Source organism: Pseudomonas sp. FSL R10-1339 (assembly GCF_009600545.1).
Taxonomy (GTDB): domain Bacteria; phylum Pseudomonadota; class Gammaproteobacteria; order Pseudomonadales; family Pseudomonadaceae; genus Aquipseudomonas; species Aquipseudomonas bubulae.
Window position 1 is genome coordinate 1 of record NZ_WIVQ01000032.1, and the last position, 49,151, is coordinate 49,151.

The 49,151-nt window shown below is 54.2% G+C and carries 41 protein-coding genes and 4 pseudogenes; 18 read left to right on the forward strand and 27 right to left on the reverse strand.

Going from position 1 to position 49,151, the window contains the following annotated elements:
- Window positions 1-1,035: pseudogene (locus GHO03_RS12005) on the reverse strand (helicase-related protein); the annotation flags it as partial.
- Window positions 1,036-1,123: 88 nt separating this feature from the next.
- Here GHO03_RS12005 and GHO03_RS12010 point away from each other — a divergent pair.
- From GHO03_RS12010 to GHO03_RS12025, 4 genes are read left to right on the forward strand one after another with little or no spacing between them, the layout of a single operon-like run.
- Window positions 1,124-3,397, forward strand: coding sequence for a hypothetical protein (locus GHO03_RS12010; protein ID WP_016779321.1), 2,274 nt, complete (start codon window positions 1,124-1,126; stop codon window positions 3,395-3,397).
- Window positions 3,384-5,480, forward strand: a complete 2,097-nt coding sequence (locus GHO03_RS12015) for a hypothetical protein (protein ID WP_016779320.1) — start codon at window positions 3,384-3,386, stop codon at window positions 5,478-5,480. Before GHO03_RS12010 ends, GHO03_RS12015 begins: the two co-directional genes overlap by 14 nt.
- The gene (locus GHO03_RS12020) at window positions 5,467-6,075 is read left to right on the forward strand and encodes a hypothetical protein (RefSeq protein WP_095023445.1); all 609 of its coding nucleotides are present in this window, start codon (window positions 5,467-5,469) and stop codon (window positions 6,073-6,075) included. The genes GHO03_RS12015 and GHO03_RS12020 overlap by 14 nt, the downstream gene beginning before the upstream one ends.
- On the forward strand, window positions 6,068-7,474 hold the full coding sequence (locus GHO03_RS12025) for a site-specific integrase (RefSeq protein ID WP_095018412.1): 1,407 nt from the start codon (window positions 6,068-6,070) through the stop codon (window positions 7,472-7,474). The genes GHO03_RS12020 and GHO03_RS12025 overlap by 8 nt, the downstream gene beginning before the upstream one ends.
- Before the next feature lie 491 nt (window positions 7,475-7,965).
- Here the strand turns inward: GHO03_RS12025 and GHO03_RS12030 are convergent, their stop codons facing one another.
- On the reverse strand, window positions 7,966-8,400 hold the full coding sequence (locus tag GHO03_RS12030) for a helix-turn-helix domain-containing protein (protein WP_016779317.1): 435 nt from the start codon (window positions 8,398-8,400) through the stop codon (window positions 7,966-7,968).
- Between the two features lie 93 nt (window positions 8,401-8,493).
- Here GHO03_RS12030 and GHO03_RS12035 point away from each other — a divergent pair, with 93 nt between their 5' ends.
- Window positions 8,494-9,456 carry an arsenic resistance protein gene (locus GHO03_RS12035; RefSeq protein ID WP_016779316.1) on the forward strand — a complete coding sequence of 321 codons (963 nt, stop codon included), beginning with the start codon at window positions 8,494-8,496 and terminating at the stop codon, window positions 9,454-9,456.
- Window positions 9,457-9,494: 38 nt separating this feature from the next.
- Here GHO03_RS12035 and GHO03_RS12040 read toward each other — a convergent pair.
- Window positions 9,495-9,605 (reverse strand): annotated as a pseudogene (locus tag GHO03_RS12040) (transposase domain-containing protein); the annotation flags it as partial.
- A 2-nt stretch (window positions 9,606-9,607) separates the two neighbouring features.
- Window positions 9,608-9,922: pseudogene (locus GHO03_RS12045) on the reverse strand (disulfide bond formation protein B); the annotation flags it as partial.
- Between the two features lie 94 nt (window positions 9,923-10,016).
- Between GHO03_RS12045 and GHO03_RS12050 the strand changes: the two are divergent.
- Window positions 10,017-10,424: a helix-turn-helix domain-containing protein gene (locus tag GHO03_RS12050; RefSeq protein WP_029611214.1), complete on the forward strand. Its 408-nt coding sequence runs from the start codon at window positions 10,017-10,019 to the stop codon at window positions 10,422-10,424.
- 480 nt (window positions 10,425-10,904) lie between these two features.
- On the opposite strand, the gene GHO03_RS12055 is transcribed toward GHO03_RS12050, so the two are convergent.
- The gene (locus tag GHO03_RS12055) at window positions 10,905-11,258 is read right to left on the reverse strand and encodes a hypothetical protein (protein ID WP_016779313.1); all 354 of its coding nucleotides are present in this window, start codon (window positions 11,256-11,258) and stop codon (window positions 10,905-10,907) included.
- A gap of 390 nt (window positions 11,259-11,648) precedes the next feature.
- Between GHO03_RS12055 and GHO03_RS12060 the strand changes: the two genes are divergently transcribed.
- The gene (locus GHO03_RS12060) at window positions 11,649-12,974 is read left to right on the forward strand and encodes an OprD family porin (protein WP_016779312.1); all 1,326 of its coding nucleotides are present in this window, start codon (window positions 11,649-11,651) and stop codon (window positions 12,972-12,974) included.
- A gap of 363 nt (window positions 12,975-13,337) precedes the next feature.
- Here the strand turns inward: GHO03_RS12060 and GHO03_RS12065 are convergent, their stop codons facing one another.
- From GHO03_RS12065 to GHO03_RS12085, 5 genes are all read right to left on the reverse strand, one after another.
- Window positions 13,338-13,664 (reverse strand): DUF2790 domain-containing protein, encoded by a 327-nt coding sequence (locus GHO03_RS12065; RefSeq protein WP_081481051.1) that lies wholly within the window; start codon window positions 13,662-13,664, stop codon window positions 13,338-13,340.
- Between the two features lie 74 nt (window positions 13,665-13,738).
- Window positions 13,739-13,936, reverse strand: a complete 198-nt coding sequence (locus GHO03_RS12070) for a co-regulatory protein PtrA N-terminal domain-containing protein (protein WP_016779311.1) — start codon at window positions 13,934-13,936, stop codon at window positions 13,739-13,741.
- 140 nt (window positions 13,937-14,076) lie between these two features.
- The gene (locus GHO03_RS12075) at window positions 14,077-17,241 is read right to left on the reverse strand and encodes a CusA/CzcA family heavy metal efflux RND transporter (RefSeq protein WP_016779310.1); all 3,165 of its coding nucleotides are present in this window, start codon (window positions 17,239-17,241) and stop codon (window positions 14,077-14,079) included.
- A gap of 26 nt (window positions 17,242-17,267) precedes the next feature.
- The gene (locus tag GHO03_RS12080) at window positions 17,268-18,494 is read right to left on the reverse strand and encodes an efflux RND transporter periplasmic adaptor subunit (RefSeq protein ID WP_003444054.1); all 1,227 of its coding nucleotides are present in this window, start codon (window positions 18,492-18,494) and stop codon (window positions 17,268-17,270) included.
- Between the two features lie 87 nt (window positions 18,495-18,581).
- Window positions 18,582-19,805, reverse strand: a complete 1,224-nt coding sequence (locus GHO03_RS12085) for a TolC family protein (protein ID WP_228795938.1) — start codon at window positions 19,803-19,805, stop codon at window positions 18,582-18,584.
- 547 nt (window positions 19,806-20,352) lie between these two features.
- On the opposite strand from GHO03_RS12085, the gene GHO03_RS12090 reads away from it, so the two are divergent.
- Window positions 20,353-21,027 carry a heavy metal response regulator transcription factor gene (locus tag GHO03_RS12090; protein ID WP_003444058.1) on the forward strand — a complete coding sequence of 225 codons (675 nt, stop codon included), beginning with the start codon at window positions 20,353-20,355 and terminating at the stop codon, window positions 21,025-21,027.
- A complete protein-coding gene (locus GHO03_RS12095; RefSeq protein WP_095018414.1) occupies window positions 21,024-22,460 on the forward strand; it encodes a heavy metal sensor histidine kinase in 1,437 nt (478 codons plus the stop codon). The genes GHO03_RS12090 and GHO03_RS12095 overlap by 4 nt, the downstream gene beginning before the upstream one ends.
- A 136-nt stretch (window positions 22,461-22,596) precedes the next feature.
- On the opposite strand, the gene GHO03_RS12100 is transcribed toward GHO03_RS12095, so the two are convergent.
- Together GHO03_RS12100 and GHO03_RS25545 are read right to left on the reverse strand one after the other, a co-directional pair.
- Complete coding sequence (locus GHO03_RS12100) at window positions 22,597-23,508, reverse strand: cation diffusion facilitator family transporter (protein WP_016779308.1); 912 nt, start codon at window positions 23,506-23,508, stop codon at window positions 22,597-22,599.
- A gap of 66 nt (window positions 23,509-23,574) precedes the next feature.
- On the reverse strand, window positions 23,575-23,724 hold the full coding sequence (locus GHO03_RS25545) for a DUF3703 domain-containing protein (protein WP_306452953.1): 150 nt from the start codon (window positions 23,722-23,724) through the stop codon (window positions 23,575-23,577).
- 655 nt (window positions 23,725-24,379) lie between these two features.
- Between GHO03_RS25545 and GHO03_RS12110 the strand changes: the two genes are divergently transcribed.
- Entirely contained in the window at window positions 24,380-24,679 is a 300-nt protein-coding gene (locus GHO03_RS12110) for a hypothetical protein (protein WP_050901279.1), read from the forward strand.
- Window positions 24,680-25,014: 335 nt separating this feature from the next.
- Here GHO03_RS12110 and GHO03_RS12120 read toward each other — a convergent pair whose 3' ends face one another.
- From GHO03_RS12120 to GHO03_RS12135, 4 genes are all read right to left on the reverse strand, one after another.
- Window positions 25,015-25,371: a hypothetical protein gene (locus tag GHO03_RS12120; protein ID WP_003444074.1), complete on the reverse strand. Its 357-nt coding sequence runs from the start codon at window positions 25,369-25,371 to the stop codon at window positions 25,015-25,017.
- 49 nt (window positions 25,372-25,420) lie between these two features.
- On the reverse strand, window positions 25,421-25,822 hold the full coding sequence (locus GHO03_RS12125) for a hypothetical protein (RefSeq protein WP_003444076.1): 402 nt from the start codon (window positions 25,820-25,822) through the stop codon (window positions 25,421-25,423).
- 113 nt (window positions 25,823-25,935) lie between these two features.
- Entirely contained in the window at window positions 25,936-26,664 is a 729-nt protein-coding gene (locus GHO03_RS12130; protein ID WP_016779305.1) for a metallophosphoesterase family protein, read from the reverse strand.
- A gap of 144 nt (window positions 26,665-26,808) precedes the next feature.
- The gene (locus GHO03_RS12135; protein ID WP_169716047.1) at window positions 26,809-27,114 is read right to left on the reverse strand and encodes a hypothetical protein; all 306 of its coding nucleotides are present in this window, start codon (window positions 27,112-27,114) and stop codon (window positions 26,809-26,811) included.
- Window positions 27,115-27,433: 319 nt separating this feature from the next.
- Here GHO03_RS12135 and GHO03_RS12140 point away from each other — a divergent pair, with 319 nt between their 5' ends.
- On the forward strand, window positions 27,434-27,898 hold the full coding sequence (locus GHO03_RS12140; RefSeq protein ID WP_228795880.1) for a helix-turn-helix domain-containing protein: 465 nt from the start codon (window positions 27,434-27,436) through the stop codon (window positions 27,896-27,898).
- Window positions 27,899-28,010: 112 nt separating this feature from the next.
- On the opposite strand, the gene hrpB is transcribed toward GHO03_RS12140, so the two are convergent.
- The 6 genes and pseudogenes from hrpB to GHO03_RS12170 form a co-directional block, all read right to left on the reverse strand.
- Window positions 28,011-30,545: an ATP-dependent helicase HrpB gene (gene hrpB / locus GHO03_RS12145; RefSeq protein ID WP_016779303.1), complete on the reverse strand. Its 2,535-nt coding sequence runs from the start codon at window positions 30,543-30,545 to the stop codon at window positions 28,011-28,013.
- 99 nt (window positions 30,546-30,644) lie between these two features.
- Window positions 30,645-31,067, reverse strand: coding sequence for a hypothetical protein (locus GHO03_RS12150; RefSeq protein ID WP_029611212.1), 423 nt, complete (start codon window positions 31,065-31,067; stop codon window positions 30,645-30,647).
- Window positions 31,068-31,244: 177 nt separating this feature from the next.
- Window positions 31,245-32,513: a Qat anti-phage system QueC-like protein QatC gene (gene qatC / locus GHO03_RS12155; protein ID WP_016779301.1), complete on the reverse strand. Its 1,269-nt coding sequence runs from the start codon at window positions 32,511-32,513 to the stop codon at window positions 31,245-31,247.
- On the reverse strand, window positions 32,510-33,403 hold the full coding sequence (qatB, locus tag GHO03_RS12160) for a Qat anti-phage system associated protein QatB (protein WP_029611211.1): 894 nt from the start codon (window positions 33,401-33,403) through the stop codon (window positions 32,510-32,512). The genes qatC and qatB overlap by 4 nt, the downstream gene beginning before the upstream one ends.
- Window positions 33,384-35,255 (reverse strand): P-loop NTPase fold protein, encoded by a 1,872-nt coding sequence (locus GHO03_RS12165; protein WP_016779298.1) that lies wholly within the window; start codon window positions 35,253-35,255, stop codon window positions 33,384-33,386. Before GHO03_RS12165 ends, qatB begins: the two co-directional genes overlap by 20 nt.
- Before the next feature lie 604 nt (window positions 35,256-35,859).
- Window positions 35,860-36,243, reverse strand: a pseudogene (locus GHO03_RS12170) (DEAD/DEAH box helicase); the annotation flags it as partial.
- 79 nt (window positions 36,244-36,322) lie between these two features.
- Between GHO03_RS12170 and GHO03_RS12175 the strand changes: the two are divergent.
- Both GHO03_RS12175 and GHO03_RS12180 read left to right on the forward strand, forming a co-directional pair.
- The gene (locus GHO03_RS12175; protein ID WP_094999406.1) at window positions 36,323-36,742 is read left to right on the forward strand and encodes a polyribonucleotide nucleotidyltransferase; all 420 of its coding nucleotides are present in this window, start codon (window positions 36,323-36,325) and stop codon (window positions 36,740-36,742) included.
- 29 nt (window positions 36,743-36,771) lie between these two features.
- The gene (locus tag GHO03_RS12180) at window positions 36,772-37,674 is read left to right on the forward strand and encodes a cation diffusion facilitator family transporter (protein WP_094999407.1); all 903 of its coding nucleotides are present in this window, start codon (window positions 36,772-36,774) and stop codon (window positions 37,672-37,674) included.
- An 11-nt stretch (window positions 37,675-37,685) separates the two neighbouring features.
- On the opposite strand, the gene GHO03_RS12185 is transcribed toward GHO03_RS12180, so the two are convergent.
- Entirely contained in the window at window positions 37,686-38,522 is an 837-nt protein-coding gene (locus tag GHO03_RS12185; RefSeq protein ID WP_095023446.1) for a DUF6515 family protein, read from the reverse strand.
- Window positions 38,523-38,919: 397 nt separating this feature from the next.
- On the opposite strand from GHO03_RS12185, the gene GHO03_RS12190 reads away from it, so the two are divergent.
- Window positions 38,920-39,417 (forward strand): Lrp/AsnC family transcriptional regulator, encoded by a 498-nt coding sequence (locus GHO03_RS12190; protein WP_016779293.1) that lies wholly within the window; start codon window positions 38,920-38,922, stop codon window positions 39,415-39,417.
- A gap of 349 nt (window positions 39,418-39,766) precedes the next feature.
- Entirely contained in the window at window positions 39,767-39,976 is a 210-nt protein-coding gene (locus GHO03_RS12195) for a DUF2788 domain-containing protein (RefSeq protein ID WP_016779292.1), read from the forward strand.
- Here GHO03_RS12195 and GHO03_RS12200 read toward each other — a convergent pair.
- The 4 genes from GHO03_RS12200 to GHO03_RS12215 form a co-directional block, all read right to left on the reverse strand.
- On the reverse strand, window positions 39,971-40,537 hold the full coding sequence (locus GHO03_RS12200; protein WP_372241731.1) for a pseudouridine synthase: 567 nt from the start codon (window positions 40,535-40,537) through the stop codon (window positions 39,971-39,973). The genes GHO03_RS12195 and GHO03_RS12200 overlap by 6 nt on opposite strands.
- 136 nt (window positions 40,538-40,673) lie before the next feature.
- Window positions 40,674-42,146: an AMP nucleosidase gene (amn, locus tag GHO03_RS12205; RefSeq protein WP_153327098.1), complete on the reverse strand. Its 1,473-nt coding sequence runs from the start codon at window positions 42,144-42,146 to the stop codon at window positions 40,674-40,676.
- A gap of 230 nt (window positions 42,147-42,376) precedes the next feature.
- Window positions 42,377-44,026 carry an acyl-CoA dehydrogenase family protein gene (locus tag GHO03_RS12210; protein WP_153399873.1) on the reverse strand — a complete coding sequence of 550 codons (1,650 nt, stop codon included), beginning with the start codon at window positions 44,024-44,026 and terminating at the stop codon, window positions 42,377-42,379.
- A gap of 74 nt (window positions 44,027-44,100) precedes the next feature.
- Entirely contained in the window at window positions 44,101-46,479 is a 2,379-nt protein-coding gene (locus GHO03_RS12215) for a hybrid sensor histidine kinase/response regulator (protein ID WP_153399875.1), read from the reverse strand.
- 285 nt (window positions 46,480-46,764) lie between these two features.
- Here GHO03_RS12215 and GHO03_RS12220 point away from each other — a divergent pair, with 285 nt between their 5' ends.
- The 3 genes from GHO03_RS12220 to GHO03_RS12230 all read left to right on the forward strand — a co-directional run.
- Window positions 46,765-47,562, forward strand: a complete 798-nt coding sequence (locus GHO03_RS12220; protein WP_094999413.1) for a hydroxymethylpyrimidine/phosphomethylpyrimidine kinase — start codon at window positions 46,765-46,767, stop codon at window positions 47,560-47,562.
- Window positions 47,563-47,579: 17 nt separating this feature from the next.
- Window positions 47,580-48,203: a thiamine phosphate synthase gene (gene thiE, locus GHO03_RS12225; RefSeq protein WP_094999414.1), complete on the forward strand. Its 624-nt coding sequence runs from the start codon at window positions 47,580-47,582 to the stop codon at window positions 48,201-48,203.
- Between the two features lie 31 nt (window positions 48,204-48,234).
- Window positions 48,235-49,151: glutamate-1-semialdehyde 2,1-aminomutase (locus GHO03_RS12230; protein WP_153399877.1), on the forward strand; the 917-nt coding region annotated here is incomplete at its 3' end.

Sequence of the window (49,151 nt, forward strand, 5' to 3'; positions counted from 1 at the left end):
GCTTTCGCCTGACAGCAGGGCCAGCCGGCTATGCAGGTCCGCTCCGACGCCGCGCAGGATATCGCGCTCCCCCAACAACGCCGCGATATCACAGGCCATGTCGGCCAGCCCAAGGTCCTGACCGCGCAGCAATAGATGGGCAATCCGCGGATGTGCAGGCAGTTCAGCCATCGCTTCGCCGTGGGGGGTGAGTTTTGCTCCATGCAAGGCACCCAGCCGATCGAGCAATTGCCGGGCCTGTGCATAACTGGCCGAGGGCGGCATATCGAGCCAGATCAGTTGCTCGGGAGTGACACCCCAGCGTGCCAGTTGCAGCGCCAACCCGGCCAGATCAGCCTGCAGGATCTCCGCACTGCCATAGGCCGCCAACTGCGCGTGCTGGTCCTCGGACCACAGCCGATAACACACACCCGGTTCCAGACGCCCGGCGCGGCCGGCACGCTGGGTGGCACTGGCGCGGGAAATGCGCTGGGTATCAAGGCGGGTCATGCCGCTGCCCGGGTCAAACCGCGGAACACGCGCCAGCCCGGCATCGATCACCACACGCACGCCGTCGATAGTCAGGCTGGTCTCGGCAATATTGGTGGCCAGCACCACCTTGCGCAGGCCTTTTGGCGCAGGCTCGATGGCCGCACGCTGGGCCGCCAGATCCAGTTCTCCATGCAAAGGGCACAGCAGAATATCGCTGCGCGAACCCAGCGCGTCGGCCAGTTGCTGATTGACCCGGCGAATCTCCGCCTGCCCGGGCAGGAACACCAGCAGGCTGCCGCTTTCATCGTTGATGGCATCGAGCACGGTCTGCACCACTCGCGGCTCGATAAACTCACCCGGCACAAACGGCCGCCCCCAGCGCATCGCCACCGGGTACATGCGGCCCTCACTGCGCAAGATCGGCGCATCGTCGAGAATGCTCGCCAGCCGTTCGCCCTCAAGAGTGGCGGACATCAGCAGAATTTTCAGCGGCTGTTCATCCCGAAACAGCTCACGCCCATTGAGGCTCAAGGCCAACGCCAGATCGGCATCCAGACTACGCTCTGCAAGTTTGCTGATTTGACACATTGTCAAATACTTAAAATCCGCTACATTTTAAGGACAAATCCAGCCTTCAAGGGTAAATAAAACCGTGACAATCATCAAAAGTAAAGGCTACGTCACCCACTACCCGCTGCAGGCCATTGATGAAGAGCTGGCATACAAGCTGCTGATGTCTCCGACCACACTTGATAGACACAATAGTAATGCTCTGCAGCTTTTCGACTGTCACTGTCACTGCTTGGGCGAGTACCTCAGCCTGACCAACCTTGATGGTGAAAAACTCACGTGGCTGGTCGAAAGCTTTCTTGGAAGCCTTCACGTTGGCGACATAGCTGTGCTTGAAGAGTACATAGTTCGTCAACGATCAATTGCTGTTACTGAGATGATTTCTGGTCTGGTCGACCTTGTTCCAGGCCTGCAGCCAGTGATCTGGTCTCGTGCCCGGCTGCCTCACTTTGAACAGACATGGCAAGAGAGCAAGCACAAGCTAGACCCGGAGATCGTCTCCTTCTGGAGTGGGTGGAAGGTCAAGGCCAAGAAAGGAAAATCGGTTTATCTCAAGCTAGTTGCGATGTATCACTCGCACGGCCCTGAGTTCACCAAAGCTTTCCATGAAGCGATCAGACGCGACTCTTTGAAGCGCGCCAAAGTGGCGAGCGGGATGATCAATAAGCTCGCCAAATACATATCTGAGCAAAGCTTTCGTTTCCCTCCGGCAGCTTTCCAGTCACCGGAGATGATGGAAGACTTTTTCGAGCACTATTTCTGGCACTACCAGAACATTGAGTACGAGCGCAACGAAGACCCAGAACTCAATGCTCGCACTTTCAGAACTATGCGAAACCTGATCATAAGATGCTTCCTCAAAACCGATGTTTGGTCGGCTGACGAAGACGCAATAGTTTTGCCTGCAGGGAAGAGTAAGGCTGGCTCCGAGCTCAACATCAAGAAGAACAAGCATGGCATTGAGATCAAAGACAAACTTCTGACAGAAGTACCCGTGCATGTCACGGACATCCAGGCAATCGACCTCCTTTATGGAGAGATTACCAGTGATCTGTCGTGCATCGAAAAATGGGGGCTATCAGAGGCGTTGGCAATTCGCAAAGCGCAACGAATTCGAGTCAGAGAAGCTGGGGACGGCATGCTTCTGGAGCGTGTTGTCCGCAACCCCCAAAATCGCCTTAACTTCGAAAAGCTAGGCTTCGCAAATATTTGTCGCACCTTCGAAGACGAAGGCATGTGCACAACGAATGATGCGCGTCGTCGTTACGGAATAAGGCTTCCGGCGCTAGCACTAAAACTTGGCCTACCCACAACCTACAGCTTACTGCCGTTTCAGTGCTTACTCACTCTATACCACCCGGAAATTACCACTACCTTCATGGACGACTTGGTGATTTGGGACGGCCCAAAAAGGGTTTCGTTCTTGAAGACTGACAAGGGCTATGAACTTATTGGATTTAAGGATAGGCGCGGGAGTAAGAACTCCGAACAGAAAATCCTGCTGCACCCCAAGGCTGCTGCGCTCGTTCGTATGGTAGAAGAGATCACGGAGCCACTTCGCCAATACCTTAAAAAGCAAGGCGATCCGACTTGGCAAAAACTTTTTTTAACGTGCGGAAGAAGCTTCAACTATCCGAAAACTGCTGACAGCAACATTCTAAATCGAACGGCAGTCGATAAGAACGCTTTTAGGCGCGAAGTTTTCATTGCGCGGCTATCGCCCCACACCGTGAAAAGAGGCGACGACTTGGTGGACTTTATCAAGAAGCTCTCGATAACCAGGGTTCGCGCTCAGTCAGCCGTGGCTGATTACATTCAAAATCATAGCCTGCCAAGACTTGCCAGAAAGCTTGGTCACGCCCACATGAACAGAGACCTGTTGGATTCCTACCTGCCCACCGCGATCTATGACTTCTTCGCGACCAGGTATGTGCGTATTTTCCAGAAGGGAATCATCTGCGAAGCCATGAAAGACAGTAAATACCTACTTCGTGCTTCCAAGTTTGACGATTTCGACCAAATGCACGAGTTTTTGAGCCGGTACACACTCAAGGAGGTTCCGGAGAACCTCAAAACCAGGGAAGAAAATCGCTTGGCCAATGGTGAGATTGTAGAGGTGGGTGTCTCCGTGTCTGCTGAAAGCATGACCGCGCTGATGTCCATCAGAAAAGCCATCAATCTCAGCAAGACGCCACACGCTGTTCGAGGGCTGGCCAAATACTGGGCTGCGGTTTGCGATACGGTCGAGAAGTACATCCTCAAAAGTCGCGACAAACTCCTGCACGCTCATTTGGAAATCGCCTCCAAAAATTGCAACCCCAGCGCCTACGAGAGCATGATCCATGCAGTATCCTGAACACCTCGCTCATTTCGCCAGCCTGTTCAAGAAACGCGACATATCACACTTCATGTCGGCTCCGTGGCTTGTCTCAAGCTTCAGGGATCCTGTGTGGAAATACAATTTTGGTTTCAAGACCGACCAAGACCTGGATTGGAGTGTTCACCTGTATGACGGTTCGTTATTAACGGATCCACAGCACGTCAAATTACTCAACTCGTTGCAATGCTGGCTGATAGCAGCGACTCAAAATTCAGCTGGGCCAGGCTTCACCAATAGCTGGGCCTCACAGGCGGCATCTTTTCGACGAACGCTCACGCTCATTGACCATATCCTTCAAGGCGCCGAAGCCTTGGAGCTGGTCGAGCATGGCCTGAGCGCGCTTACCTATGACGTGATGTGTGACATCATCGAGCAGGTCGGGACTAGTAGCTACGTCGCTGTGAGTACCTACGATTGGAACAATCGTCTCGCGAACTACTGCATTTCGCTTCTGGAGGAAACTAGCCCAGCGGCCATTGATAAATGCCTGGAGGATTACCCTTCCATCTCCGACATAACACCTCTTCAGCTCGAAGAGAACGTGCTTGATATCCCTCTGGAGCTGATCCCGCGTGTAAGAGCCGCGCTTTATATCAACAAGATGTACCACACCCATCCAAATGGTGGAGTGAACGTCAACTCAGTATGGGTCAGTGCACAACTATACAACGATACTTTAGCTGGAAAAAGGCGACTCAAGCCCCTGCATAGCATATTAGGTTTCATTTGGCGTAATGATCGCTTTATTCGTGAGGTCGATGGCGCCCCGGTCACCAACGGCAACCCAGACCGCATGACCAAGCGAGACTTGGTCTTGTACCGCACCGCCTTTACCATCTTACAAAAGATCTCTGCCCTAGATTTTCCACTCCCTACCCCAGAAGATCTTAGAGAGATTGCAACCTATAAAGTAACAGGGGCGGCGATGGGCCGTTTTAAAAATGTCCCAACCCCAATCATTTTCAAGGCGATCAAAGATGGCATTGAGTTCCACTTTGAATACGGCCCGCAGCTTCTTGAAAGCTATGTGAACATCGCCAAATATTCCGTGAAACACAAGGTCAACATCACAGGCATCCCAGACACAACTATCCTCTCGCTACTCGAACCCTCCATCGCTAAACTTGGCGTCCAGTACCTAGGAATTTCTACTCGCTCCAACGGAAGGGATCCTGGTACTGAACTAAAAGAAAGCAAGGAACTGTATTTCAGCAAGCTACGGGGCAATGTAGGGCTACTGGAACTCATCGCGGTCTATTACGGATCTATCCAGTTGTTGGTAGGAGCAACGATGGCGAAACGGGGTTGTGAACTACGCGGCCTCGATCCTGCCAACTGTCTCAGCGCGGACAAAAAGTGGCTGATCGCCCCTATCGCCAAGTCTAGTCGGGGTCTAAAAGGTCGCAGGGCTCGAAACGCCCGCCCCATTGATCCCCTAGCGGCGGAAATGGTTCAGACGCTCATTGACTTCCAGACAGAGCTGATCAGCATCGGCTTCATCGATCAGCACCTTCCCTTGTTTTCGTCCCCAGGCATCATAGGCACAAGTTCTTTGACGCCTTGCGACGTTTACCTCTACTACAAAAATATTGATCTGTTTTGTGATTACTTTGAGGTCGAGCGCGACAGTTTGGGGCGTCGCTACTACATCCGCCAACACCAACTGAGGCGGTTCTTTGCCTTAATCTTCCTCCATTGTGGGTACGGGGCAAGCGTAGGCATCCTGCAGTGGATGTTCGGGCACACTGACCCGGCGCACATCTGGAATTACATTACGGAGGAGCTGCCAGGCAAGGAGCTTCAAAACACCTTGTCGCAAGCCCTCAGCGAGCGTATCGCCTCTGGCGGCGCCACGTACTATACTGATGTGGTTGATCTGATTGAGGCTAAATTCGGCACCCGAAACGTGTCATTAATGGATGCAGAACAGCTCGCAGAATACTTTGACTTTCTTATGGAAAGCGACCAAATGACCATGGAGCCAGTTTTCCTGGAGAGTGATAACGGTTTACGGGTTGACATACTTGTTGTTGTGAGGAAACAAGATGAAATGGGATGAGGGAAAAACCATTCAAGCCGCCTCGATTGAGAACACGAGAAAGTTATTACTAGCGATAATCGCGACGCCTTACAAGTACCTCAAAAGTGTCGTTATAAGGGACTCCCTTATTAGCCAGGCATCTCTGGCGAAGCTCGCTTTGGAAACGATCGTTGAGGGAGAGACGCTACATATATCACCCATAAGTTTAAACACATTTAAGCAAAGAAGCGAAGAGCGAATACCGGGTGGATTCCTTGCAATAGATCGCCTACGTAAAAATGCTGCGTCGGTTATCAACAAGGAGGAAAAAAAAACACCCACGAAAAACAATAGAACTAGAGAGGCGATACTGGCGCAATTGGCGGAGCTTAATCTCAGCCTTGATGTACAGAAGCGCTCAAACTTGATACTCCTGCAAACCTTATCGGATGTCCGCAGTAAGCTGGATGGCGTAGTCAGCGCACAAGATGAAGTGACGCGCAAGATTCGCGCTGCGGAAATATTAAAGCGTATCACTGCAATAACCAGTCTAAACCCTGAAATGTATCAAATCCCGCCTATACAGAAGGCATCGGTCGTATCTATCACGGCCAAGGGTAAGAAAAATGAATGAAGAATTTCTGGTGGAAACGCTAGATCATGTAGATCTGTTCCAGAGATTTTCCGGAGGTAAGACGCGCAAGCATGCCTTCTACAAATTCCCATACATAAAGTGGCCAAATAACGAGCCATGCCATATCGCCAATCTCTATTTGCTAAAACTATCCAAGAAGCATGAGCAAATTTCTGCTGATGGTCGAAGGCAGGACAGCAAGGGTGGAACGATTGGCCAGTACGCGAGCAACATTAGCCAGCTGATAAGACGCTGCTGGCATTACAGGGTCGACCCTTATCACATAACCGACAAGTTTTTTGAAGATTTCATCATTGAGCTAATTGAAGAGCCCAACCCTAGAAAACCTGATAAACCAAAAAGAGCAGACAGAACCACCATCAACATAGGTAGAGAGTGCTTAAAGTTCCTAGCTTGGATTGGCGAATTTTATGGCGACCTCAACTTCGTATCACCAAAAGGCACCATCAAGTTAACCACCGAAGAAGTAATTCGCACCTTCAACAATCAACACAAAGTAACAACTACGATCTCGCACCACTCTTTCCCCCTACCTTTCCGCGAGCACACACGAAGCCCAATTTCTGAGCATAACATTGACAAGATGGTGCAGGCGGTAAATGATAGCGGCAAGTCCGAGTTCCTCAAAGCGCGACACCTTGCACTGCTCACACTTCTTCAGCATACAGGCGCTCGGCGATCGGAAATCGCATCCCTGACAACATCGTCACTGCGTGATGCCCTGCTGATGAAGTATCCAATGCTAAAGCTGGTAACGCTTAAGCGCGGCGAAGCATTTGTCCGTGAAGTTCCGGTGAATGCGATTGCATTGAATGAGGTCAAAAAATACTTAGCCGCAAGACAGAAGTTGATCAAAGCACACCCAGAAAACCAAAACGACTACTTGCTCATATCTGAAATAACAGCAAAACCGATCGCACCTGAGACTATAACGTCGATAGTCTCGAAGATCAGAGAATCGGCTGGAATTGAAGAGCAAGCATGCGCGCATATGTTCCGCCATGCCTTTATCACGAACTTGTTCAGATTGCTCGTCGAACGACACAAGTATGAAAGCAAGGATGAGTTCCAAGCAGCACTTATCAGCGACAAGGAATTCTTACGCAAAGTTAGGGAGTGGACAGGCCACAAGAGCATTGAGTCTCTCAGAGACTATCTAACAAAGGTATTCGAAGGAGATAAGAGCATAGGTGATGCGGCTGAAAGCGTGCACAAGACTAATACGTTAACGCTTTATCAGAAGAACTCCGATGCTCTTTACAACGAATTCAAGCTCAAAAAAATAACTCCAGATGAGTTTATGCGACGGAGTGACGAGTTGATGGCGCTGCGGGATCTCGAGCTTTCTAGGTATGACGGCCAGCCTAAGTCTCTTTAACGCCTGGCGGTGATGACGACCGTCCACTGCTACACGCAGGACAGTGCCCCCCGTAGTGCCCCCCATCTGGGTACATAACGGGGCAAAAGGAACTTAATGTTCCGTATCGGGGGCATTACGCCATACGCTTCGGGCTTCCATTCTCAAGCCTCTGGCCCATCGTGGGCCGGCGCGCTCCGCTTGCGCTTTTGGCCACAAGTTGCAGGATGGTATCGGGAACAATTATGTCGAGGTGCTCATCGGTTGCGCCAACTGATAATCCCTGTCCTGTCCACACGGATGCCGCTCTACCTAAAGTGCATTGCCACCTATGAGTTTTTATTAGGGTGTGCGATAAATGCGGCACAGCGCCTGGGCACTATATCGATAGCAATTGCAATCAGCGAGCTTGGAGAGTGTCTAGAAAAGCCGGGGCGATTCAATATACCTTCGAGACCTTCGCGTTATTCGGTTTCGATGGCATCTTGCTTCCCCCACGCTTCTTGATTCGCCTAGGAGCAGCAACCGGAGCGCGTCCCAGCAGCGGGTTCGAACAAGGACTCTACAATCGTGCAATCTGGGGAGTTTGAACCCAAGCAAATTGACTCACACGTGCCTGCCATTGAGAGCAGCTCTATCCGGATTTGCTGGAGCTTAGCTACCTTCGACTCTACTTCTGCTAGGTGCTTCTTGACCACCGACAGCGCGTCAGCGCACGGACGATCAGCATCTGCTGCGAGCGCGATGAGTTCTCGGATATCGTCGAGGGGAAAGCCTAACTCACGATTCTGACGGATGAAGACGAGTCTTGAACGATGCTTCTCTGTGTAGATTCGGTGCCTGCCGGTCGACCGCAGCGCCGGAGGTAAAAGGCCTATTTTCTCGTAATAGCGAATAGTTTCAATGTGGCAACCCGTTGATTTAGACAACGCCCCGATTCCTGACATGCGAATTCCCCAAGCATTTTCTTGAACCTGTAGTAGCTACAGATATTACCCTGCTCAATCGAAAATTGATTTCACGCGTTTTAAGGGCATTTTGTGGACAGAGAACAGCTAGAGAAGAACCAGATTCCCGTCTACTTCGTCGCGGTCATTGTCGCTGCTATCGGAGGTCTGCTCGCACCTAATGCTTCTCAAGCGTTAGGTGCGTTGGTGACGCCAGCCATCGCTGTGCTGATGTACACCATGTTTCTACAGATCCCATTCCTGGATCTCCGTGAAGGGCTTGCAAACAAGCGTTTCATGACGGCGCTGCTGACAGCCAACTTCGTCGCCATCCCCCTGTTGGTTTGGGCGTTGACCATGGGCCTAACGGGTCACCCAGCGATTTTGGTGGGTGCACTGTTGGTCTTGCTGACGCCTTGTATCGACTATGTGGTGGTGTTTACCCATATCGGTAAGGGCGACTCCAAACTGACTCTGGCGGCAACGCCGTTACTACTCTTGCTTCAGCTTGTGCTACTGCCCCTGTATCTGGCCTTCATGCTGGGTAATGACTCGGGGGTGGTTATATCGGTGGGCCCATTTGTTGAGGCTTTCGTAGTGCTGATTGCTTTGCCCTTGGTATTGGCGGTAGCAACAGCTGCCGGTACAAAAAGGTCACGCGTCGTTGAGGGTTGGAACAACGCTTGGGCTTGGATGCCTGTACCGGCTATGGCAGCGGTATTGGTCGCAGTGATCGGATCTCAGATTTCAGCGGTGGTCAGAGACATGGACAAGCTGCTGCCCGTCATTCCTGTCTACATTGGTTTCATGCTCTTGGCACCATTGGTTGGTGCGCTGGTTGCGCGAGCATTCAAATTGCCGGCCATCACTGCAAGATCAGTAGCTTTCAGTAGCTCGACACGCAATTCATTGGTGGTTCTGCCACTGGCATTGGCCTTGCCAGAGGAAATCAGAGGGCTCGCTGCGGCAGCAGTCATTACTCAAACGCTGATTGAGTTGGTCAGCGAACTAATTTACATCCGAGCAATTCCTGCTTTGGTGTGGCGCAAAATGTAGATGCCAGCGAAGACATAAGCCCAAAACACCCTGCGCGATTAAGCGGGCGCCCACCTATGCGGTAGCAGCTCGTTAATCTTACTCGCGCGCTGCGTCGGCAGGCTTATAAGAACATCTTTCAGGTAAGCATATGGATCGTGCCCGTTTAGGCAGCCCCGCAAGGTTTGATGCTTTCAGGGATCAGTCCGAAATAAAGCAGGTTGTGATAGAGAGCGATGAGCCAGCCCACAACTGCTAATGGCAGTGCATAGCGCCAAACACCGGCGTCCGATAAAAAGCAGGCGACGCCCAATACAAGGACGAGTGGAAACATGAAGGCTCGTTGAAACCAACAGAGCACACAGGGCAGTTGCCCCATGACTTCACCAACGAATAGCACGGCGATTGTTGATACCAGAGCGAGCAACCAAGCACAGAGCAGTAGTGCCCAAGCTCCGGATTGATGCTGTTTTAACGGTGCTTCCATAGGATTCAGTCCGCTTTCTTTTGAGCGCGCGCAGATTTGCTTATCACCTAAGGCGCGTAGAATGAAGGTTCTAGCAACTATAAGGTCAAGCGAAATGAGTCCGACCACATATACAGTCGGAGCCTTGGCGAAGGCGACCGATACCAAAGCGATAGCCATCCGCCATTACGAGCAGGTCGTCCTCCTGCCCTCCGCAGGTCGTTCAGCATCGGGCTATCGCTTCTACACCGACGAGGAGCGCGACCGTCTACTGTTTATACTCCGTAGCCGCGCACTGGGCTTCAGTCTTGACGATGTTCGAGAGTTACTAGGCTTTGCTGATACACGCGACGCTTCCTGCGCTGGGGTGGACGCAAAAGTCGAAGGGCAGTTAGAGCAGGTTCGAGTGCGCATCCGAGACCTGCAAGGTTTGGAGTCGGAATTGGAGCGCTTGATAGCTTGTTGCGAGGGTGGCGTGATCGAGCAATGCCGCATTATCGAGTCAATGTCCAATCGTCGTTAGGCGTGCTAGGCGTGCGGCTTGAAGCTCTCTCGCTATGCCTGCAAGATGCGCGTAATTTCCTTAGACTTACTAGGGCAGGTTTAAATCACCAACCGCAGTGCTTGCAGAGCTGCAACGTGCCCCCGGATAAAACAATGGGCACCGCTGCCGGCGTCAGCAACTTCTGAGGCTTGTATGCCAACCAACTTGGAGAGCTGAAGCGGGTTACCCATAGCATTACCTCACGCCGCTGGATCGCATCGATGAGATTCGATGGCTTATAGAACCCCACCTTATTTTCGGGAAAGTTTGGGCGTAGCAGTTCGATACTGTCGCTTACAAAATTGCAGCCGATGTACTCCTTCTCACCAATGGTGTGAAGTTTCCTTCCATGCCCTGGCTGACGCAGTAACGCTGTCCTACAAGGGTCAGGCCGCCCCCCTCGTTCTTGAGACCAAATCTGATCGTCGTGCTGTGTGAGGTAAGCTGCTCATTGATGATTCAGGCGACGGCGAGATGGCTGCGTGGGCAGGGGCGCATGTCCTGACCGACAATCCCGGAGCGATGATGTATCCGTCCACCATGTTCCGCATAAACAATGTCACTGAACAACTGAATCAAAACCGAGGATAGGACAAGCTCTCCGCGCTCATGGTCGCGGAGGAAGAGCGGACTGACAAGCGCTTCCTGCGCAAAAGCCCAATCATCCGACTTAAAATTCATGGCATCTAGTGGTTGCCGATTTTGGTTTCGACGACTTCGTATGTGTTCGGATTTTTTTTGGATCTTCACTTGACGCGGCTTACAGCTGGGCCAGCCGTAAGGAAAAACTACGATAAGTTTCAGGTAAATCATTCATCCGACACTTCCTTGATTCCTTAATTAGTGCTGACTCCAAGGCTGGGAGTCTAAACTAATTTTATCCATGCTCTTATAGCTGGTCGAGCACCGCGCATCCGCACCTCTCACGTGCGAATTAAAGATTTCTGGTCGCTAAGTGAGCACGGTGTAGCAACTAGCATTGTAAAAACTCAGAGCCGCAAACGGCTGATCGCACGGCACGCGCGTCAACACTCCAAGAAAGCCGCCGAATATTACAAAATTGTAATTTCTCAATCATGCCCCTGTTATCTACAGATTGCAACGATACAACTCGGCGATGACATAGGAAGCGCGACCAGCTTCCTTCAAACAACAATTCCAGCCGAAGTGCTTTCTAGTTCTGCCGAACCGAAGGAGTGATTAATGATTAACAATACAAAGTTTTCGATAGCCGCTATGGCAATGGTTGTCAGCTCTGTGCCGTCAATGGTGATTGCGGAAGAAAAAAATGGCGGTTTTATAGAGGATAGTAGCCTTACCGTCCTTAACCGCAACTACTACTTCAATCGCGAACATCGTAACGGAGAGTCAAGCCCTACAGGCAATGGATATTCAGAAGCATGGGCAAACGCGATTATTACTAAATTCGAGTCTGGATTTACCCAGGGCACAATCGGTGTCGGAGTGGATGCGTTTGCTATGATTGGAATAAAACTCGACACGGGTGGCGGCCGTAATGGCGGCCGTAGTTCATTTGATGTCCTTCCAGTCAATAGCAACGGAGAGGCAAGGGACGAATACACAAAAGTGGGAGGTGCGGCAAAAATTCGCGCCTTTGACACCGTAGTAAAAGTCGGTGACGTATTCCCATCCACCCCAGTTGTGGCTGCTGGCGACTCAAGACTACTACCGGAAAGTTTCACTGGCGTCACAGCAACCAATACTAGCATTGAAGGCTTGACCGTTCAGGGCGGTCGCCTACATGCCATGAGCCAGCCAGTTTCGAGCAACATGCGCGACAACTTTGCGACCTTCTATGCCGGGCCTGTTAACTCGCCTTGGGCAGGCTACTTTGGTGGTGATTATAACTTAAACAAAAACGTCACCCTTAGTCTTTACTCCAGTCGCCTCAAGGACGTATGGAATCAATACTATGCTGGCACCGGAGTAAACTACTCATTATCAAATGAGCTTTCCGTATTCGGAGGCCTTAACTATTATAAGGCTGTCGATGAAGGAAAAAAATTACTTGGCGATTTCGACAATAACATATGGAGCGGTAAAGTAGGCGTGAAGTATGGTGCGCACACACTTGCACTATCCCATCAGCGAAATAATGGAAATAACGACTTCGATTACCTGCGTCAGTCGGACTCAATCTTTCTTGATAACTCAATTCAGTACAGTGATTTTAACTCACCTAAAGAACGCTCTTGGATGGTTCGCTACGACCTCGACATGACATCGTATGGTGTGCCTGGCTTGTCGTTTATGACGCGTTACGGTCGTGGCACTGATGCTGATTACTCTAACGCCAATACGACGTACATGAGACGCGATGCGGATGGAAACCCACTTACTGACCAGAAACGTTGGGAGCGTGACATCGAAGTAAAATATGTCGTTCAGACAGGTACCTTGAAAGATATGTCTTTCCGCCTACGGCAAGCTAATACTCGCGCAACCACATTTGAGTCGGATCTGGATGAGGTTCGTGTGATTATTGAGTATCCATTAGCTATTCTTTAAGATCTGCGCAGGATGAATCGTCCTAGACGAACATTCCGTTTTAGCTGGAAAATTTCAAAAATGTAATTTTTCAATCATCTTCCTGTTAGCTTAAGTCACCTATAGTAAACTGGAGTTCATAGATAGCAATCTGCTAGCGCATCTGGCTAGACTGCTACAGGTAATTAACACCCTTGCAAAAACCTGGAACTCACTGCTGTCAAGTTGAAGCTCCGCATCCACTTTTAGATTACTCATCTAAATACGATGTATTTTAAGACGCCCTTCGGGGCGTCTTTTTTATGCCTGCAGTAAACACCCCCCACATTTTATGTCTTATGACGCACTTCAAAAATATGACCCCCTATGCCAAGAGCGTAGAGGCTAACCACCTTTACGGCATTTTCCTGCCACTGTGTATCTGACTGTATTCAGTACTCCTTCAGAGTCTTCGTATGTCATAGCTGCGGGCATCACCCCGCACCCTTCCGCTGGTCGCACCATGCTAACTACATTCACAACATCTAATTTCATTCCGTATTTATATTGCTTAGCTACGGGAATTTTTTTTCCATGCCTAATCGCATACTGCTCCATAGCTACGGAGTTGGCACTCATTCTTTTTTCAAAAACCTTGTCACTATCTTTAGCAAATACGTTTGAAGAGATCGCAGCGACCACAATAAAAATAACATAATTAATAGTCTTCACTTTTTGCACCTCACATGTCAATAAAAACCCCGCAACCGGAATCGGGGCGGGGCTTATGTGTAGCACCACTACATTTACTTACTAATCGGGCCCTTATCACCGCCTGACATTTTCGGAGGAGTTTTTTTCAGCTCTTTGGCTAAAAACTTCTCCATAGCCTGCTCGGTAGCTTGAGTAGCTCTAGCAATAGTCCGGTCTCCACCACCCTCAGCCAATGCAGTGGAAGAAAGAATCAATGCTCCTACAAGAGCGTAAATTTGTGCGATTTTCATTTCGACACCTCATATTAAATACTGGTATTAGAGTATCAATACGAAGCTATCAATACGGTGGCACTAAGATTACATATCCGTCATCATTGATATAAATAGCCCGCTAATGAGGATCAGCAGCGGGCTTTAAAAACAAACTGCTATACTATTTCTTGTTTTTCGCTGTCTGCCTCTTCATCTTTACGGTGTGCCCAGTGATATAACGCAGGAAGTATCAGTAGGGTCAACACAGTTGAGGACAGTATTCCGCCGATCACAACGGTAGCTAGGGGCCGCTGGACTTCCGCGCCTGTTCCAGTAGCTAGAGCCATGGGGATAAAGCCAAGGGATGCCACCAAAGCTGTCATTAATACTGGGCGCAACCGCGTCAGCGCTCCTTCATTGATCGCAGAACTCAACGAATGTCCCTCTTCTCGAAGGTTGCGGATAAAAGCAATCATCACCAGACCGTTCAGCACTGCCACACCCGACAATGCAATGAAACCAACACCCGCCGAGATCGACAGCGGGATATCACGTAGCCACAAAGCCATAACACCACCCGTCAATGCGAATGGAATCCCGGTGAATACCAGCATGCCGTCTTTGAGATTGTTAAACATCATGAACAGCAGGGTGAATACCAAGAGCAGAGCCACAGGGACAACTATCTGCAAGCGTTTGGCAGCTGATTGAAGTTGTTCAAACTGCCCACCCCAGGTAGCCCAATAACCGGCCGGAATCTCTACCTGTTGATCAATGGCGATGCTAGCCTCCTTAACGAATGATCCGATATCCCGTCCACGTACATTCGCGCTGACAATGACCAGACGCTTACCGTTCTCACGACTGATCTGATTCGGGCCAAGTACAAGATCGAGGGTCGCCACTTCTGAAAGGGCAATAAAACCGATCTGATCGGCATTGCCATTGAGCAGCGCCGGGACTGGAATCAGCAGTGTGGACAACCCCTCAACGTCCTTACGCATGGCGTCGGATAAACGCACCACTATGTCGAAGCGGCGATCTCCCTCATACATCGTCCCGGCCTGGCGGCCACCGACAGCCACCGCAATGGTGTCTTGAACGTCTCCAACGTTCAGACCGTAACGTGCGGCTTTGTCGCGGTCTATGTTTATGGTCAGTACAGGTAGCCCCGTTGTCTGTTCGACTTTAACCTCGGAGGCGCCATCGACCCCCTGCATTGACGCGGCAATTTTCGCAGCGGTACTGTTAAGCACTGCCATGTCATCACCGAAGACCTTGACCGCCACATCACTTCGCACGCCTGAAATCAACTCGTTGAAACGTAGTTGGATAGGCTGGGAAAGCTCATAGTTGCTACCGGGCATAGCAGCCGCTGCTTTCTGGATCTCTTCTGTCAACGTCTCCCGGGACTTGCTTGGATCAGGCCATTGATCCTTCGGCTTGAGCATCACATAACTATCAGAGATGTTCGGCGGCATTGGATCGGAAGCAATCTCTGCAGTACCGGTTCGAGCAAACATCCGTTCGACTTCAGGCACTTTTTCCAGCACAAGCTTTTCCAGGCGCTGCTGCATTTCCACCGATTGCGTCAGACTTGTACCGGGTACTCGTAATGCTTGCAGTGCAAAATCGCCTTCGCTGAGACTAGGTACAAACTCACTGCCCATTCGACTGGCGACCACGCCACTCGCAGCGATGACACCTAATGCCATGGCAAATGCCAGCGATCGATGACTCATGACCCAATCCAGCGCGGGGGCATAAGCCCGTCGCGCTCCTCGCATTATCACGTTCTCTTCTTCCTTGACTTTGCCCGTCACGAACATGGCAATTGCCGCAGGAACAAAGGTTACGGACAGCAGCATAGCGCCTAGCAAGGCGATCACGACGGTGAACGCCATGGGGTGGAACATTTTCCCTTCGACACCGGTCAGGGCAAAAATAGGTAGATAAACGACCATGATGATCAACTGCCCGAAAATCAGTGGTCGACGGGCTTCTTTGGCTGCTGCAAACACTTCGTGAAAGCGCTCGGAGCGAGTGAGGAGGCGCCCGTGATGGTGCTGCGCATTGGCGAGGCGCCGTATAGCATTTTCGACAATAACCACTGCACCGTCGACGATAATACCGAAGTCCAGAGCCCCCAGGCTCATCAGGTTGGCGCTGACTTTGTTGGTGAACATACCTGTGAAGGTAAAGAGCATGGCTAGAGGAATGACCATGGCAGTGATCAGTGCTGCGCGAATATTGCCTAGGAATAGGAACAAAATCGCGATTACTAGGATTGCACCTTCAATCAGATTCTTCTTGACCGTGGCAATAGCCTTGTCTACCAAGTTAGTACGGTCGTAAACAGTGATCGCAACCACCCCTTTAGGCAGTGAACGGTTGATTTGCTCTAGCTTGACTGCAACGGCCTGAGAGACGGTACGGCTGTTCTCGCCTATCAGCATGAACACCGTGCCGAGTACCACTTCACGACCGTTTTCGGTCGCCGCACCGGTACGCATTTCACGCCCAATATCCACGGTCGCCACATTTTTAATACGTATAGGGGTGCCATCGACGTTGGCGATCACGATATTGGCGATGTCGTCGGTGGTCGCCACTTGGCCAGGGGCACGAATCAGTAGTTGTTCGCCACTGCGCTCAATGTAGCCGGCTCCTACGTTAGCATTGTTGCTTTCCAGCGCGGTCACAATGTCTGTCAGGGTCAGCTTGTAAGCGGCCAAGCGTTTTGGATCCGGAGCAATCTGGTATTCCTTGGCGAATCCGCCAATGGTGTTAATTTCGGCGACCCCAGGAACGTTGCGCAGCTGAGGTTTAATAATCCAATCTTGGATTACCCTCAGGTCGGTCGGCGTATAGGGACTACCATCCTCTTTTACGGCGTCTTCTTGGGCCTCGACAGTCCACAGAAAAATCTCACCCAAACCGGTAGAAATCGGCCCCATGACAGCTTCCACGCCTTCGGGCAATTGTTCCTTTGCCATCTGCAATCGTTCATTGACCAATTGCCGGGCGAAGAATAGGTCGGTGCCTTCCTTGAAAATCACCGTAACTTGTGAAAGCCCCGAGCGTGAGAGTGAACGCGTCTGCTCAAGTGCCGGCAGACCTGCCATGGCGGTTTCAATAGGGAAAGTGATGCGCTGCTCAGTCTCCAGTGGCGAGAAACCTGCGGCACCAGTATTGATTTGCACCTGGACGTTGGTGATGTCGGGCACGGCGTCGATCGGCAGCTTCTGGTAGCTAGCAATGCCGAGTCCGGCCATGAGGAGAACCGCGAGCAGGACGATTATGCGTTGCTCGATGGCAAATTGGATTAGGCGTTCGAACATGAGAACCTTCTCGTGGAAGTGGCGGATCAGTGGGCGTGTTCAGCCGAGGCTTTACCCAGTTCTGATTTCAGAATGAAGCTGCCGGCAGCAGCGACTTGAGCTCCGGGCTCCAGGCCCTCTGTGATCTCAGCCAGACCTGCTGCACGACTACCTATTACTACTGCTTGCGCCTTAAACCCGTCATCAGTTCGAACGAAAACTGTTGGCCTATCCTCGACCGTCTGGATTGCTGCTTCTGGTACTGCGACTTTCGCCAGCCGGGTATCGGTATCAACCAGTACGGTTACGAACAGCCCGGGACGCCAAGCCCCTTGCGGATTCGCTATGGACACACGGACAGTGGCGGTACGAGTCTGCTCACCCAGTAAACTCCCAACGTAGGCCACGGCACCCGTAACTTCCGCATTCAACTCAGCGGCACTAACCGTGACAGACTTGCCCACCAGGACTTTGCTCAAATCCTTAGGGGAAACGCCAAAAGTCACCCAAACATGCGACAAGTCCGAGAGCGTAAAAGCATTGCTGGTTTCACTGACAACCTCACCAAGGCCCAAGTGCTTTTCGACCACAACGCCATCGAACGGTGCACGCAGCTCATACCGGTTGCCACCACTGATCACCGAGCTGCCACTAAGTACGCTGATTTTTTGTCGGGCATTACTGACAGCGATTTCGGCCTCTTGCAGAGCCTGACGGGCTTGAAGGAAATCCTGTTCGGCAGAGATTTTGTCCTGCCATAACTGGCGTTCACGCTCGTAGGTAGTGCGCGCCAACTCTAGACGACGTTGCGCTGCGGCTTGCTCACTGCGCTGATCAGAAATTTGTTGACTGGCAATCACGGCTAGTAGCTGACCTTTTTTCACTGTTTGGCCAAGATTGACATGTACCGACTCGACGACACCAGGAACCCGGGGTACCACATGCGCAGTACGGTCTTCATCGAAACGGACTTCTCCAGGAAACGGCAATGAGAGGCTGATGCTCTGTTCCTTAGCTTCGATTAACTGAATGCCGGCAGATCTGATCTGATCGTCGCTCAGAGTCAGGTGACCTTCTTCTGCTTCCCCTTCTTCATGCCCGCCATCAACTGACTCCTTGGCCGCACCCTCGTTGCTGTGATCAGCATCGTGGCCCTGCTCTTCTTGCGTCTGTACGCCGGTGGACGCTGTTGACGTGCTACCCATCCAGAGCGAACCAACACATATGCCCACCGTGAGGGTCAGTGCGGTGACAAGGATTTGTTTTTTATCCATGGGACTCCCTACGCAGCTCAGTGGGCAGTCACGGATTACCGTGGCACTGCGATGCTGAGTAGCGGTTAAAAAAGTGTTATATGAAATTCAAGGGGTATGAGTGAGCTTGTCGACATCACCGAAAATTCGCTCGATACGCACCCAGGCGTCTGTCGCCTCGGCAATGGCCTGGATGTACTGGCCGCGCGCGCTGATTAAGGTGCGCTGGGCATCTAGCACATCTAGGAAGTTGAATTTCCCCATTTCGAAACCACGGGTAGCGGTATCTACAGCACTTTGCGCGGCAGGCAGGATGGTTTGATTGAACGACGTGATTTCAGTGTTCGCTGTCTTCCACTGAGCTAGAGTGGTCTGAATTTCTGTGCGCAGGCGTAACTCGCTGGCATTGCGAAGGTCGCGGGCCTGATCAGTTCGGCGGGCGGCTGCCAACACATTGCCCTGATTACGATTGAATAATGGGATGGGCATCGACAGCCCTACGACATTCACGCGCTCACGCTCCCGTTCATCGTATTGGCTACCTAAACTTACGGTTAGGTCAGGAATGCGCTGGGCTTTCTCCAAGCCAAGTGAGGCTTCACGCTGGTCAATTTGCAGCTTTGCCAACCGTAACTCCGCAGTCTGACCGATGCGATTAAGGAGCAGCGAAGGTTCCGGTACAGTTGGCATTGGCTGACTTGAATCACTTACAGACGCAAACGCCGGCAAAGGCACACCAATGACTCGAGCGAGTTGTTGATAGGCATTTGCCTCCTCTCGCTCTGCCCGTTTCAGCTCTAGGCGTACCTCCGACAACTGGACTTCTGCTCGCGTACCTTCAACAGGCGATGACTTGCCACTACTGATGCGACCTTGAGCTACATTCAAGCCACGCTGTGCGAGCTCAAGTGATTGACGTGATAACAGCAACCTTTGCTGAGCCGTAGATGTGTTGTAAAACGCCTGAATGACATCGGCACGTAGAACATTACGCTTGCGCTCCAATTCAATCTCGGCTGCATCTTGCGCTCGACTTGCCACTTCGATCCTAGCGCCTCGCTTACCACCAAGCTCGATCGGCTGATTGATCATCACCGTCGTAGTGCGCGAATTACGCCGGGTATCCTCAGCCTCCCAAGACAACTCAGGATTGGGAATCAAGCTCGCCTGCTGCCGATCTCCCTGAGTGATACCAATTTCCCACTGTGCTGCCGCTAGGTCAGGGTTGTTGGCAAACGCCATTTGAAGCACTTGATCCATTGTCAGCGCCTGTGAAACCGAACCAGCGGAAAAAGCCGTGCCTGATAGTGCAAACGTGCAACTTAGGCCTATTACCAACAAGGATTTTATGGTACGCAAGGGGGTAACTAACTTTCTAAGCCAACGCAATTTTATACTTCCTTTAAAGCGAATTTTCTCAACGTGATAACTGTAGAGTTCTTCATCTATCAACAAGGTGACTGAAGAATTACAAATATGTTATCCAGCTCTACTGCTGTAGGTTTTGCTCTAATATAGGAGGTGTTAAAAAAGAAAAACTTAAGGCGGAAATATGATGAAACAAAAATTCAGCAATTATCTGCCGAAGCGCACTTGTCGAATTGGGGTATTCATATGAGCTCTCTATGGATATATAGCCTATGGATTATTTCCCGCGACAGATTGTCGCAACCCTAGCTTTGGCGCCTCAAAACCGCAGCTTTGGCTTGACCCTAAAGCAGCTACAGGCTTTAGAGTGAAGGCTGTCATCTCGTAAGTTATTCAAACCATATGAAGATTGAGAATCTTATAAAAAGACAATACCAATCAGAAAACCACAGTATACGTTTATTACTTTTCTGAACCCCTTTAACTCTAGTCATTAAGAAGGTGAAATGTTATGCGAATCCTTGTAGTTGAGGACGAGCTCAAAACTGCCGAATACTTACATCAGGGACTGACTGAAAGTGGCTACATTGTTGATCGTGCGATAAATGGCGCGGATGGACTACATCTGGCGCGCCAACATGTTTATGATTTGGTGATACTTGACGTTAATCTTCCCGAACTTGATGGCTGGGGTGTTCTTGAACGTCTACGACAAAGCAGTAATGCCCGGGTCATGATGTTGACGGCCCGAGGGCGCCTAGCGGACAAGATACGCGGACTAGATTTGGGTGCCGATGATTATCTGGTTAAACCGTTTGAGTTTCCTGAGTTACTTGCACGGGTACGAACCCTGATGCGACGCAGTGAGCACATACCTGTCCCGCAGGTACTAAAAGTAGCCGACCTGGAACTAGACCAAGGACGTCATCGTGCTTTTCGCGGTGAGCAGCGCATAGATCTAACAACCAAGGAGTTTGCGCTGTTGCACTTGCTGATGCGCCAGACTGGAGAAGTGCTTTCTCGCACCCAAATCATTTCACTGGTCTGGGATATGAATTTTGATTGCGACACTAACGTTGTCGAGGTTTCAATCCGTAGGCTGAGGGCCAAAATAGATGACCCCTTCGATAACAAGTTGATCCACACCCTTCGCGGTGTTGGTTACGTATTAGAGGCGCGAGTATGAAGCCGGTCAGCCTGTCAATGCGACTAGGTTTGACAGTAAGTATCTTGGGGGCGTTGTTGGTAGTTTTTTTGGCTGTCTTGGCCTTTTTTGCGCTGACGCATGAGCTGGATAAGTTGGCAAAAAACAGCCTGATCAATAAGATGGAGCAGGTTGAACATAGCCTCTCGCTATACGATGACACGGCCGACGTAAATTCAAAACCGCATTCGTTACTGGATCAAGTCATGGGACATGACAATCTGAATCTGACCATCTATGATCTGAAAAACCTCAGGACGCCCTTACTGAAATTTGGGCCTGGATTGTCGGATCCGCGGACTGAGTTGAAAGCTGCGACTGCTGCCGTTGACAAGGTTTCCTATTCCACCAATTCAGATGGTGAAGGTCGACACTTCCTTACCGCATCCAAGCTCATCCCATTAAAGAACGGTGTAAGCGTTCCCGTATTGCTGTCGATGGATTGTGCGAACGATGAAGCGCTGCTCAGCGCGTACCTTAGGTCGACGATTATTGCACTACCGCTTTTACTAATACTCATCGGAGCAAGTGCTTGGGCCGTAGTACAACAAGGACTTTCTCCACTGAGAGAGTTCCGGAAGGTCGCCGCCATGATCTCGGCTCAAGATCTCAACCATCGACTTTCTGTTGTTAAAATGCCTCAGGAGCTTAGTGAGTTGGCTCATGGCATCAACTTCATGCTGCACCGGCTCGACAGCGGTATTCAGCAGTTGTCGCAATTTTCAGATGACTTAGCCCATGAATTACGATCCCCGATCACCAATTTGATGGGCAAGGCCCAGGTTACCCTTTCTCGGGAGCGTCCGGCAGAAGAATACAAAGCTGTGCTGGAGTCATGCACCGAGGAGTTGGGGCGTGTCACGCGAATTGTCTCGGATATGCTCTTCTTAGCTCAGGTCAGCCATCCCGCGGCACTTGTCCCGTTCGAAACAATCACCTTAGAAGATGAAGCATTTAAGGTGGTCGATCTGTTTTCACTGTCTGCGGAAGAGAAACGTATCACCCTGAATGTTACCGGAACTGGCAAGACGATTGGCGACAGGTTAATGATACAGCGAGCAATATCCAATCTATTGTCCAACGCAATTCGCCATTGCCCTGCGGGACAATCTATTTCAATTGTTATTGAAAACTATGCCGAACAGGTATCGCTACTTGTAGGCAACCCTGGAGCAGGAATCGAACCTCAGCATCTGTTGCACTTGTTTGACCGCTTTTATCGGATTGATACAAGTCGCTCGCGTGCTGAAGGTGGCACTGGTCTTGGCTTAGCTATTGTTCGATCGATCATGAACCTCCACCAGGGAACTGCGGATGTTCAAAGCATGCCTGGCAGCATGACCGTTTTCAGGCTGAGCTTCCCAAACCTCGACGGACAGACCACTTGGCAACAGGCTAGAAAGGTTCAAGGGTAAATTCCCGCAACAAACCTGTGCAACCCTCCCTGCACCACTGGACATGCGCCTGTGGTCAGGTTTTTTAATGTCCGCTGAGTTCTGAGTAAATCGCAGCAACCCCTACTCCGACATGAGATGTTTGCAAGATCCCGCTCTAGTGCTGCATGCCTTCGTTTTCTTCAAGCGCTGCATGAAACTGCAAGTTTTCCAGTTGAAGAGTCGTATGGCTGATATGGAATACCTCGCTCATCAGCCGAGTCACCTCAGCCAATATATCTTGCTCAGATCGGGAGCTACGCAAGATTACAAGGTGAGCACTCATGACATTCTTGCCGCTGGTCAGGGCCCAGATATGCAGGTCATGGATATCCTCAACGCCTTCAACCGCCCTGATGCACGCTTCCACTTCAGCGATATCGATGCCATCCGGAACCCCTTGCAACAGGATGTTCATGCTTTCTTTGAGCAAAACCCAGGTTCTGGGAAGCACCCACAGGCCGATAGCTGCGGCAACGATCGAGTCAACCCAAGTGAATCCGGTAAAACGAATGATCAATGCCGCCCCTATTACGCCCATGGAGCCCAACATGTCGCTCCATACTTCTAGGTACGCGCCTTTTACGTTAAGACTTTCGGCACTGGCAGACATTAGCAACCGCATTGAAACAAGGTTCACAACTAGTCCGATCACTGCGACGATCAGCATCCCTGTCGATTGGATTTCTGTCGGGGCTTTAAACCGCTGATAAGCTTCATACAAGATGTACACCGCCACCATGAACAACAAAATCGCGTTAAAAGCAGCTGCGAGGATCTCAAATCGTGCATAGCCGAATGTCCGCTTTTTATCCGCAGCGCGTTTGGCAATTTGAATAGCTATCAATGAAATAGCCAAGGCAGTGGAATCGGTTAGCATGTGAGCCGCATCGGATAACAACGCCAAGCTGCCTGTCACAAAAGCCCCAATGACCTCCGCGATCATGAAGCTTGTCGTTAACACCAAAGCGATCCACAATTTTTTCTCGTGTCCTGCACGAGCTTGACCGTGACTATGACCAGCGCTCATATGACTCTCCATGCGGGTGAAAGGATGCGGCAACTACTCAAAAGATCGTCAGCGGGTCAATCTTCGTCAAGAAGAGATTTCGGTTTTGGAGAGAGGCATCAACTGAAAAGCGCTTATTTTGGCACGACCTGTGTTCCCCCAAGGCACCCATACTCTAGAAAATAGCAGCACTGCAAATACGCGTATTATTTGTACCAAAACTTCCCGAAACCCCACCTGTCATGATGCCTACGCGCAACATCCAAACATGGGATTATGTATGCAGGAGGGTACGACGTTACGTAAGGATATGCGCACGTTCCAGCCAACAGTAGCCGCCCCCATAATCCTTGGAACGAACCGCTATACGGGCTTCGCCGAAGCCCTCATGAAGGTCTGTCGTCTCCCCATGGATCGAATTTGTCCCCATACCTAGCGTGTAAGGCGCGATTGCGTTCGATCCGCCTAATCCACGGATCGTAGTCCTCTGGCAATGCGGCGAGATTAGCGCTAATGATCATTTGCACTGTTTCGTCACGCAGTAACCTACTGGTCAGCTCGCGGCATTCGCCACGCGTCACCACACCATAAGCGGCGTGATTGTCTTTAACGTAGAGATCGGTCATTCCTACCCGCATATGGCCATATTTGTGTACGTCATCCGGGTAGATGTCCTCTAGGCTGAGATATCCCATACCAACTCCGGGCTAAGAATGTAATCGCTGAATAACACTGCCTGTACGCTCCGCAATGTTCAAAGGTGCCACCGATAGCGTGCACCATCATTGAAGTCGTCCCTTCGCGCCAGCGCCTACAAAAACCAGCTCACAACAAGCGACTTAGTGTGCGCATGATAGCCTCAACTCAGTTATCACCGTTCCGAGAATTCGCTTTGAACACACCTGACGCACTTGCCGATTTCAACACACTTATCAACGCACCGAAATTTTCCGACGACCCCGTTGGGAACCGCCAGAAGAAGCGGTGGCAGCTCATTGCTGGCGACATTTTCAAAAGCACTTCCATCGAAGCCCTGCTGGAGGCGAGAGGAAAAGCTGAAGGCTACATCCATGGCTTGGTGGACGCCGGGCATATTTCAACAACCGATACCGACCGCGACTATCTAATCCTGTGCGCGATTCGTAGGCGCCGTGGTTTTTTGCAACAGCTGCTGAACGAGCTCGGTTACTGAGCTAAGGCGAGCGTTACAGGACAGATGCCGCTTGAAGCGCTCCGCATGGTGGACTCGGAGCGCAGCAGACTAAAACCGTAAGAGGCCTAGCAAGCGAAAGTTCAGAGGTTTGAGGGAGCTCGAGCAATGAGCTTGTCCTGAATCGACAGCCACTCCTCCATTGAAATGAACACCGCAGTCCTGCGTTCTCCATCAACGAAAACTGGTTTGCGAGTCGTGATCACCTGGTCGAGCAACTCGTCAAAATGGGCTATTGCCCTAACGACTGACCATCGTTCATCTGGCATATGACACGGCCCTACCAGGTTATCAAATGATGGCTTTCATACTACCGATTAGGATCTATCGGCGGACTGGAGAAGCTTCAAAAAGCTAGCTCTGCCCAGGTCTCGCCTGAAGCTAGTGATGACGTAATTACCATCTTGAGTCTCGAGCAACCAAAACCGGCCCTCTTTTCTCGCTGACTGAATTTTACCTGTGAGAAGAATGGAACCATCCACCCTGTGGTATGCATCGTCACGCTTCGAATGGTCGAAGGACACCCCGACGCATGTGTCATCTGCAATAAAAGCGTCGCTGATGAATGCCGTGACAGGCACCGTGTATTTGCGAAAGCTTGCTCGCACCAAACGGTGCAGCTGAAATTCGCTGACATCTTTACTATGAAATTCCAGCTCAATTACTTCAGGCATCCAACTCAAGCTCCAAAACGACCATGAATACACCGTCGGCCAGCATCGCTCACCCTACCTTCATTGAAAAAGCGGCACCAATGCCAGCCTCTTTTCTCAGTCCAGGCCCAAGCAGGAGATAGACAGTATTTTTGGTTTCAAACATGTAAGCGTTGGAAGACACGCCGAAATTACTGCGTACCCACATGGTGGGTTGAAATCGATTACGGCTATCGAGCACGACCTCATGGGCGAACAGGGTCGCGGGCAATAGACCAAGCCCGGTGAGTTTTTCCTTCTCCGCAGGTGTCACAGTGAGGTCGATCAGGATCCACTGCTCCACAACACAGAAGGCTTTGCCAGGGAAGGCGTTTGCGGCCAATGCAATTAGTTCGTCCTGGGTGCCCTGCCAGCCAGGCATCTCTTCCCCTACGCCGTAAAGCAGCTGCGAGATTTCATTTAAAGTGACCATTCACAACCCTCAAATTCGCTCTAAATACCGACCGTTCGAGCAATCTCATACCCGCTAGTTTTGATCTAGCGACTACGAGCCTAAAGCATGGAACTGCAGAGAAATACTCACCATCAAACCTCTACCAAGCACTCAGGATCGAAGCCTGTACTTTGCCCCCGATATCCGCGCGGATTTGAAAACACTCGGCACCCGTTCTTAAGGAAGTCTGCTGCAAAATGCGTGTGTCCATGTATCCACAGATCAGCCTTACTAAGTAGCTCTGACCAATCGTTCGCATAGGCTGCAGCCAGATGTCCGGGGTGATCGTCACCCAGACGATCCAACACTGGTGCATGGTGTGTGACCACCACTGTTTTGCCGTCGAAAGGTCTATTAAGCTCTTGGGTTAACCATCGGTGAGCCCTCATTGATTTCGCGACTAGGTCATCTGGACGCAGGCGTCTGTAATCCAAGTCGGCTCGAATCACCAAGAAATCGTTCATCGAATCCCAAGCAACGCGCTTTGCCGCAACCACATCACCAGTAGCCGAATAATCCGTCCAGGCCGTTGTGACCAAAAAGCGTGTGCCATCGAGAATGAGCATCTCGTTTTCGAGTACATGCACATGGGGCAATGCAGCGTTTTTCATCTTTCGCAGTGTGTGACCTATGTGGCCGCCGTAATATTCGTGATTGCCACACACATAGATAACAGGGCACTGGAATGTGTCGTTCGCCCATGAGACTCCACGCGATTTGATATCAATATCGCCGGCGAGAATCACTACGTCCGCGTCGCTGGTAGGAGGTTCGAATCGCGAGAATTCGTTATGCAAATCTGAATAAATTTGCAGCTTCATAGCATTTTTCTCTTTATGTAGCAGCAGTAGCTAACGAGCCCACTCGCAGTTCCATGCCAGCCTAGTGCGACCGCTGATGCGCCGTAAAAAGATTAAGTGACATCATCCAGAGTCACAGCCATGTGTCCTCCTGATCATGGAACTTCATTGCCTTGCGCTCGTGTAGATCCGGCCTACATCCGTTACGAACTCGTAGACCGGATTCCTTTCGGTACCGGCCTGAATCCGAATATCGGATAGAGGCTCCATGGTGTATGAGCCCTGATTATTCTTTGCAGGCGGCTGGATAAGATGGATTTTGCTCACGCTCAGGAAATTACCAACCTCTGCTGCGCGCATCATTTGGATGGTGCTCACATCCGTGACGAGATGCGCAACCGGGCCTATGCATCCATCCTCCCATCCCATGCCTTCGATCAGAAATGAGTATTCACAACGACTGATGTCCACTGATCTCCAGAGCATCCGAACACTCTCCGGCGCTTTAAATTGCCCCTGCAGTTCACTGTTATAAGTTACAAACACGGCAAAAAACCCAGTCCTTGCCCTGCCAAACCTTTGATCGGCTTAGCTCAAGGCGATCCTCTAGATAAACGCTGCTAATACATTTGGCAGCCAGATAGGGAAGCTGCTGAAGCATCCCCAATTTGCGGGTCAGCGCGCCGCCCATTGAATGGACATGATAAGGAAGCAGCTCACCAATAACAACATATGATATTTGGTGGGCCTACACGACTGTGGCTCTATTCTTCCTTTTGAGATACTGAACGTGAAGGAAGAGCTAGCCATCACCCTACGCACCATCCGGAAACTGAAAGGATTAGGTTATGAAGCCCTAGCAGGGACTATCAGCCAGAGCAACCTAAGCTTGCTGGAACAAGGGAAAATCCAGGCTACGCTACCGACCCTTGTAAAAGTGGCCGAGACGCTCGGTATCAACCTTCTTACGCTCATGGCGTTGTGCTTGGCGATCCGTGACAAAGAATCTCCCGAGTCCGAGTTGAAAAAGGCGCAAAAGGAACTCCTTTGCTTCATAGAGTCGGGGGGACTCAATATCATGGAGGATCAAATGCAGGATGGCGCGTTGAAAAAGCGCGGTCGTGGCACTCGAGCGAACGCCCAGAGCGTCAGTGCTGTGATTAGCCTGAGAAAGCAGGGCAAGACCCAAGCGGAAGCTGCCCGTGAACTAGGCCTGCCCACATCGACGGTTCAGCGGTATTGGCAGAAGGACTGATCCTTCGGGGGATGACCTTTGACTGCGCCACGCTCCATCAACTGCCAACCGGTAAACAAGCTCTCATTTCGCAGAGTTATAATACGATACCTATAAATTGCCTGAAGCCTAGCTATGTTCCTCTCGGTTTAGCTCGTGCGGTAGCTTCCGCGATCAAAGGGTCATCAGGCCAAAAATGCTTTGGGTACCTACCCTTTAAATCCTTCTTCACCTCGATGTAGGTCGACGCCCAGAAGTTCGCCAAGTCCTGAGTAACCTGTACCGGACGGCGTGCCGGTGACAGAAGATGCAGCTTGAGCACCTGTCGTCCATTCGCAATGCGTGGCGTATCCAATTGCCCGAACAGCTCCTGGAGTCGCACTGCAAGAACCGGAGGTCGCTCACTGTAGTCGATTCGAATATTCGATCCAGACGGTACCGAAACCGTCTGGGGCGCCTGGGAATCAAGCTGCTGCGGAAGAGGCCAGAGCAGAAGGTTGCGCAGGACGGACGATAAGTCGAGCTGGCCAAAATGACTGAGGCGAGTGACTTTACCGACATATGGCCCCAACCACTCTTCCAGGGACTGCAGCAATGCCTCATCACGTAGGTCAGGCCACTCACTTCGGTTACCCGACTCTTCATCCAATATGCGCAGCAACTCCACCCTCGCCTGCCACTGGCGAAGCTCGGGCGTCCAGGGCAAAAGCTCCAAACCCTTACGACGAACAAAGTTAAGCAACGCCTGTACACGAGCCTCATCGCCCAGGTTGGCCAGTTGTGAGCGGGACAAAATCAACTCCCCTACTTTCACTTGTCGCTCAGCGCGCAAAGCACCTTCCCGCTCATCCCAGTAGAGCTCGTCCACCTGGGTAACCTGTTCTTTCAGCACAGTCTCGAACAATGCTTCGTCCAAGTCGGCCGCGAGGTAGATTCGCTCTTCCCGCTGCCCCTGTCGGCTACCCAAGTCAGCGATCACCAGCCACGAATGCTTCATCAGCACATCGGTCTCGGTGAACATCGCCGCACGACCATTCGCCAAACGATACTCAGCCCCGCCAGCGCGGCGCTGTTGCGCTACCCGATCGGGATAGGCCAAGGCCAGCAGGCAGCCCACCCATTGAGGGTGGTTTGAATCAGCGACTGGCTGCGATGCTTGGCCGCGCAAGAATGACCGATATTGCCTAGCGAGTTGCTTCGCGCGTTGGCCCCCCCCTTGCTCCCCGCGCTGTGCTCTCTGCTCACCGGACATGATGGCCAAACGGCTGTGAAGGTCTGCTCCACCACCACGCTGAATATCGCGCTCGCCGAGCAACGCTGCAATGTTACACGCCGTCTCAGTCAGACCCAGCTCGTGACCTCGCAATAGGAGATGAGCAATCCGTGGATGACTCGGCAGCTCTGCCATAGCTTGCCCGTGCTTTGTCAGTTGCCCATCTGGTTGCAACGCGCCAAGGCGCCGAAGCAAATCGCTCGCTTGGGAGTAAGCAGCTGCGGGCGGAGCATCAAGCCACTTCAGGTCACCCGGCTGCACGCCCCACTTCGTCAATTGGAGAGCTAAGCCTGTGAGATCTGCCTGCTGAATTTCAGGTGAACTGAAAGCGGGAATCTGATCATGCTGGGCTTCAGACCAGAGTCGATAGCACACACCTGGCTCGATTCGGCCTGCTCGACCAGCGCGCTGAGTTGCACTTGCTTTGGATATGCGTTGAGTGTCCAAGCGGGTCATACTGCTGCGAGGGTCGAAGCGAGGAACCCGCTCAAGTCCTGCATCGATAACGACACGCACACCGTCGATGGTAATACTCGTCTCAGCGATGTTCGTTGCCAGTACTACCTTCCGCTTTCCTGATGGGGCAGGATCAATCGCAGCCCGCTGCTGATTCAGGTCGAGCTCGCCGTGAAGAGGGCAAAGAAGTACGTCAGGCTGAAGGGATGGAGAGTTGCTCAGAGCCTCTTCCAAGCCCGTCACGACTCGACGAATCTCCGCTTGGCCTGGAAGGAAGACCAGCACGCTGCCGGTCTGTTCAGCGAGCGCATCCAAGCACGCACTGATGACTCGCGGCTCGATGTACTCACCCGGCTGTTGGGGCTTGCTCCAGATCGTCTTAACCGGAAACATCCGGCCCTCGCTGGTCACGATTGGAGCATCATCAAGCAAGCGCGATAGCCTCTCCCCTTCAAGTGTTGCCGACATCAGCAGCACCTTCAGTGGTGCATCATCGCGGAAGAGTTCGCGGCCATTGAGAGTCAGAGCTAGGGCTAGATCCGCATCCAAATTTCGGAGGTGGAATTCATCGAAGATCACCAAGCCGACACCGTCGAGAGAAGGATCGCTCTGCAGACGGCGCGCCAGGATCCCCTCTGTCACCACCTCAATTCGCGTCTTCGGCCCGACCTTACTATCCAGGCGAATGCGATACCCAACGGTCTCACCGACCTTCTCACCAAGCTCACTGGCCATTCGCTCCGCAGCTGCGCGCGCTGCAAGCCGTCGTGGCTCGAGCATGATAATCGTCTGCCCTCGCAGCCAAGGCTCGTTGAGCAAAGCGAGCGGGACGAGCGTCGTCTTACCGGCACCTGGCGGTGCTTGGAGCACCACTTCATCTCGTTTGTGGAGGGCTTCAAGAAGAGCCGGCAACGCGGCATTGATCGGCAATGAACTCATGTGTACTCCTGCGACATGCGGGGCAGTATACAAAGGTTCGTCTGGTAGCGGCTCTGCGTGGCAGATTACTGGCCAAACCGGCCCGCTACCCGCCATTCTTCAGTTGCTGAAGAAGCCTTTTGCCACATCCAGAATCCCGCCCGAAACAAACAAACCAATAATGATTTGCTTATGCTCGGCGAAGAAACTCCACTCATTCAGTCCTAAGCCAACCCCGAGAAGAAGGCTCGTAATGAGCATGTATCGCCACGTTGGAGCGAAGATCTTGACGAGATTTGCAACCGAAGTGTGCTTGATGAATTCATCGACATGCTCATTGTAAGCACGCCCCAGGATGACAGCAGTCACAAGCAGAGCACCGGCCAATCCAAGTGCCATCCACTGGGTTAGCGGAACAAAAAACAACGCGCCACTCCCCACAAAAAGCCATTTACCAAGCGCGGCGAGCTTCTGGCTGTAATCCTGCGCGACCTGCTCAAAGCACCACGGCATACGCGGATCGAAAAACCCAGCATCCAACATGCACTTCTCCACAGCTCTCATTAATGTCGTAAAAAGGTACTCCCTAGCTGACTTACCAGCGCACATCAGCCTTCACGGCCTTGTAAAGGTCAACCCGTGAGGTTACCTATGTCGATGCCGCACTTGAAGCACAGCATCGACTCGCACTGAGCTTTACGAGGCGTTGCGATGAATCAGCTAGGTGATTTGGTAGGCCCGGTGCAGGTGGCCAAGCTCGTTCAATCCTCTAGCAAGCATCGCATTGTAGCCAGCTCGATCCTGGATAAAGGGCGAAAAGAGACAATGTCCCAGCCAGTGCTCAAATCCCTCTTGGGCAACATTGGCTAACGCCATGCCAACAGATCGCACGTCCTCAAACTTCCCGTGCTGCAGATCATCCTGACTTAGGTTGTCGTAAACATACCGGGTGTCGTCGCCTATCGCAGCCCAGCGTTTGAAGGAAGCACGACGCACCTGGCAAGGCACACACCGCCCACAGTGCTTGTAGCCGAAACGTTGGAAACGCCCGCAACTGGTTGAGGCCACAGCATGCTCTTTGAGCAGCTCTTGGTTTCGGCATGCGGCGAGCATTTCACCCTTGGTCATTAGGGCATAAGGGTTTCGGATTTGCACATTGATGCTGGCAGCATCAAAGATCTGTTGGAGCCGTCCAAGGTACTCAGGATGTGCTGTTCTTGTGCTCAGGCTCCCCAACCTCGACATCGTTAAGGGAGGGTTAATGGCAATGAAGCCGTTCTCACAGATGTAGAGTGGGACTGTCTCACCCCGATGGTAACGATCAAGCGAGGTCGCCACCGCAAGTCCAAATGCCAAGAAAATGATTGAGCGCGCACGCTGCGAAGGCTCTTGTTGGCCAGGGGACTTGGTAACGTGATTGAGGCCAATCCGGTTCAAACCCAGGCTCTTCGCGAAGGTGGCCTGCTTCTCTCCATCGCCTCTCACAATCTGGCTAACCGCGTAAGGCTTCACGCCCTGCTCCACCAAGTCGATGGCACCAATCAAGCTGTCTAGCCCGCCCGACAGCAGCACCACTGAATCTTCGCTTGGGTGCAAGGCCTGCAGCTGAGCAGGAGGGCCAAAACCGCCCGCATGGAAAGAAAGCGTCCAACGATCCGTGGTGAGGAAACGCAAAGCCCCTTCAAGTGCTCGCGCCTGGCTATTCCAGAAAACCGTATCCTGAACGGCGATCTCGAGATTGATCACGCGCGTCCAAGCATCAGCGCTCTTTGCCCGAATAGCAGTGAAGTCTGCCGCCACTACCGCAAGCGCAATGCTTAGGAAATCCCAAGCTTGGGGATTGATCTCCAGGTGGGCTTTCTCCAGAAGCTCTCGAGCATAACCACCTACGCTTACCTGCCCTTTCTCTGCCTTGCCGTAGATCACCACCTGAATGGCATCTTCGGCGCCCGGCACACTGAAGCCAACTGGGCCGCACACGAATTTCATTCTACGTACCCCTCAAACACTTCAAAGGTGTCTTGCAACGCTTGCGTGACCATCTGGGATATTCGACCCGTGGTCAAACGCGCACTCGATGCAGCGATCTTGCGGAACGATGCGGAGACGCACTCTCTGATGTAATCCTTGATCTCCTTCAAGCGACGCACTGCAATGGACGCCGACTTGGCCTTTTCCTGGATAGTTTTGCCTAGGTCGAGCTCAAACCGATGGAACACGTCCATCGCAGTAAAACGCTCGATGGCAAACTCCCGCTGCTCAACCGACAGATTGAGTAGATCGGCATCTGGATAACGCACTAGAACATCAGAAAGCGAGCCTCGAATGGAAGCACGCTCGGCCTCTGCATCTTGGGTACCGTCCACTGGACGCACCGCTTCAACCAGCGCATCCATGACCTCAGAAGCAGATTTGCCCTGCCACAGGGCAGGATCAAGCACGGCTGGGCCGGTTTGATTATTACTACCAGCGACAGCTTCCAGCGTGTTGCCAAACACACCCGCGATCGACGCAGTGCCGCCAAAGCGAGCAGTGGTGGTTTTGGCGCCGCCGTACCCATGACGCACATACTCCCGAAGGCTCTTGCGCAAGCTACCGCGATCACCATTGCTCGCGTAGTCGCCAAGGCCACGTCGGGCACCACCGAATCGCCCTGGCGGCGCTAGGGGTGGAGGTGCCTGCGGCATTGGTCTGGGATCATCGACAACGTCATCGCCGTCTTTAGGCTCGTCCTTATCCGGTTCAGGTGGCCCATCGTCATGAGGGTCATCCTCCGGAGGCTCTGGCGGCTTAGAAGGTAACGGCGGCAGCGGAGGTGTCCACGGTGGTACAAACGGCAGGCCTTTTCCAGGCCCATCGTTATTTTGTGAGGTTCCCATCGAATTTCCTTATTGCAGCCTTCACCGGCCCGCTGACGTCAGCCGTCAGCCAGAATTCGTACACCGACTTTGCCCATGTTTCATCGGTTAGCTTCGGCACAATACCCGCTTGGATTTGGGCAGGCGGACGCTCCTTCAGAAATGCAGCCAGTCGATGCCCCTGCTGGGCATCAAGCCGTCCAACAACCAGCAAAGCTTCAAGAATGTCTGGGACGCCCCACTCTTGTTCACCGCCCGCCTTATCCAGGAGGCGATCCATCAGCACGTTGATCTCGACCGGTGCGATGAGCGCCAACCGGCTTTTGAGATGCATGGCCATTCCCGGCGTTTCGAGTAGCGCGGTCAGCAACTCCGCTGCTTCCGACGAAAGCCGATCTTCGTCCGTAATGATCGGCGCATGCTCACGACTGACGTAAATCGCTCCACGCAGGTCTTTGTCCGCCAATGCAGGAGGCAGAGCTAGCCACTCTTTCACGAAAAGCTGATCCCAGGGCTGCAGCAGTGACAGATTCTTGCCTTTTTTGATATCCGCTTCCCACTCGCCGAGCATGGCTGGCTTGCCATTTTTATCGGTAGCCACGGCTTTCATCAGTTCCTCGTAAGCCTTGGGATTGCCGCTTCGCTCGAACAGCATCAGCTTAACCAGCACAGCCTCGTCGACACCGACACCTTGGGCGCGAGAGATGCTCATCCGGATAGCTAGGGCGTTCAGGAAACGCTTGATGAGTCGGGGGTTACCCTGGATACCAGAAGCCGACGTCATGACAGCGGCCAGGCGCTCAGCAGTGTCAAACTTGCCGATCAGCTCTGTTGGGTAGTCGTTGTACAAGCCTTGCATAAAGGCGCGATCTACCCGACTACCCTGCCAAGTTGTCCGAAGCTGCCCGCGTACTTTGATACGGATTTCTTCGAGCACGTCCTTGGGGAGCGTGCTGTTCTCCAAGAACAGCATCATCATGTAGGCCCTGACTTCCTGGGTGCCCAGAGGAGGAACCCTAATCGGCACCTGAATCAGCTTGTCGAAGTAGCTGGTGACGAGGACATCGTCAGGCACACCGCTGAAGTGCTTGCGAACGGCGTGCTTGATCATCTCGTTGTCAGCGGCAATCACGAATGCCGTGTTGCGCAGGAACAGGAAGAGTCGGATGGCTTCCAGTGTAGAAATCGTCGTTTCGGGTAGACAGCGATCCAAGTCGTCGATCAGCACGACCAGCGTAACACCCAGATCATCCAAGATAGCCTCAAAATTATCCCTGAGCGCTTGAATCTCTTTCGGTGGAGACTTCTTGGGAGGCGCGCTATGAAAGAGTTTCTCAGCCTCCTGCTTGGCCTGCTCAGCAGTGTCGTGCAGTGTTTCAATCGTGTCCTGATCAACCGTTCCGGATCGAAGTCGATCAACCAGCCCGATGATCTCGCCCAGCAGCCCAGGTGTCGGTGCACCAGTCGCAAACGAAATGGCCGTGCTGCTGGCGAGCTTCGCAGCACGCAACCAATCGACACGTGATACCAACTCAGCTGCTTTTTGCAGCCCCTTTGCTCGCTTCTGGGCCTCAGCCTCTAGGCGTGATGCGATCACATCCATTAGGGCGGCTCGGGCGTCGTCGTAGCCCTGGTATAGCCACGCATTGAACTCGACGAACACGAAGTCCTTAGCCTGCTTCTCATTGCGCTCGGGCGGGTCTTTAAGGGACGCCTGGATCAGCTTGATCATCGACGACTTGCCCGCTCCCCAAGCACCGGACACGCCGATGGAAATTGGACGGCCGTTCGCCTGATAGACGATCTCGGCAACTGTGTCAGCAACCCCAGAGAAATTAAGGAAGTCTACTTCCGTCTCGTTATCAACCCACATAGCGACCCTCCCTGGAAGTCTTTGACGTGAAGCGATGGCAACAACGCGCCATAGTAGCCCTCGCGCTGAGCAATTGGCCACTACCACAGCGTTTCGGGTTGTGAGTTCTCAGCAAGGTTGTTCAGGGTGAGGTAACAACCCACTTTCAGCGTTCGTTCAGCCTGAAGATGGCGAGAGTAGTATCGCTTGAGATTACTCAAATGAGGGCGGGGGTGGGGGTGGGGGTGGGATGATGACAGGGTGTGACTGCGGAATTTGGAAGGGAAGGTGAATTATAGGTGCGTCAGGACGGGATTAGGACGTCGTCACTCTATGGAGTCACCGTGCTGAACCCGCATCCGCCTTCTTACCTCCAGATCTTGCCTTTGTCATCCACTTGTCATCCACTCTCCCGTTCATGAATTTCAATCTGCTGCTGATCCAAGGAAATCACTCGGATTGCGACGACATAGCGCACCCTACTTCATCTAGCATATCGGGGAGGTGGGTAAAGAAATCGCAGGATGATGGAGCTAAAGGGGAAGAAGGAGCAGGAGCATCAATGCCTTGTGGGCAGTGATTGATTATCCTGATAAGCAAAAGCAGAAACAGAACAAATCAGCAAATCATGGAATTCGTCAAAAATCAGCAGGCCCACCCCTTCCAGCGACGGATCGTGCTGCAGACGGCGAGTCAGGATACCCTCGGTGACCACTTCGATACGGGTGTTGGGGCCGACCTTGCTGTCGAGGCGTATTCGGTAACCTACGGTTTCGCCGACTTTTTCACCCAGTTCACTGGCCAGCCGCTCGGCCGCCGCACGGGCCGCCAGGCGCCGGGGTTCGAGCATCAGGATCTTCTGCCCGGCCAGCCACGGCTCGTTGAGCAGGGCCAGCGGCACACGGGTGGTTTTACCGGCGCCGGGCGGCGCTTCGAGCACGGTTTCATGGCGCTCGGCCAGGGCCAGGCGCAGCGCAGGTAAAACTTCATCAATCGGCAAAGAAATCATGGTGGCTCCAGAACAGAGCGGCGAGTATAACGGCGAACAGTAATGATCCAGTCCTTTGAACATGTTTGAGGTTTTAAGTATGCGTATGCCTTCGCGAGTAATCGGCGGTGTCGTGGTTGCGGCACTGTTCACCCAATTGACTGCTTGCGGCAGTATTTTCTTTCCAGACCGCCGCGGCCAGATCGACGGCAAGATCGACCCCATGATCGTCGTACTGGATGCCGTGGGCCTGCTGTTTTATGTGATCCCGGGGCTGATCGCCTTCGGTGTCGACTTCGCCACCGGCGCAATTTATTTCCCGCCGGGCAAGACCGCACAAATCGCCCCGGAAAAACTGCGCGAAGCCATCGGCGCAGACGGCAAGGTGGATAACGCCAAGCTCCAGGCCATCCTTGAAAGCGAACTGGGCCGCAGCTTCCCGCTGAACGATCCACGCCTGATCCAGCACCGGGGCAGCGCCCAGCAACTGGCTATGTATGGTTTGCAGCCAGCAGCCTGAAGCACGTCATCATTCATCAGGAAAGCACCATGACCAGCAGCCCGGAACACGCCCGCCTGTTACGTCTGGCTACCCGCGCATCAGTGGCGGTGGCCAGCCTGTTGATCGTAACCAAGGCCATCGCGTGGTGGCTCAGTGGCTCGATCAGCATGCTCGCCGGCCTGACCGACTCGCTGCTCGATGGCGTAACTTCGTTTCTCAATTTGCTGGCCGTGCATTACGCGCTGCGTCCCGCCGATGAGGATCACCGATATGGTCACGGCAAAGCCGAGTCCCTGGCGGGCATGGCGCAAGCGCTGTTTATTGGCGTGAGTGCAGTGCTGATTGCCTTTCAGGCGGTGGAACGGCTGAAAAACCCGGAGCCGGTAGGCGCACCGTGGATCGGAATTGGCGTCATTGTCTTTTCGTTGCTGATGACCGTGGCACTGCTGGTGCTGCAACACCGGGTGATCAAGGCCACGGGATCCAACGCGGTGCGCGCCGACTCGCTGCATTACCGCTCGGACCTGATGCTCAATGGCAGTATTTTGCTGGCGCTGGTGCTGGCCAGTGTAGGTTTCCCGCAGCTGGACGCCTGGTTTGGCCTGGGGATTGCGGTGTATATCCTGTGGAGCGCACTGCAGATCGCCCGTGAGAGTTTTGCCGTGTTGATGGATCAGGAGTTACCCACGGATGTCAGTGAAAACATGCTGAATCTGGCCTGCAGCGTGCCCGGCGTGCTCGGCGCCCACGACCTGCGCACACGGATCTCGGGCAATACCTGGTTTGTGCAGTTTCACCTGGAGCTGCCGGGTGAACTGACGTTGTCCGCAGCCCATAGCATCTGTGACCGCGCGGCTGAAGCCATTGAACAGGTCTATCCGCGGGCCGAAGTACTGGTGCATGCAGACCCGAAGGAAGTGGTCAAACCGAGGCTGAGCAAGGCTCCGTAGCAGGCTTCAGATCAATACGTCACTTGATAACCACGACTGCTCAGGCAACTGCCCTGCGCCTGCCGATAGGCTTGCACCACTTGCGCCGCTGGGGCGTATGTCGCCTTGGCAGGGTCGAAGCCGCTTTGCTCCACAGCCCAGCGATAGCAGTCATAACGGTCCTGACCGATTTGGGCCGGGCTTTGACCGTTCATCGGGTAAGCCACCATCTCATAGTTGTTGCTCGCGGGCTGTTGGTAGACCGTCGGCGGCTGGACCACGATGTAATCGCGAGTTGCAGGTTGATAGGCGTAATACGCCCCCGCCGCGAGAAACATCAAGGTACTGCCAAACCACACTTCCCTAGCGTAATCAGGCAAAAAACCTACGCGCAGTCCATAAGGCGGCTGCACCACGATGTAACGCGGGCCTTGAGGGCGATACCAGTAGCCGCCTGAAAAGTAGTAATTCTGGCCGCGATACGGCACTTGCCAGTGCTGACCGGGGAACCGCTCTACCACATTACCCGGGCGATATTGCGGCCCCGGGCCCCAGCCATTGCCATGCCCGGACGGGCGACCGGCCCAGCGCTGGTCGTTGGGATGACGGTTATTCGCGCCAGGAGCGTAACCGCCGCCATACCAATTCTGATTGCCGCCCCGGTTCGGCGACTGAGTCTGCTGAACCCTGTCGGGGCGCGGCTGGATCGGCAGGTTATTACCTTGTTGATTCGGGCGCGGCTGATGATTGTCTGCACCCTGTGGCCGACCTTGCCAGCCGCCATCACCACGCTCATCGGCCAACACCTGGCCGCTGACGCTCACAAAGAGCACGCCAACTGTAGCCAAACGCCAGATACGCGATTTCATGCTGTTTCTCACTGAAGGACAGGGCTTATAGATAAGACTGGGGTTTCAGGAAGCGGTTCTACGCCAGGCAGTGCATAACGCAACTTATTTTTTGCCAGACGAAAAAAGGGCGACCCGTCGGTCGCCCCTTGAATTTTCTGTCCTGGCTCAACACTTGTGATGTTGGCTCACCTCGCTCCGTCTTCTGGACAGTGCGTAGCCCGGGGGCCGGGGCAACCCTGTGGGGTTGGCGGCCGCAGCTGGCCTGATTCGGCGGGCCGCAGTGGACTCTATGTCCGGGCAGTGATTCTGGTTTAAAGAATAGGCGTTTGGCCGCGGCAGGCGATTGCGAAGATTGCTCGATAAAACATTACTTGCGCAATTTTTGACTTAAGGTGGATACTTTCACGCAATAGTTATGACAAAGGGTAACTTCGTGAGCAAACTCGACCGGTATGACCTGAGCATTTTGGCGGAATTGCAGCGTGACGCACGCATCTCTAACCAGGAACTGGCCGAACGTATTGGCCTGTCGCCATCTCCTTGCTCGCGCCGCGTTAAACAGCTTGAGGATGACGGCTACATCAGCCGTCAGGTGGCGCTGCTCGACCGTAAACTGCTGGGCTTGAGCCTTACAGCCTACGTGCTTATCGGAATGGACCGACATACACCAGAGCGTTTCGAGAACTTCGAAGCCTGCATCCGCGCCCTGCCGCAGGTGCTGGAATGCAGCCTGGTGACCGGCATGGACGCCGACTACCAACTCAAAGTGGTGGTTGCCGACATGGACCACTACCAGAAGCTGCTGCTGGGTGAATTGACCCGTATCGAAGGCGTAACCAGCGTGCGTTCGAGCTTTGTGCTCAATCAGGTGCTCAACAGCACCGAGCTGCCGCTGACCCATTTGCGCACGTAAAAATAGAACCTGTAGATACTCTGTTGCAGGTCAAGCCCTATTGTGGGAGCGAGCCTGCTCGCGAACGACCTTCGCGAGCAGGCTCGCTCCCACAGTTGCAGTGTTCCTGCAGCTGCCGAGGAACGAAGGCTGCGTTCGGCTGCGAAGCAGTAGTAAAATCAGCCCACGCGATTCTTCAGTTGTAACGCGCACTCTGATCTTGCGATTGCTTCACAATCGAACGCAGCTTCGTGCCTTCAGCAGCTGCTACGGGTGTAGCGACATCCTCTCACTACCCAGATCAATATCCCCCCGCTCCCCTGGCGTATACTCCTACGGCTTTTTCCCACGATGTCGCCGGAGAATACCGATGGATCCTGCCGTACTTGAAGAATGGATGATGACGATTCTGGTCAGCGTGCTGATCATTTTCATGGCCTTTATCGTCTGGGATCTGGCGAAAAAGTCCAAAGCTGGACGCTTCGGCTCCATGATCCTGTTTTTCGTCCTCGGCCTGGGCGTTGCCGCGTTTATCATCAAAAGCGTGGTCATCGGCCTGATCGAATCCGGAGCCCTATAGCCGCGCCGGAACTTCCCGGTACTGCCCCTGCTCCAGCCCTTCAATGCTCCAGTCACCAATGCGTACCCGCACCAGGCGCAAGGTCGGCAAGCCCACTGCCGCGGTCATACGCCGCACCTGACGGTTGCGACCTTCACGGATCACCAGTTCCAGCCAGGCGGTCGGGATACTTTTGCGAAAGCGTACCGGCGGGTTGCGCGGCCATAGCTGCGGCTCGTCCAGGGCACGCGCTTCGGCAGGCAGGGTCTTGCCATCATTGAGCTCGACACCATCGCGCAACTGCTGCAGTTGCTCCTCAGTGGGCTCGCCCTCGACTTGCACCCAGTAGGTCTTGGGCAACTTGTGCTTGGGATCGGCAATCCGCGCCTGCAGCTGGCCATCATTGGTCAACAGCAGCAAACCTTCACTGTCCCTGTCCAGTCGCCCGGCCGGGTAGATGCCCGGAATCGAGATAAAGTCCTTGAGCGTGGCGCGCCCGCCTTCGTCGCTGAACTGGGTCAGCACATCGAAGGGTTTATTGAACAGGTACAGCTTGGGATCAGACGGCGGCGCTTTGGCCACGCGGCGATTGGCAGCTGGCGCGGTGGGGGTTTTCGAGGCCGGGCGGCGTGGGGCGGGACGAGACATGACAAAAAAGGCTATCTAGCGATCAGGGCTGGCAATGCTAGTCCCCCGATCGCTAAATGACCATCACCGATCAACGGAACGGCGGTTCATCAAAGCTGCGCAGCTTGCGCGAATGCAGGGAGTTGAGCTGGCTGCGCATCAAGTCCACGGCAGCAATACCGATTTTCAAATGCTGGCTGACCGCGCGCTCATAGAAGGCATTGGCCGAACCTGGCAGTTTGATTTCACTGTGCAGCGGCTTGTCCGACACACACAACAGCGTGCCATACGGGACGCGCAAGCGATAACCCTGGGCAGCAATGGTGCCGCTTTCCATGTCCACGGCAACAGCACGGGACAGGTTGATCAGCGGACGTTCCTGAGCCCAGCGCAGCTCCCAGTTGCGATCGTCATAGGTCAGTACGGTGCCGGTACGCAGGCGTTTTTTCAGCTCATCGCCGCGCTCACCGGTAACCTGTGCGGCAGCCTCCTGCAGTGCCAGCTGGACTTCAGCCAGGGCCGGAATCGGAATGTTCGGCGGCACGACCCGATCAAGAATGCCGTCACGACGCATGTAGGCATGGGCCAACACATAATCGCCAATGGTCTGCGACTGGCGCAGACCGCCGCAGTGACCAATCATCAGCCAGCAATGCGGACGCAGCACGGCCAGGTGGTCGGTAATGTTTTTCGCATTGGACGGGCCGACGCCAATATTGACCAGCGTCACGCCATGACCATCACTGGCCTGCAAGTGATACGCCGGCATCTGGTAGCGATGCCACACCACCCCCGCCGCGATGGCCTGGGCCTCGCCGTAGTCCATCGATTTTTCGATGATCACATTGCCCGGCATCACCATGCGCACAAAGCGCGGGTTGTCGCGCAATTGCTCAAGGCCATGGAGGATGAACTGGTCAACATAGCGATGGTAGTTGGTCAGCAGAATCCACGGCTGCACATGGCGCCAGTCGCTGCCGGTGTAGTGCACCAGGCGGCGCAGGGAGAAGTCGACCCGGGCGGCGTCGAACAGCGCCAGGGGCAACGGATCGGTGTTTTCCCAGTCGTACAGGCCATCGGCGATGCCGTCGGTGGCAGCAGACAGGTCGGTGCTCGGAAACACCCGCGCCAGCGCAGCAGCGGTAACGCCGGAGCCGGCCAGTTCATCACCTTGCTCGACCACATAAGGGTAAGGAATATTTTGCTCACTGACGCCGACTTCTACTTCAACGGTGAAGTCGCGCATCAAGGGCACCAGCTGTTCCAGCAGGTAGTTACGGAAAGAGGCGGGATGGGTGACGGTCACACTGTAGGTGCCCGGTAACTGGACCTTGGCATAAGCACGGGTGGTGGTCGGCACTTCACCGTTGATACGGTAGGTCAAACGCAGTTCGGGGTAGCGAAACAGCGCGCGTTCTTGCGCAGAGGGTTCAACCCGATCCTTGAGATAACGCTTGAGTGCCTGGCTCAAGGCCGTGGTTGCGCGCTCGTGCAAGGCAGCAAGCCGGTCAACGGCCTCTTCAGCGGTGGAAACGACAATAAAAGCTTCGGTCACGATAAGCATCCTGTCTTCTGAGCGGGCAGGCCTTTATCTTGCCTGTATCGATGGCTAAAGGCAGCTACAAAATTGCCTGCCGAAGATTTCCTGTGGCTGCTGGGGATAAACAGAATATAGGCTGCCTCACGCAAATCCCTGTGGGAGCGGGCTTGCCCGCGATGGCATCGACCGGGTCTGGCAGATAAAACCCGTCGTCTGCATCGCAGGCAAGCCAGCTCCCACAGGGTTGGGGATATTCAGGCAACCTGCGGGGTGGCGCGGGCAACGATGGCTGCCACATTCAAACCCCGCGGCAATGTGCCGTAAACCCGGCCGCTGCCCTGTAGCCGGCTGGCGATAAAGGCGTCGCTGACATCACTGTTACCAGCCTCAAGTAGCAGTTTTGCCTGTAGGCCAAGGGCGATGTCTTCTGTCAGTTGGCGAGCGCGATACTGGATATCGTCAGTGTCGTTGAGCGCCGCCTTAAGCTGCACAATGTGCTGCCCCAGGCGCACATCGCCATGCCCGTCGCCCAACTCGGCAAACAGCGCATCGAGCACGCCCGGCTCTTTGGACAAGGCTCGCAACACGTCCAGGCACTGCACATTACCCGACCCTTCCCACGTCGAATTGACCGGCGCCTCGCGATACAGGCGCGGCAGGATGCTGTCTTCGACATAACCTGCGCCCCCCATGCATTCGGCCGCTTCGTTGATCATGGCTGGAGCCCGCTTGCAGATCCAGTACTTGCCCACCGCTGTGACCAACCGGGAAAACCTGGCCTCATGCAGGTCATCCGGATTGTCCAGCGCCCGCCCCATGCGCAGGCTCAGGGCCAGTGCTGCCTCGCTTTCCAGCGCCAGGTCAGCCAATACGTTCTGCATCAGTGGCTGATCTGCCAACACCCGACCGCCCACCAGTCGATGGGCGCAATGATGGCTGGCCTGGGTCAGCGCCTGACGCATCAAGGCACTGGAGCCGACCATGCAGTCGAACCGGGTCATGGCGACCATTTCAATAATGGTCGGCACGCCACGACCTTCTTCGCCGATCATCCAGGCCAATGCCCCACGAAACTCAACTTCACTGGAGGCGTTGGAGCTATTGCCCAGTTTGTTCTTCAGGCGCTGAATATAGAATTGGTTGCGGCTGCCATCCGGACGATGGCGCGGCAGCAAAAAGCAGCTCAGGCCTTTTTCGGTTTGGGCCAGGGTCAGAAAGCCGTCACACATGGGTGCCGAGCAGAACCATTTGTGCCCCAGCAGTTCATAGGCCTGCCCCGGCCCTTTGGCCCCTACGGGGTAAGCCCGCGTGGTATTGGCACGCACATCGGTGCCGCCCTGTTTTTCAGTCATGGCCATGCCCAGGGTCACGCCGGCCTTTTGGCTGATATCGACATTACGCGGGTCATATTCAGTGGCCAGCACTTTGGGCAGCCAGATGGCAGCCAGGTCCGGTTGCAGACGCAAGGCCGGCACGCTGGCGAAGGTCATGGTCAAGGGGCAGCCGCTGCCCGCTTCGGCCTGGCTGTGCAGGTAGGTCATGGATGCGCGGGCCACATGGGCACCGGGTTGCGGGTGGGCCCAGGGCAAGGACGGCAAACCATGCTCAATCGCCGTGCGCATCAGTTCGTGGTAAGCCGGGTGAAACTCCACCAGATCAATCCGATGCCCGAAACGGTCATGACTGACAAACTGCGGTTTGTTTTCATTGGCCAGAAAACCCGCAGCCATCAGCGGGCCGCCCGCCAGAGCACCGTACTCGTCAATCCGCGCCTGCGCCCATCCCGCGCCGAAATGCTGGCTCCAATACTGCAACGGCAGGTCAATGCGGTACAGGTTCACGCCGTCCAGAGACGGCGGCTGATTGGTCACCTGATGGGTTTCTGCGTATTGATGCAAGTTCATTGCGCGGGCTCCTTGGGATCGTACCAATGAGCCAGTGAAGCACGCATCTGCGGCTAAACAAGGGGCATAAACGCCTAAAACTCGGCGTTTTTATCGTTATTGTCGATCAGCAGGCGTTGCGCCAAGGTCTGTTGCAAGTCCTCAAAACGCAGCGGTTTCAGCAGATAATCAGTGATCCCGTCGACCTGCTCGCGGGCTTGCTGCGCCTGGGCTTGCGACTCGAACAGCGCCAGCACGGGCAACTGCGCACAGGCGGCCAATGTCAGCAGCTGGCTGCCCATCGACGTAGCACAGACCTGGGCCAACGGGCACGCCAGCAGCACCGCATCGACCCGCTCGCGGCGCAACGCTTCTATGGCCGCCTGCCCCGTGTCAACGCCGAGCACGCGATAACCCAGTTTGAGCAACATGGCGCGCACTACCACAGGGTTTTCCGGGCCTTCTACCAGCAAGACCACACACTCCCCGGGCGCCCTCAGCTGCAACGCCGAATGAGTCGAGTGCGGCTGGGTTTGCACCGAGGGTTCGAGTTCCAGCAATAGCTGGAACTGTGAGCCTTGCCCCGGCTGGGAATGGTGGGTCAGGCGCCCGCCGAGCAGTTCCACAAGGCGCCGGCAAATCGCCAGGCCGATACCCAGGCCGCCATATTCACGGGTCATGGAGCCATCAACCTGAAAGAAGTGCTGATAAAGTTCGGCCTCTTCCTGGTGAACAAAACCAATGCCGCTGTCGATTACATTGAACGCCAGCGCCCAGCGCCCGGTCTCTGCGGGTTTACCGGTAACACGCAAAATCACCCCGCCCTCACGGGTGAACTTGATCGCGTTATCCAGCAGGCACTCCATGCACTGGCGAATTTTATCCGCATCACCTACCCATTGATCCGGCAGATTGCGGCCCACTTCGTACGAAAACTCCAGCCCTTTACTGCGTGCCGCCGGCCTGAACTGATCGCTCAGCCCCTGCAGCAGTTCATTCAGGCTGAAGGGCCGGGGTTGCGCGACCAGTCGTCCGGCCTGCAGTTCGGTCAGGGTCAGGATGCCATTGACCATGTGCATCATTTCTCGTGCTGAACCTTGCGCAGTCTTGGTGTACTGCTCCAGCTCAGGGCTCATGTCCAGGGTTTTGATCAATTCCAGAGAGCCAATGACACCGTTCATGGGCGTGCGCAATTCATGGGTAACGGTTGCCAGAAACTCGTCTTTGAGCTGGTTGGTACGGGCCAGTTGCTGGTTCATGGCGGCCAGTTTCTGTCCCGATTCCTGCAGCGTACGCGCCTGCAGGTCACGCATGGCGTTGATCCGGTCGGCAAGCGCCAGCGACAGCAGCCCCACCTCGATTGCCGAACCTATCTGGCTGGCGTACATGGTCAGGAAAACGTTCGGCAGGTAACCCAGCACCATCAGCGTATTGACCAGCCCCCCGAGCAGGAAGGCCGACCAGGCGATCACAAAATAACGCGCGACCCGCAGGCCACGTACCCATGCCACCACACCAGCGGTAAAAATGGTGACAATAAACGCCAGCGCCAGGCCGGTGGCCAGGCGCAACGACACGGCATAGCTGGTGGTCAGCGCGAGCACCATCACCAGAGCACCCACGCCCATCAGCAACATCAGTGCCCGGTCAAGCCAGCGGCTGTGGGAGGCGGTGTGCAAGAAGGAGCGAGCGAACTGGCAACCAAAAAACGCCGATGCACCAATCAGGAACGGGGTGGAGGCATTGGCCCACCACGGGCTGTCAGGCCAGAAGTACTGCACTGCCGCACCGTTGACCGACAGCTGGTAAAGGCCGAACGAGGCAATATAAAAGATGTAGTAGAGGTAGCTGGTGTCACGCACGCTGAGGTAAATAAACAGGTTGTAGACCAGCATCCCCAGCAACACGCCATAAATCAGGCCCAGGATGTAAATCCGCACGGGCTGCTCTTCAAGATAGGCCTGGGCCGACCATAGCGTCAGCGGCGCCTGAACCGAACCCTGGCTGGCCAGACGCAGGTACACCGTCTGGCTTTGCCCCGGGCTGAAGTTGAGCTCAAACAGGTAATTGTTTTCTTTGATCTGACGACTGTCGAAGGGTAGTGCATCGCCCGTTCGTTCGGCCAGCCGGTAGTTGCCCGCGGCGTCTGCCAGGTAAAGCTCGATGGAATCAAGCGGCGGGTATGCCAGCTCCAGCAGCCAGGTGCGATGCACCTGCGGGTCTTGTGGCTGGTAGTGCAAATCCACTTTGATCCAGAAGGCCGAGTGCGAGTAGCCCTTGTTCAGCGTGTCTTTGGTATGGGGCTCGAACAGTTCGCCGTGTGCGGTGACATCTGCCAGAGTCGCTTCGCCACCCGCGTCTTCGAACACCTGCATCACGCGGCCCAAGGGCAGGCTTTGTGTGGATTCGTCAAAAGCGACTGCGCTGGCCAGCATCGGTAGCCAGCCCAACAACATCATCAGCAAATAGCGCATACAGCCCCAACGTAGCTCACTCGAAGACGCGGGCAACCCCATATTCCCTTTGAGATCGCGTCGACCGAATGACCGGTTAATAATTTGAAGGCACTTTAACATAGCCATTAATGGCACATACACACCATCTAACAATTCACCACAAAGGCTCTAGTACGGGCATTACAGAGCTAAATAAGCGCTGAGACCGAAGATTCTTAAGGCCAGGCAACGGCTTACAAACTTCCGCTAACCTGACACCGAGCAAGCGCCCGTAAAAACTGTTTGGTGGTAAGCTCGCGCACCATGAATATCTACAGTTCTCGCCCCGTTGTCCTCTGTCTCTCCGGCCATGACCCCAGTGGTGGTGCCGGCTTGCAGGCAGATATCGAAGCCCTGCTGGCTCAAGGCTGTCACGCCGCCCCGGTAGTGACCGCCCTGACTGTGCAGAACACTGTCAATGTCCGCGACTTCCGCGTGCTGGATCGCGAGTGGGTACTGGCGCAAGCCGATGCCGTGCTCGGCGACTCCACCGTTGCGGCGGTCAAGCTGGGCATGCTCGGTTCACTGGAGATGGTCGATACCGTAGTCGAACTGCTTCAGGCCAATCCGCATCTGCCGATGGTCTGTGACCCGGTGCTGCGTGCAGGCGGTGGCGGACGACTGGGCAAGGACGAAGTGGGTTACGCCATGCGCGAACGCCTGCTCCCCCTGGCCACCATTGCCACCCCCAACCTTCCCGAAGCCCGCATCCTGGCCGAACTGCCCGATGGCAGCGCCGATGAGTGCGCTGAAAAACTCCTGCCATTTTGTCGGCACCTGCTGATAACCGGCGGTCACGGTGATGAGCACGAAGTGCATAACCGCCTGTACAGCCGCGACGGCAGCCGCCACACCTTTACCTGCCATCGCTTGCCGGGCAGTTACCACGGCTCGGGTTGCACCCTGGCCAGCACGTTGGCCGGGCGCCTGGCCATCGGTGAAGAACTGGTCAGCGCCGTGCAAACCGCGCTCAATTACACATGGCGCACCCTGCGTGATGCAGAGCAACTGGGGCAAGGGCAATTTGTACCGCGCCGCTTGCCGCTGGATTTTTGCTCGTAACCAATGAGGCTCACCCCATGACGCTTCGCGGCCTGTATGCGATCACTGATAGCCAGTTGCTGGCTGGCAAACTGCTGCCCTATGTGGAGGCGGCCCTCGATGGCGGCCTGACCCTGTTGCAGTATCGCGACAAAAGCACTGACGACGCCCGCCGACTGCGCGAGGCCGAAGCCTTGCGCGGGTTGTGCGAACGCTACAAGGCACACCTGATCATCAACGATGATGGCGAGCTGGCCGCCCGCCTGGGGGTCGGCGTGCACCTGGGGCAGACCGACGGCCCGCTGACCCCTGCCCGCGCCCTGCTGGGGCCACAGGCAATTATCGGTTCGACCTGCCACAGCCAGGTCGAACTGGCCGAGCAAGCCGCCAAAGAAGGGGCGAGTTATGTCGCCTTTGGCCGCTTTTTCAATTCCAGCACCAAACCCGGGGCGCCAACCGCTACCCTTGAGACCCTGGACCAGGCCCGCGCCCGCCTCAGCCTGCCGATCTGCGTGATAGGCGGAATTACCCTGGACAATGCCGCGCCGCTGGTGGCCCACGGTGCCGACCTGCTGGCCGTGGTGCATGGCCTGTTTGGCGCCGAAAGTGCCCGGGAAGTCACCCTGCGCGCCAAGGCCTTCAACACCTTGTTGTCTATTTAAATACCGAATCCTGATTCTGAGAGAGCCCACCATGTCTCGTTCCGAAACCCTGTTTGCCAACGCCCAGAAACACATTCCCGGTGGCGTGAACTCGCCAGTGCGTGCCTTCAAAAGCGTGGGCGGCACGCCGTTGTTCTTCAAACACGCCGAAGGCGCCTACGTGACTGACGAGGACGACAAGCGTTATGTCGATTACGTCGGCTCATGGGGCCCGATGATTCTTGGGCACAGCCACCCTGACGTGCTGGACGCAGTACGTGCGCAACTGGAGCACGGCCTGTCGTACGGCGCCCCGACCGCCATGGAAACCGAAATGGCCGATCTGGTGTGCTCCATCGTACCGTCAATGGAAATGGTGCGCATGGTCAGCTCCGGCACTGAAGCGACCATGAGCGCGATCCGTCTGGCCCGTGGCTTCACTGGTCGCGACAATATCCTCAAGTTTGAAGGCTGCTACCACGGTCACTCCGACAGCCTGCTGGTAAAAGCCGGTTCCGGCCTGCTGACCCAGGGCGTGCCAAGCTCGGCTGGCGTGCCGGCAGATTTCGCCAAGCACACCCTGACCACCGAGTTCAACAATATCGACGCGGTTGCACAGCTGCTGAGCGAAGTCGGCGACACCGTGGCCTGCATCATCGTCGAACCGGTTGCCGGCAACATGAACTGCGTGCCGCCTGCGCCAGGCTTCCTTGAAGGTCTGCGCAGCCTGTGCGACCAGCACGGCGTGGTTCTGATCTTTGACGAAGTGATGACCGGCTTCCGCGTCGCCCTCGGCGGTGCCCAAGCCCACTACGGCGTGACGCCGGACCTGAGTACCTTCGGCAAGATCATCGGTGGCGGCATGCCCGTCGGCTGCTTTGGCGGCAAACGCGAGATCATGCAGCACATCGCGCCGCTGGGCCCGGTTTACCAGGCGGGCACCCTGTCCGGCAACCCGCTGGCCATGGC

Bases quoted from the DNA above. Each gene is read 5' to 3' on its own strand.
- GHO03_RS12015 (WP_016779320.1), top strand. From the start codon at position 3,384: ATGCAGTATCCTGAACACCTCGCTCATTTCGCCAGCCTGTTCAAGAAA.
- GHO03_RS12020 (WP_095023445.1), top strand. From the start codon at position 5,467: ATGAAATGGGATGAGGGAAAAACCATTCAAGCCGCCTCGATTGAGAAC.
- GHO03_RS12025 (WP_095018412.1), top strand. From the start codon at position 6,068: ATGAATGAAGAATTTCTGGTGGAAACGCTAGATCATGTAGATCTGTTC.
- GHO03_RS12030 (WP_016779317.1), bottom strand. From the start codon at position 8,400: ATGTCAGGAATCGGGGCGTTGTCTAAATCAACGGGTTGCCACATTGAA.
- GHO03_RS12050 (WP_029611214.1), top strand. From the start codon at position 10,017: ATGAGTCCGACCACATATACAGTCGGAGCCTTGGCGAAGGCGACCGAT.
- GHO03_RS12055 (WP_016779313.1), bottom strand. From the start codon at position 11,258: ATGATTTACCTGAAACTTATCGTAGTTTTTCCTTACGGCTGGCCCAGC.
- GHO03_RS12060 (WP_016779312.1), top strand. From the start codon at position 11,649: ATGATTAACAATACAAAGTTTTCGATAGCCGCTATGGCAATGGTTGTC.
- GHO03_RS12070 (WP_016779311.1), bottom strand. From the start codon at position 13,936: ATGAAAATCGCACAAATTTACGCTCTTGTAGGAGCATTGATTCTTTCT.
- GHO03_RS12075 (WP_016779310.1), bottom strand. From the start codon at position 17,241: ATGTTCGAACGCCTAATCCAATTTGCCATCGAGCAACGCATAATCGTC.
- GHO03_RS12080 (WP_003444054.1), bottom strand. From the start codon at position 18,494: ATGGATAAAAAACAAATCCTTGTCACCGCACTGACCCTCACGGTGGGC.
- GHO03_RS12090 (WP_003444058.1), top strand. From the start codon at position 20,353: ATGCGAATCCTTGTAGTTGAGGACGAGCTCAAAACTGCCGAATACTTA.
- GHO03_RS12095 (WP_095018414.1), top strand. From the start codon at position 21,024: ATGAAGCCGGTCAGCCTGTCAATGCGACTAGGTTTGACAGTAAGTATC.
- GHO03_RS12100 (WP_016779308.1), bottom strand. From the start codon at position 23,508: ATGAGCGCTGGTCATAGTCACGGTCAAGCTCGTGCAGGACACGAGAAA.
- GHO03_RS12120 (WP_003444074.1), bottom strand. From the start codon at position 25,371: ATGCCTGAAGTAATTGAGCTGGAATTTCATAGTAAAGATGTCAGCGAA.
- GHO03_RS12125 (WP_003444076.1), bottom strand. From the start codon at position 25,822: ATGGTCACTTTAAATGAAATCTCGCAGCTGCTTTACGGCGTAGGGGAA.
- GHO03_RS12130 (WP_016779305.1), bottom strand. From the start codon at position 26,664: ATGAAGCTGCAAATTTATTCAGATTTGCATAACGAATTCTCGCGATTC.
- hrpB (WP_016779303.1), bottom strand. From the start codon at position 30,545: ATGAGTTCATTGCCGATCAATGCCGCGTTGCCGGCTCTTCTTGAAGCC.
- GHO03_RS12150 (WP_029611212.1), bottom strand. From the start codon at position 31,067: ATGTTGGATGCTGGGTTTTTCGATCCGCGTATGCCGTGGTGCTTTGAG.
- qatC (WP_016779301.1), bottom strand. From the start codon at position 32,513: ATGAAATTCGTGTGCGGCCCAGTTGGCTTCAGTGTGCCGGGCGCCGAA.
- qatB (WP_029611211.1), bottom strand. From the start codon at position 33,403: ATGGGAACCTCACAAAATAACGATGGGCCTGGAAAAGGCCTGCCGTTT.
- GHO03_RS12165 (WP_016779298.1), bottom strand. From the start codon at position 35,255: ATGTGGGTTGATAACGAGACGGAAGTAGACTTCCTTAATTTCTCTGGG.
- GHO03_RS12175 (WP_094999406.1), top strand. From the start codon at position 36,323: ATGCGTATGCCTTCGCGAGTAATCGGCGGTGTCGTGGTTGCGGCACTG.
- GHO03_RS12180 (WP_094999407.1), top strand. From the start codon at position 36,772: ATGACCAGCAGCCCGGAACACGCCCGCCTGTTACGTCTGGCTACCCGC.
- GHO03_RS12185 (WP_095023446.1), bottom strand. From the start codon at position 38,522: ATGAAATCGCGTATCTGGCGTTTGGCTACAGTTGGCGTGCTCTTTGTG.
- GHO03_RS12190 (WP_016779293.1), top strand. From the start codon at position 38,920: ATGACAAAGGGTAACTTCGTGAGCAAACTCGACCGGTATGACCTGAGC.
- GHO03_RS12195 (WP_016779292.1), top strand. From the start codon at position 39,767: ATGGATCCTGCCGTACTTGAAGAATGGATGATGACGATTCTGGTCAGC.
- amn (WP_153327098.1), bottom strand. From the start codon at position 42,146: ATGCTTATCGTGACCGAAGCTTTTATTGTCGTTTCCACCGCTGAAGAG.
- GHO03_RS12210 (WP_153399873.1), bottom strand. From the start codon at position 44,026: ATGAACTTGCATCAATACGCAGAAACCCATCAGGTGACCAATCAGCCG.
- GHO03_RS12215 (WP_153399875.1), bottom strand. From the start codon at position 46,479: ATGCGCTATTTGCTGATGATGTTGTTGGGCTGGCTACCGATGCTGGCC.
- GHO03_RS12220 (WP_094999413.1), top strand. From the start codon at position 46,765: ATGAATATCTACAGTTCTCGCCCCGTTGTCCTCTGTCTCTCCGGCCAT.
- thiE (WP_094999414.1), top strand. From the start codon at position 47,580: ATGACGCTTCGCGGCCTGTATGCGATCACTGATAGCCAGTTGCTGGCT.